Origin of the sequence: Radiobacillus sp. PE A8.2 (assembly GCF_045635475.1) — a bacterium.
Classification (GTDB): Bacteria; Bacillota; Bacilli; order Bacillales; family Amphibacillaceae; genus JBJGXI01.
Genome location: NZ_JBJGXI010000021.1, coordinates 1 through 57,671 on the forward strand (window position 1 = coordinate 1; position 57,671 = coordinate 57,671).

The 57,671-nt window shown below is 35.9% G+C and carries 60 protein-coding genes and 3 pseudogenes (1 of these 63 running past the window's edge); 48 read left to right on the forward strand and 15 right to left on the reverse strand.

The window, feature by feature from the left end; all coding sequences use genetic code 11:
* Positions 1 to 169: 169 nt before the first annotated feature.
* The 4 genes from qoxD to qoxA form a co-directional block, all read right to left on the reverse strand.
* The gene (gene qoxD / locus ACI6MV_RS12340) at positions 170 to 451 is read right to left on the reverse strand and encodes a cytochrome aa3 quinol oxidase subunit IV (protein ID WP_407270610.1); all 282 of its coding nucleotides are present in this window, start codon (positions 449 to 451) and stop codon (positions 170 to 172) included.
* Between the two features lies 1 nt (position 452).
* Positions 453 to 1,049 (reverse strand): cytochrome aa3 quinol oxidase subunit III, encoded by a 597-nt coding sequence (gene qoxC, locus ACI6MV_RS12345; RefSeq protein ID WP_407270611.1) that lies wholly within the window; start codon positions 1,047 to 1,049, stop codon positions 453 to 455.
* A complete protein-coding gene (gene qoxB / locus ACI6MV_RS12350; RefSeq protein WP_407270612.1) occupies positions 1,046 to 2,995 on the reverse strand; it encodes a cytochrome aa3 quinol oxidase subunit I in 1,950 nt (649 codons plus the stop codon). The genes qoxC and qoxB overlap by 4 nt, the downstream gene beginning before the upstream one ends.
* 70 nt (positions 2,996 to 3,065) lie before the next feature.
* Complete coding sequence (qoxA, locus tag ACI6MV_RS12355; RefSeq protein WP_407270613.1) at positions 3,066 to 3,968, reverse strand: cytochrome aa3 quinol oxidase subunit II; 903 nt, start codon at positions 3,966 to 3,968, stop codon at positions 3,066 to 3,068.
* A gap of 514 nt (positions 3,969 to 4,482) precedes the next feature.
* Between qoxA and resA the strand changes: the two genes are divergently transcribed.
* Both resA and ACI6MV_RS12365 read left to right on the forward strand, forming a co-directional pair.
* On the forward strand, positions 4,483 to 4,968 hold the full coding sequence (gene resA, locus ACI6MV_RS12360) for a thiol-disulfide oxidoreductase ResA (protein WP_407270695.1): 486 nt from the start codon (positions 4,483 to 4,485) through the stop codon (positions 4,966 to 4,968).
* A 20-nt stretch (positions 4,969 to 4,988) separates the two neighbouring features.
* Complete coding sequence (locus tag ACI6MV_RS12365) at positions 4,989 to 5,696, forward strand: cytochrome c biogenesis CcdA family protein (RefSeq protein WP_407270614.1); 708 nt, start codon at positions 4,989 to 4,991, stop codon at positions 5,694 to 5,696.
* Positions 5,697 to 5,786: 90 nt separating this feature from the next.
* On the opposite strand, the gene ACI6MV_RS12370 is transcribed toward ACI6MV_RS12365, so the two are convergent.
* The gene (locus ACI6MV_RS12370; RefSeq protein ID WP_407270615.1) at positions 5,787 to 7,196 is read right to left on the reverse strand and encodes a Na+/H+ antiporter NhaC family protein; all 1,410 of its coding nucleotides are present in this window, start codon (positions 7,194 to 7,196) and stop codon (positions 5,787 to 5,789) included.
* Positions 7,197 to 7,432: 236 nt separating this feature from the next.
* Between ACI6MV_RS12370 and ACI6MV_RS12375 the strand changes: the two genes are divergently transcribed.
* Both ACI6MV_RS12375 and ACI6MV_RS12380 read left to right on the forward strand, forming a co-directional pair.
* Positions 7,433 to 7,732: a hypothetical protein gene (locus ACI6MV_RS12375; RefSeq protein WP_407270616.1), complete on the forward strand. Its 300-nt coding sequence runs from the start codon at positions 7,433 to 7,435 to the stop codon at positions 7,730 to 7,732.
* 55 nt (positions 7,733 to 7,787) lie between these two features.
* Positions 7,788 to 8,761, forward strand: a pseudogene (locus ACI6MV_RS12380) (arsenic resistance protein).
* A gap of 81 nt (positions 8,762 to 8,842) precedes the next feature.
* Here ACI6MV_RS12380 and ACI6MV_RS12385 read toward each other — a convergent pair.
* Both ACI6MV_RS12385 and ACI6MV_RS12390 read right to left on the reverse strand, forming a co-directional pair.
* Positions 8,843 to 9,481, reverse strand: a complete 639-nt coding sequence (locus tag ACI6MV_RS12385) for a hypothetical protein (RefSeq protein WP_407270617.1) — start codon at positions 9,479 to 9,481, stop codon at positions 8,843 to 8,845.
* On the reverse strand, positions 9,478 to 10,158 hold the full coding sequence (locus tag ACI6MV_RS12390; RefSeq protein ID WP_407270618.1) for a hypothetical protein: 681 nt from the start codon (positions 10,156 to 10,158) through the stop codon (positions 9,478 to 9,480). The genes ACI6MV_RS12385 and ACI6MV_RS12390 overlap by 4 nt, the downstream gene beginning before the upstream one ends.
* Before the next feature lie 612 nt (positions 10,159 to 10,770).
* Between ACI6MV_RS12390 and ACI6MV_RS12395 the strand changes: the two genes are divergently transcribed.
* The 10 genes from ACI6MV_RS12395 to ACI6MV_RS12440 all read left to right on the forward strand — a co-directional run bounded on the left by ACI6MV_RS12395 (position 10,771) and on the right by ACI6MV_RS12440 (position 18,564).
* Complete coding sequence (locus tag ACI6MV_RS12395) at positions 10,771 to 11,499, forward strand: urease accessory protein UreH domain-containing protein (protein WP_407270619.1); 729 nt, start codon at positions 10,771 to 10,773, stop codon at positions 11,497 to 11,499.
* A gap of 78 nt (positions 11,500 to 11,577) precedes the next feature.
* Positions 11,578 to 12,288: a cytochrome c biogenesis protein CcdA gene (locus ACI6MV_RS12400; RefSeq protein ID WP_407270620.1), complete on the forward strand. Its 711-nt coding sequence runs from the start codon at positions 11,578 to 11,580 to the stop codon at positions 12,286 to 12,288.
* Positions 12,289 to 12,343: 55 nt separating this feature from the next.
* Entirely contained in the window at positions 12,344 to 12,835 is a 492-nt protein-coding gene (locus ACI6MV_RS12405) for a PCYCGC motif-containing (lipo)protein (RefSeq protein WP_407270621.1), read from the forward strand.
* 15 nt (positions 12,836 to 12,850) lie between these two features.
* Complete coding sequence (locus ACI6MV_RS12410; RefSeq protein WP_407270622.1) at positions 12,851 to 13,501, forward strand: c-type cytochrome; 651 nt, start codon at positions 12,851 to 12,853, stop codon at positions 13,499 to 13,501.
* Positions 13,502 to 13,695: 194 nt separating this feature from the next.
* A complete protein-coding gene (locus ACI6MV_RS12415) occupies positions 13,696 to 14,397 on the forward strand; it encodes a response regulator transcription factor (protein ID WP_407270623.1) in 702 nt (233 codons plus the stop codon).
* Position 14,398: 1 nt separating this feature from the next.
* Positions 14,399 to 15,775, forward strand: a complete 1,377-nt coding sequence (locus tag ACI6MV_RS12420; RefSeq protein WP_407270624.1) for an ATP-binding protein — start codon at positions 14,399 to 14,401, stop codon at positions 15,773 to 15,775.
* A gap of 242 nt (positions 15,776 to 16,017) precedes the next feature.
* A complete protein-coding gene (locus ACI6MV_RS12425) occupies positions 16,018 to 16,287 on the forward strand; it encodes an SHOCT domain-containing protein (protein ID WP_407270625.1) in 270 nt (89 codons plus the stop codon).
* Positions 16,288 to 16,374: 87 nt separating this feature from the next.
* Positions 16,375 to 16,635: a hypothetical protein gene (locus ACI6MV_RS12430; protein WP_407270626.1), complete on the forward strand. Its 261-nt coding sequence runs from the start codon at positions 16,375 to 16,377 to the stop codon at positions 16,633 to 16,635.
* 74 nt (positions 16,636 to 16,709) lie between these two features.
* Entirely contained in the window at positions 16,710 to 17,312 is a 603-nt protein-coding gene (locus tag ACI6MV_RS12435) for a class I SAM-dependent methyltransferase (RefSeq protein WP_407270627.1), read from the forward strand.
* 316 nt (positions 17,313 to 17,628) lie between these two features.
* Positions 17,629 to 18,564 carry a cytochrome c oxidase assembly protein gene (locus ACI6MV_RS12440; RefSeq protein ID WP_407270628.1) on the forward strand — a complete coding sequence of 312 codons (936 nt, stop codon included), beginning with the start codon at positions 17,629 to 17,631 and terminating at the stop codon, positions 18,562 to 18,564.
* Between the two features lie 226 nt (positions 18,565 to 18,790).
* Here the strand turns inward: ACI6MV_RS12440 and ACI6MV_RS12445 are convergent, their stop codons facing one another.
* Complete coding sequence (locus ACI6MV_RS12445; RefSeq protein WP_407270629.1) at positions 18,791 to 19,312, reverse strand: hypothetical protein; 522 nt, start codon at positions 19,310 to 19,312, stop codon at positions 18,791 to 18,793.
* Positions 19,313 to 19,714: 402 nt separating this feature from the next.
* Between ACI6MV_RS12445 and ACI6MV_RS12450 the strand changes: the two genes are divergently transcribed.
* Positions 19,715 to 20,374: a peroxiredoxin gene (locus tag ACI6MV_RS12450; protein ID WP_407270630.1), complete on the forward strand. Its 660-nt coding sequence runs from the start codon at positions 19,715 to 19,717 to the stop codon at positions 20,372 to 20,374.
* 15 nt (positions 20,375 to 20,389) lie between these two features.
* Positions 20,390 to 20,587, forward strand: coding sequence for a hypothetical protein (locus tag ACI6MV_RS12455; protein WP_407270631.1), 198 nt, complete (start codon positions 20,390 to 20,392; stop codon positions 20,585 to 20,587).
* Positions 20,588 to 20,731: 144 nt separating this feature from the next.
* On the opposite strand, the gene ACI6MV_RS12460 is transcribed toward ACI6MV_RS12455, so the two are convergent.
* The gene (locus ACI6MV_RS12460) at positions 20,732 to 22,432 is read right to left on the reverse strand and encodes a pyruvate oxidase (protein ID WP_407270632.1); all 1,701 of its coding nucleotides are present in this window, start codon (positions 22,430 to 22,432) and stop codon (positions 20,732 to 20,734) included.
* A 363-nt stretch (positions 22,433 to 22,795) separates the two neighbouring features.
* Positions 22,796 to 23,107, reverse strand: coding sequence for a four-helix bundle copper-binding protein (locus ACI6MV_RS12465; RefSeq protein ID WP_407270633.1), 312 nt, complete (start codon positions 23,105 to 23,107; stop codon positions 22,796 to 22,798).
* A gap of 182 nt (positions 23,108 to 23,289) precedes the next feature.
* Between ACI6MV_RS12465 and ACI6MV_RS12470 the strand changes: the two genes are divergently transcribed.
* From ACI6MV_RS12470 to ACI6MV_RS12535, 14 genes and pseudogenes are all read left to right on the forward strand, one after another.
* Positions 23,290 to 25,449, forward strand: coding sequence for a spermidine synthase family protein (locus tag ACI6MV_RS12470; protein WP_407270634.1), 2,160 nt, complete (start codon positions 23,290 to 23,292; stop codon positions 25,447 to 25,449).
* Between the two features lie 70 nt (positions 25,450 to 25,519).
* The gene (locus ACI6MV_RS12475; protein WP_407270635.1) at positions 25,520 to 25,804 is read left to right on the forward strand and encodes a hypothetical protein; all 285 of its coding nucleotides are present in this window, start codon (positions 25,520 to 25,522) and stop codon (positions 25,802 to 25,804) included.
* A 418-nt stretch (positions 25,805 to 26,222) separates the two neighbouring features.
* Positions 26,223 to 26,348: pseudogene (locus ACI6MV_RS12480) on the forward strand (sortase domain-containing protein); the annotation flags it as partial.
* A gap of 145 nt (positions 26,349 to 26,493) precedes the next feature.
* Complete coding sequence (locus ACI6MV_RS12485) at positions 26,494 to 27,273, forward strand: YwmB family TATA-box binding protein (protein WP_407270636.1); 780 nt, start codon at positions 26,494 to 26,496, stop codon at positions 27,271 to 27,273.
* A gap of 416 nt (positions 27,274 to 27,689) precedes the next feature.
* On the forward strand, positions 27,690 to 27,986 hold the full coding sequence (locus ACI6MV_RS12490) for a metal-sensitive transcriptional regulator (protein WP_407270637.1): 297 nt from the start codon (positions 27,690 to 27,692) through the stop codon (positions 27,984 to 27,986).
* Positions 27,987 to 28,002: 16 nt separating this feature from the next.
* Entirely contained in the window at positions 28,003 to 28,215 is a 213-nt protein-coding gene (copZ, locus tag ACI6MV_RS12495) for a copper chaperone CopZ (protein ID WP_407270638.1), read from the forward strand.
* A 102-nt stretch (positions 28,216 to 28,317) separates the two neighbouring features.
* Positions 28,318 to 30,753, forward strand: a complete 2,436-nt coding sequence (locus tag ACI6MV_RS12500) for a heavy metal translocating P-type ATPase (RefSeq protein ID WP_407270639.1) — start codon at positions 28,318 to 28,320, stop codon at positions 30,751 to 30,753.
* A gap of 245 nt (positions 30,754 to 30,998) precedes the next feature.
* A complete protein-coding gene (locus tag ACI6MV_RS12505; RefSeq protein ID WP_407270640.1) occupies positions 30,999 to 33,122 on the forward strand; it encodes a heavy metal translocating P-type ATPase in 2,124 nt (707 codons plus the stop codon).
* Positions 33,123 to 33,443: 321 nt separating this feature from the next.
* Entirely contained in the window at positions 33,444 to 34,112 is a 669-nt protein-coding gene (locus tag ACI6MV_RS12510) for a PspA/IM30 family protein (RefSeq protein ID WP_407270641.1), read from the forward strand.
* 728 nt (positions 34,113 to 34,840) lie between these two features.
* On the forward strand, positions 34,841 to 35,122 hold the full coding sequence (locus tag ACI6MV_RS12515; RefSeq protein WP_407270642.1) for a hypothetical protein: 282 nt from the start codon (positions 34,841 to 34,843) through the stop codon (positions 35,120 to 35,122).
* 120 nt (positions 35,123 to 35,242) lie between these two features.
* Complete coding sequence (locus ACI6MV_RS12520; RefSeq protein WP_407270643.1) at positions 35,243 to 35,716, forward strand: class D sortase; 474 nt, start codon at positions 35,243 to 35,245, stop codon at positions 35,714 to 35,716.
* Between the two features lie 139 nt (positions 35,717 to 35,855).
* On the forward strand, positions 35,856 to 36,635 hold the full coding sequence (locus ACI6MV_RS12525) for a YwmB family TATA-box binding protein (protein ID WP_407270644.1): 780 nt from the start codon (positions 35,856 to 35,858) through the stop codon (positions 36,633 to 36,635).
* Positions 36,636 to 37,111: 476 nt separating this feature from the next.
* Positions 37,112 to 37,480: a Rieske (2Fe-2S) protein gene (locus ACI6MV_RS12530; RefSeq protein WP_407270645.1), complete on the forward strand. Its 369-nt coding sequence runs from the start codon at positions 37,112 to 37,114 to the stop codon at positions 37,478 to 37,480.
* A gap of 381 nt (positions 37,481 to 37,861) precedes the next feature.
* Entirely contained in the window at positions 37,862 to 38,467 is a 606-nt protein-coding gene (locus ACI6MV_RS12535; RefSeq protein ID WP_407270696.1) for a polysaccharide deacetylase family protein, read from the forward strand.
* A gap of 53 nt (positions 38,468 to 38,520) precedes the next feature.
* On the opposite strand, the gene ACI6MV_RS12540 is transcribed toward ACI6MV_RS12535, so the two are convergent.
* From ACI6MV_RS12540 to ACI6MV_RS12550, 3 genes are read right to left on the reverse strand one after another with little or no spacing between them, the layout of a single operon-like run.
* Positions 38,521 to 38,790: a glutaredoxin family protein gene (locus ACI6MV_RS12540; protein WP_407270646.1), complete on the reverse strand. Its 270-nt coding sequence runs from the start codon at positions 38,788 to 38,790 to the stop codon at positions 38,521 to 38,523.
* On the reverse strand, positions 38,777 to 39,439 hold the full coding sequence (locus tag ACI6MV_RS12545; RefSeq protein WP_407270647.1) for a peroxiredoxin family protein: 663 nt from the start codon (positions 39,437 to 39,439) through the stop codon (positions 38,777 to 38,779). The genes ACI6MV_RS12540 and ACI6MV_RS12545 overlap by 14 nt, the downstream gene beginning before the upstream one ends.
* Complete coding sequence (locus ACI6MV_RS12550; RefSeq protein WP_407270648.1) at positions 39,426 to 40,241, reverse strand: cytochrome c biogenesis CcdA family protein; 816 nt, start codon at positions 40,239 to 40,241, stop codon at positions 39,426 to 39,428. The genes ACI6MV_RS12545 and ACI6MV_RS12550 overlap by 14 nt, the downstream gene beginning before the upstream one ends.
* A 7-nt stretch (positions 40,242 to 40,248) precedes the next feature.
* Between ACI6MV_RS12550 and ACI6MV_RS12555 the strand changes: the two genes are divergently transcribed.
* The 5 genes and pseudogenes from ACI6MV_RS12555 to ACI6MV_RS12575 all read left to right on the forward strand — a co-directional run bounded on the left by ACI6MV_RS12555 (position 40,249) and on the right by ACI6MV_RS12575 (position 45,222).
* Positions 40,249 to 40,479: a hypothetical protein gene (locus ACI6MV_RS12555; protein ID WP_407270649.1), complete on the forward strand. Its 231-nt coding sequence runs from the start codon at positions 40,249 to 40,251 to the stop codon at positions 40,477 to 40,479.
* A gap of 299 nt (positions 40,480 to 40,778) precedes the next feature.
* Positions 40,779 to 41,210, forward strand: a pseudogene (tnpA, locus tag ACI6MV_RS12560) (IS200/IS605 family transposase).
* A gap of 266 nt (positions 41,211 to 41,476) precedes the next feature.
* A complete protein-coding gene (locus ACI6MV_RS12565) occupies positions 41,477 to 41,908 on the forward strand; it encodes a MerR family transcriptional regulator (RefSeq protein ID WP_407270650.1) in 432 nt (143 codons plus the stop codon).
* A 7-nt stretch (positions 41,909 to 41,915) separates the two neighbouring features.
* A complete protein-coding gene (locus ACI6MV_RS12570; protein WP_407270651.1) occupies positions 41,916 to 44,273 on the forward strand; it encodes a heavy metal translocating P-type ATPase in 2,358 nt (785 codons plus the stop codon).
* 565 nt (positions 44,274 to 44,838) lie between these two features.
* A complete protein-coding gene (locus ACI6MV_RS12575) occupies positions 44,839 to 45,222 on the forward strand; it encodes a DUF302 domain-containing protein (RefSeq protein ID WP_407270652.1) in 384 nt (127 codons plus the stop codon).
* Positions 45,223 to 45,351: 129 nt separating this feature from the next.
* Here ACI6MV_RS12575 and ACI6MV_RS12580 read toward each other — a convergent pair whose 3' ends face one another.
* On the reverse strand, positions 45,352 to 45,519 hold the full coding sequence (locus ACI6MV_RS12580) for a hypothetical protein (RefSeq protein WP_407270653.1): 168 nt from the start codon (positions 45,517 to 45,519) through the stop codon (positions 45,352 to 45,354).
* Between the two features lie 274 nt (positions 45,520 to 45,793).
* On the opposite strand from ACI6MV_RS12580, the gene ACI6MV_RS12585 reads away from it, so the two are divergent.
* The 13 genes from ACI6MV_RS12585 to ACI6MV_RS12645 all read left to right on the forward strand — a co-directional run bounded on the left by ACI6MV_RS12585 (position 45,794) and on the right by ACI6MV_RS12645 (position 57,216).
* Positions 45,794 to 46,351, forward strand: a complete 558-nt coding sequence (locus tag ACI6MV_RS12585) for a hypothetical protein (RefSeq protein WP_407270654.1) — start codon at positions 45,794 to 45,796, stop codon at positions 46,349 to 46,351.
* A gap of 20 nt (positions 46,352 to 46,371) precedes the next feature.
* Positions 46,372 to 46,629, forward strand: a complete 258-nt coding sequence (locus ACI6MV_RS12590) for an SHOCT domain-containing protein (RefSeq protein ID WP_407270655.1) — start codon at positions 46,372 to 46,374, stop codon at positions 46,627 to 46,629.
* Between the two features lie 85 nt (positions 46,630 to 46,714).
* Positions 46,715 to 47,404 carry a response regulator transcription factor gene (locus ACI6MV_RS12595; protein WP_407270656.1) on the forward strand — a complete coding sequence of 230 codons (690 nt, stop codon included), beginning with the start codon at positions 46,715 to 46,717 and terminating at the stop codon, positions 47,402 to 47,404.
* 2 nt (positions 47,405 to 47,406) lie between these two features.
* Positions 47,407 to 48,771 (forward strand): sensor histidine kinase, encoded by a 1,365-nt coding sequence (locus tag ACI6MV_RS12600; RefSeq protein WP_407270657.1) that lies wholly within the window; start codon positions 47,407 to 47,409, stop codon positions 48,769 to 48,771.
* Between the two features lie 834 nt (positions 48,772 to 49,605).
* Entirely contained in the window at positions 49,606 to 50,274 is a 669-nt protein-coding gene (locus tag ACI6MV_RS12605; RefSeq protein ID WP_407270658.1) for a PspA/IM30 family protein, read from the forward strand.
* 702 nt (positions 50,275 to 50,976) lie between these two features.
* Positions 50,977 to 51,885 carry an ROK family protein gene (locus tag ACI6MV_RS12610; RefSeq protein ID WP_407270659.1) on the forward strand — a complete coding sequence of 303 codons (909 nt, stop codon included), beginning with the start codon at positions 50,977 to 50,979 and terminating at the stop codon, positions 51,883 to 51,885.
* Positions 51,886 to 52,205: 320 nt separating this feature from the next.
* Positions 52,206 to 53,120 carry a cysteine synthase A gene (gene cysK, locus ACI6MV_RS12615; RefSeq protein WP_407270660.1) on the forward strand — a complete coding sequence of 305 codons (915 nt, stop codon included), beginning with the start codon at positions 52,206 to 52,208 and terminating at the stop codon, positions 53,118 to 53,120.
* Between the two features lie 576 nt (positions 53,121 to 53,696).
* Positions 53,697 to 54,296 (forward strand): peroxiredoxin family protein, encoded by a 600-nt coding sequence (locus ACI6MV_RS12620; RefSeq protein WP_407270661.1) that lies wholly within the window; start codon positions 53,697 to 53,699, stop codon positions 54,294 to 54,296.
* Between the two features lie 17 nt (positions 54,297 to 54,313).
* Positions 54,314 to 55,087: an RnfABCDGE type electron transport complex subunit D gene (locus ACI6MV_RS12625; protein WP_407270662.1), complete on the forward strand. Its 774-nt coding sequence runs from the start codon at positions 54,314 to 54,316 to the stop codon at positions 55,085 to 55,087.
* Positions 55,088 to 55,330: 243 nt separating this feature from the next.
* Positions 55,331 to 55,573 carry a hypothetical protein gene (locus tag ACI6MV_RS12630; RefSeq protein WP_407270663.1) on the forward strand — a complete coding sequence of 81 codons (243 nt, stop codon included), beginning with the start codon at positions 55,331 to 55,333 and terminating at the stop codon, positions 55,571 to 55,573.
* Positions 55,574 to 55,762: 189 nt separating this feature from the next.
* On the forward strand, positions 55,763 to 55,915 hold the full coding sequence (locus ACI6MV_RS12635) for a hypothetical protein (protein WP_407270664.1): 153 nt from the start codon (positions 55,763 to 55,765) through the stop codon (positions 55,913 to 55,915).
* 163 nt (positions 55,916 to 56,078) lie between these two features.
* Positions 56,079 to 56,864, forward strand: a complete 786-nt coding sequence (locus ACI6MV_RS12640) for an urease accessory protein UreH domain-containing protein (protein WP_407270665.1) — start codon at positions 56,079 to 56,081, stop codon at positions 56,862 to 56,864.
* Between the two features lie 100 nt (positions 56,865 to 56,964).
* Positions 56,965 to 57,216, forward strand: coding sequence for an SHOCT domain-containing protein (locus ACI6MV_RS12645; protein WP_407270666.1), 252 nt, complete (start codon positions 56,965 to 56,967; stop codon positions 57,214 to 57,216).
* A gap of 266 nt (positions 57,217 to 57,482) precedes the next feature.
* Here ACI6MV_RS12645 and ACI6MV_RS12650 read toward each other — a convergent pair whose 3' ends face one another.
* A protein-coding gene (locus tag ACI6MV_RS12650; RefSeq protein WP_407270667.1) for a Na+/H+ antiporter NhaC family protein crosses the window boundary here: on the reverse strand, positions 57,483 to 57,671 show its end. The gene runs 1,347 nt beyond the window's last position; only the last 189 of its 1,536 coding nucleotides appear in the window; its start codon lies beyond the right edge, outside the window; its stop codon occupies positions 57,483 to 57,485.

The following is a 57,671-nucleotide window of genomic DNA, read 5'->3' on the forward strand; positions in this document are numbered from 1 at the left end:
TGGAACCTTATGACAACCATGCTAACACAGGGGGTGTATATACAAGTGTAAAGTATTCACTTAAGTTACCTCAGCCCAAATTCATTAGAATTTGGGCTGAGGTAAATTTATTTAATATTTAAAAAAGTTAGTGATGCATGTCCAACACTATACACACACTACATATATACTAGTAAACCCAAATTAATGTTAGTAAGGATCCGAAGATAATTACTAGTGCTATGAAAACCCCGTATAATGCATTCGTATAGATTGATTTTTTATCACTAGATTCACCAGCATGCATAAATACGACTAGCTGAAGTCCTGCTTGAGTGAACGCTGTGACGAGTAAAATAGTTATACCTATTTCAAATGACATGTCTAGGAAATAAACCGAAAGTGCAACCATGGTAAGAAGTAAAGAAAAAACATAGCCAGTTACTTGCTTAGCTGGAAATAATTCTCTCATACTACATCATTCCTTTCAGATAGACAAAACTGAAGATAAAGATCCAAATTACGTCTAGGAAATGCCAGTAAAGTGAAAATATAAAAGATTTATTAGCTGTTTCAGGAGTCAAACCATCCTTTTTAAGTTGTATGATGATAAACGCCCCCCAGAACAAACCAAAAGCAACGTGTGCACCATGTGTCCCTAAAAGAATAAATAGAGCAGCTGAGAATCCACTTGTTTGAAGAGTAAGACCTTCATGTACGTATTGCGTAAATTCATAGATTTCTACTCCTAGAAAGCCGAGTCCAAGAACTAGTGTGATAAGAAAGAAGTTAATCGTTGCTTTCTTTCTTCCTAGCCTCATTGCATGAATTGCTAATCCAATGGTAAAACTACTGGTTAAAAGTAATAGTGTTTGAGTGATCAGTGTATCAATTACAAATACTTCACTATCTGACGGACCAGTGCCAGTACCATTAAGCAATAAGAAATAGGTTGCAAACAGTGTGGCAAAGAGCGCGATTTCAGCTCCTAAGAAAATCCAAAAGCCTAGTATATTAAGATTGTTTTGTTCCGTACTATATTCAAGAGGTTGTGAATGATCTATTTTCATTTCTTAGCACCCCCTAATTTTTTTTCTGTCTTCTTGATCTCCTCAACGGATATGTGTCGTCCGTGATCTTTCTCAAAGGATCGATGAGCCATGCAAGCAAAAATTCCGACTGCTGCAATAATCGCAACAATCCACATGCTGAAAACAAAAGCAAATCCTAATAGGAAGAAGAAACAACACATGATAAATGGCACACCACTGTTATTTGGCATATGAATTTCTTTGTATTTACCTTTAAATAATTGATGTCCGTTTTTCTTAGAATCCCAGAAAGCTTGTGATGAATTAACTTCTGGTATAATCGCAAAGTTATATTCTGGGACAGGACTATGCGTAGCCCATTCTAGTGAACGTGCATCCCATGGATCTGAACCGATATCTCTTGTTGCATAACGAGTGCTGTAGTAGATGTTGTATACGATTAATATGAAACCTACTGCTAACATTAATGCTCCGATAAAGGAAAGCATATTCCAAATACCAAAGCCAGTTTCTTCAGAGTACGTGTACATCCGTCGTGCTTGACCATCTAAACCAGAGATGAACATCGGGAAGAATGCAAGACAAACGCCAATTGCGATAAACCAGAATGACGATTTTCCAAGTTTTTCGTTCAACATAAATCCAAACATTTTCGGCCACCAGTAAAAGAGACCAGCAATCATAGCGAATACAACGCCAGGAATGATTACTAAGTGGAAGTGTGCTACCAAGAACATCGTATTAGTATATTGATAGTCAGCACTTGCCATTGCAAGCATAACCCCTGTCACCCCACCAACGGTGAAAATAGGAATGAAACCTATAGAATAAAGCATTGGAGTGGTCATTGAGATTTTACCTTTCCACAGCGTGAGTAACCAGTTGAATATCTTCACCCCTGTTGGGACTGCAATTGCCATTGTTGCTATCGAATAGATACTGTTTACTAGTGCTCCCTGTCCCATTGTATAGAAATGGTGAACCCATACTAGAAATGAGAGCACAGAAATAGATACAATAGAGACCACCATTGATTTATAGCCATATAGGTTACGTCGTGCAAATGTTGGAATAATTTCACTATAAATACCAAATGCCGGTAAAATCAGTATATACACTTCAGGGTGCCCCCAAATCCAAAAAAAGTTCACCCAAAGCATATCCATTCCGCCATTAGTTGTTGCAAAAAAATGTGTTCCGAACAGGCGATCCATTGTTCCCATTGCAAGTGCTACTGTTAACACAGGGAACGCAAACACGATAATCATGTTGGTAATTAACGCTGACCATGTGAACATTGGCATTTTCATTAATTTCATGCCAGGTGCTCTCATTTTAAGTATGGTAACGACAAAGTTAATACCGGTAATTAAGGAACCAAGACCAGCTATTTGTATCGCTAACATATAGTAATTCGTTCCCACTGATGGACTGAACTCATTCGCTGCAAGAGGAAAATAAGAAGACCATCCTGAATCAGGAGAACCACCAATAACGAACGAGATGTTAAATAACATCGCCCCCATAAAATATAACCAGAAACTTAGAGCATTTAAACGTGGAAATGCCACATCTCTTGCTCCAATTTGTAATGGGACAACGAAGTTCATTAAGGCCATAATAAATGCCATCGCCATAAAGATAATCATTACGACGCCATGGGTTGAAAAAACCTCGTTATATTCTTGAGCATTTAATAGGGTGTTTTCTGGGACGGCGGTTTGAGCACGCATCATAAGTGCATCAACACCACCACGGAATAGCATTAATAATGCAGAAAGTAAATACATAATACCAATCCGTTTATGGTCAACTGTTGTTAGCCACTCACTCCATAAATATCCCCATTTTTTAAAATAGGTTAAGCCTACAAGTACCGCCATAATAGTAAGAGTTATGGCAACCATCGATGCGTAAATCGTAATTGTAGGATTTGGTACGGCAAATCTGTCAAAGAAATCCATTCTCTTGACTCCTTTCGGAATAAATTGCTTATATGAAACTATCGTTATAAAACTCGAAAACAATTAATAACTATTGTTCTGTTTTTGGCAATGGACTCATTTGCTCCATTTTTTCTTCAGATTGCTCTTCAGACATGTTATCCCCGTGATGTCCAGTTGGAGGTGGTGAAAACCCTAAATGTGTACCAGTGAAGGTTAACTGTCCAAGGTGTCCAGGTTTTAGCAACTCATCAAATTTTTCTTCTGTAAGAGGTTCAGCCGTTGCTTTAATTTCTTCGACCCATGTTTCGTATTCATCTTGGGAAAGCGAATTTACATTAAACGTTTGTTTAGCGAAACCTTCACCAGTGAACATTGCATTTCGACCCATAAATTCTCCAGGGTAAGTAGCCACCAAATTTAACGTATTAACCATAGCTTCCATCCCGTACTTCTGCCCTGCAAGCTGTGGGATCCAGAAACTAGACATTGGTCCATAGGCATAAATTTTGAACTGAATTGGTCGGTTTGTTGGAATAAACAAATAGTTAACTGTTTCGATATTTTCCTCTGGATAACTAAAATGCCACTTCCAGTTGGAAGATGCAGCATAAATAACTAATGGTTCCTGATTCTCGTATCCTTGAGGTACAGCTTCTACTTCATATGTACTCTTAACAGTTACTACCGAAAGGAAAATGACAATTAAAATCGGAATCCCTACACAAATTGTTTCAACAATCTTACTCCCTTCAATGTGTGGGGGATCATAATCTTTACTTTGTTTTGACGCACGGTATTTTGTAAGCATTACTATTAAAAGTACGAAAACTACGACGACGACAAACAACATTGTCCAAATAGATATCATAATGACATCGGAAATAGTTTTTGCTTGAGGTCCTTTAGGGTCCAAGACAGTTAATGGTTCACAACCACTTAACAACCCAATAATACCGATCAAAAAAATTATAAATATGAATTTTAATTTCATAGGTAGGCCCCTTTCCAATTTTTAATAGTGTGATTTTTGTCACAGATTCCTAATGCGATTTATGATACTAGCAAATATTATCAACAACAAGATAATTCATGTTTTGTCACAAAATTTTCATTTATTAGTGACGAATTTGTGAGGAAAAGGTGCAATATTGGAAAAGTTATTGAAAAAAAGACGGTTTAACTGTATGTTAGATACTGTTTAATATTTGGTTTTCCTTAATTGTGAAATTTATAGCATTGGTTCTTATATTTCCGGGTTGGCTTACACTTTGGATGGCAGTACTGAGCGATACAGGGGCTGCTATCATCGTATTATTAAATGCCCTACGACTTTTAAAGGTTAAAGGGTGATTAGTAAAGCTGTTCAGTTGGAGATTGAACAGCTTTATCCTTTATCACATTTAAATACATAGTGTACCCTTCAGTAATAATTCAAGAGGTGAATATAGTTGAGTAAAGAAAGAATAAGAAAAAGAAGAATAAGAAAATACTTTAGAGCATTTTTAATGTTATTAATGCTAGCCGCCGTGGGATACGCAATTTATTCAAGCCAAATTAAGGACAACTCTCCAGTATTGGTTGGTGACTATGCTCCTAATTTCTCTTTGGAAACACTTCAAGGTGAACGTGTTCAATTAAAGGATTATCGAGGAAAAGGAGTATTTTTAAATTTCTGGGGTACGTGGTGTAAACCGTGCGAAACAGAAATGCCTTATATGGAAAATGCATATAAAGTTTTTAAACAACAGGGTGTTGAAATTTTGGCAGTTAATATAGAGGAATCTGATTTAGTAGTCCAAAGTTTTGTAGATAGGTTTGAATTAACATTTCCAATACTCATGGATAGAAAAGGTGCAGTAACAGAACAGTATGGAATTGGCCCTATTCCTGCCACTTATTTAATAGACAAGAATGGAAAAGTACTAAAAATAATTACGGGTAGTATGAATCAACAAAGTGCAATAGAATATATGGATTTAATTAAACCATAGTTTCGAAAGGGTGCAATCTTATGCAAGATTTAAATGTTTTCTTTGCTTTCGGTGCAGGGTTATTGTCATTTCTATCACCGTGTACATTGCCGATATATCCTGCTTTTTTGTCTTACATAACAGGAATGTCAGTTGAAGATTTAAAAAATAAGAAAGGTATGCAGAAAGTAGCCATTTTACACTCTGTTTTCTTTTTAGTCGGCTTTTCTATTATATTTTTAGTTTTAGGATTATCGGGTTCTTTCATTGGTTCATTTTTTATTGAAAATAAAGAACTTCTAAGGCAAATAGGAGCAATTTTAATCTTGTTTTTTGGACTTGTAATTACAGGTTTATTAAAATTTGACTTTTTACTGGTGGATAAGAAGATAAGGTTTAAAAGAAAACCATCTGGTTATTTTGGAACTACAATTATTGGAATGGGATTTGCGGCTGGTTGGACGCCGTGTACAGGTCCCATTTTGGCGGCTGTAATTGCATTGGGAATGACAAACCCAAGTGAAGGACTTTTTTATATGTTGTGGTACGTTTTAGGGTTTTCAGTCCCTTTTCTCTTACTAAGCTTTTTTATAGGGAAAATCAAATGGATTAACAAATATAGTCAACGTATTATGAAAATAGGTGGCTATATAATGATTGTAATGGGAATTGTACTATACTTTGACTGGATGACGAAAATTATATCATTTTTAACAAACTACCTTTTCGGTGGATTTACTGGTTTTTAAGCATTAGTTTAACAAATGATTCCAATTAAAACTAAAAAGCATATCGTGAAAAGATTATATTTATCAAAACTCGATATGCTTATTTTATAATTAAAAAATAAATGAAGAAGCTACATATAAAGCAACAGAAAGAATAAACGGTATTAGTGTATGTTTTATTTTATATTTGGAATAGGCCATTATCTCCAGATCCATTATTTTTGATATAGTTACCGTTGTGCCACTTAACGGTGAAGTGAGTCCTCCAAGTGTACCGCAAGCAAAAATTATTCCAATCATTAAGGCTAAGGATATATCAGAACTCTCTGCAAGTGATACACCAATTGGCATTAGTAAACCCCATGATCCCCATGAAGAACCAATAAAGTATGCTAAAACTGAGCCTAAAACAAAGGTAATTGGTGGAATCCATAGACTAGGTATAGTTCCCAAGGTGCTTGTAATAAACTGTGATAAACCAAGATCTTTTGTTGCTAAAGATAATCCCCATACCAGTGCAAAAAGAAAGAAAGCTGGCATTAATTTATTACCGCCTTCAAAAAATGCTTTAACTAACTTTTTCAGTGGGTATTTTTCAATTAGAAACTGAATAAACGTAATGAATAAAGTAATGATAATCGCTATTAACATATACCTAGACACGTCTGCGGCAATAAAGGCTTTAAGAATATCTGAGGTTTTCTGATATCCGTCCCACCAAGATAAGAATATGGAAAGCCCAAGAGCTGATGCTAAGGGAATAAATAAGTTGATTGGCTTGGGTTCTTTCTGTGTTTCAGAGTTTTTTTGTGTGTCCGTGTTTTTTGGTAACTTTTCTAGGTTTACTTTCGATTCGTTAATGTCTTTATTTCCATTAAACAGTTTGGGATGTCCAAAAATACTGTATATAACGGCTAATGCAATAACACTTAAAGATAAAAAGTTAAAGGGAATACTTTTCAAAAAATAGGAGTATGGACTATTTTCAGAACCACCCAAAGACATCTCAATGGTAGATGTCATATATCCAATAAATGCAGTGGCAATAGGTATTAAAGCAATTACGGGTAATGAACTAGCTTCAATGACAAAGCAAACTCTTTCCTTCGTAATGTTTAGTTTTTCTTGCAATTCCTTCATAATAGGTGCAATGGTAACAATACGTAAATTAGGGGAAATAAATGTTCCTAGTAAAGTGATCCAAATCAAAAATATTGCCTGCTTTTTTGTTTTAATTTTTTTAGATGTTATTTCAATAAACCCTTTGATTCCACCGGTCATACTAATCATATTTACAATGCCAGTGAATATATACAAAAATCCAATTACCTGTAATTTGGGTTCTTTGGCAAGGCTGCCAATTAGGTACGATGTCATCTTTTCAATTCCACCAAGAAGTGAAGGTTCCACAATGTAGGAAGCTACTAAGAGACCAAGTGTTAGTCCCGGCAAAACTTGTTTTGTCCAAATTGCAATAGGTATAATGATTAAAAAAGGTATGATTGATTCCCAGTTGTCCATTATTAGATTCCTTTCTTGCTTATTTTAGCGAGAGTATTGAGGTCTTATTAGTTTTATCTAAAATGTTACTAATTATCCTGAAAATGCTGTTCTATCGTTTAATAAAGTGATATAAAAATGAGGAAGATTATAATGATACAGGCCTTCTTCATAATCCAATTCACTTATATCCCACCTATTTCTCTTTTTATGGTAAACTAATTCAAAAAAGAGGAGACCCAATCTTTGGTCTTGAATTGAAGTACACTATTCGAAATGGTGATGTTGCCATTAAAATTAGATCAATTGATGGTAAGAAAAATAAGATTATATTCAAAGACAACACGTTTCTTGATGTACATAACATATTATGGGCTAGAGGATTCGAATCTGATAATTCTTGGTCAGATATATTAGGCGTATTGGACGAGAAAGGGAAGCCTGTTCATAATAGAGGTATTACAAATATAGAAGGTTTATATTTTTTAGGTTTACCTTGGAATATAGACGAGGTTCTGCACTCTTACAAGGTGTCGGGTATGACGCAGAATATTTAGTGAAGCATATTTAGAAGAATAAGTAGGTAGTTCAAGAATAAGTAAGGTGATAACTTTGGGTTTGTTTGAGAAATTATATACGGTTTTAATTATCTCATCCGTTTTGATTGGATTAATCATTGGACAAGTAGATGGAATTGAAATATTCGCTGATAAGATTATCCTCCCGTTATTAATTATCATGCCATATTTAACCTTTTTACAAATACCAGTGAAAGATATTAAACGTTCTTTTTCAAATCGAAAATTCACATTGATAAGTTTAGGCATGAATTTTATTCTTACACCATTATTGGCATGGATGCTTGCAGCAACATTTTTAGCAGATAATCCAGCATTATGGCTTGGTTTTATCATGCTGATGGTTACACCATGTACGGATAGGTATATTATCTTTACTGGTTTTGCAAAAAGAAATGTTGCATTATCAACAAGTGTACTACCGCTAAATTTAATTTTACAATTATTATTGTTACCATTATACCTTTACTTGTTTTCAGGCACTTTAGGTGTCGTTGATTTTTCCGTTGTTGTGGAGAGTGTCTTATTTGTATTGATACTTCCTTTCACTGCAGCTCATATAACAAGATCTTATCTTTTAAAGAAGAAATCAAGGGAAGAGAAACTACTAGAAAAAATTAGTTCATTACCAGACCAGTTGTATTCTTATGCATGGCTATCGTAGCAATGTTTGCTTCACAAGGAAAATTATTAATAAATAACTAGGATTTATTACTACAATTACTGGTACCAATACTTGGGTTCTTTATCATTAATTTTATAATTGGGAGGATTATAGGCCGATTATTTAAGTTTGATATGGCTAACACAGCAAGTTTAAACTTAACGAAATTGGCGAGAAATTCTCCAATTGCATTGGCTATTGCTATGACAGCTTTTCCGCATGAACCACTAATTGCATTAGTACTAATTATTGGGCCATTAATTGAATTACCATTGTTATCTTTAATAACGTATTTGATTTTAAAGTTAAATAGAAAACGAACGAAAAGTAAGGCCAGATTCTAAAAAAACTATGAATGTAATGATGACTCAAAGTAATAACAAGTCACCCCATAGCTTGGTAAGGGGTGACTTGTTAAATATTATTTAAAAAGGTAAATCATCAACATACATATCTTTAGGTGTATCGACTCCATTTATTCTTTTAATGAAAAAATCCAAACCCATATTGTATTTTGATGATTTTTTAATTGTCCTTAATAAATCTGATATTAGAGGTTTAATTTCGTTATCAAAAATGATAGTATCAGTGGTTGGGATTTGAAATAATATAAAATCAACTAACAAATATGGTGAACGAAAATATTCGTATGGAAGTAAATCTTTTCTAATTCTGTAACATCCCTCTAGACAATTCCATTCCACCAAAAATTCTATTTGATTATTTTTATCTTTAACCTTAAAGTTATAATTGTTATCGTATGAACATTTATCTTTCCTTATTGAGAAGGGCTCTTGAAGTCTATCTTCCATTGTTTCAACAATGACAGCCTCTACGTCTGGTACAGTGATATTACCTAAGATTTGATAACATGCAAAAAAATCAAGTAAATAAGATATATCAATACACTTTTCCAATTGTTTTTGATCGATTACTTTAGTGTCCAATTCAAAGTAGTTAATAATATCCCCAATCTTAATCGCTGGATTTATTTCATAATAATTTCCATTAGAACTAGATCTGTTGTGTCTATTTTGGGGGTTTAGTAATTCTACTTCTATCATGGAAGTATATAGTTCTCCCTTCGGATTACCTTCTGAAGTGTATTATAAAAATGACTTTGGAAATTCCTCATCTCTTTACAAAATTGTGTGAATGTTTCATAGTCATAAATACTTGATGACTCTTTCAAAAGAAAGTTTGTCAGAGCATAAAAGCCAGTATATCCACACTTTAACTTATTAAAAATAAAACGAATATCTTCTCCAGTTTCATTCCATTCAAAAATGTAAGAATATTCAACGGTACTATTTTTAACGTCAAAACTGTATGAGTGATAAAAACTTTCATAGACGCTGTTATTTAGAATAGAAGTTATATCGACGTTCTTCTTCGTCCTTAGATACACCTCGAAACTACTTCTTTTATTATACTCGTGTGTAATATACTTATTATAGTAACCCAACAATTTTAGAATATTAAAGATGACGTTCGCAACACTTTTTTCATTTATCTTTCCTAGTCTATCCTTAGTAAGAAGCAAATGATAAGAGGGGAGCATGTTTGGCAAATCCCTCGTATCTTTTCTATAAAGCCAATCACCATCTAACCAAAATAAAAATTCTCCACTCTGGACTTCCAGAAGAAGATATTTTAATTCCTCTACCCTTTGCAAAGCGTCTACCCATTCGTTAGTGCTTAATTTTAATTCTTTTGTATTACTTTCTTCATGATTTGTCATAATCATCAACCTCCTTTTAGTATTGGCAGGGTGATTATAATCTGTTTTTGGATGGGATGTTTTAATTACTTCAGCAAGGACCTACAATCTATTTATAAAACAAATAAATGACTGAATCAAATCTATAGAATACATTTTTTATATTGTGGAGCTTCTATAATAAGGTATGTAAATACCTTAATACTGGTTATTGATATAAGCAGCAATCTACCCGTAATTTTTGGTGTGTTTATATAGGTCTCACCTTCCTAGTATTGAACATCCTCATGATGAAAAATTTATACGAATTCGAAAGGCGAACAATAGAAAAATCTTGTACCGCACAAATGAGCGGAAATATGGTTATGGCTAAAACGGTCATTATTACTTGCTGGTTGAAGAGGAACAAATAATAATTATGAAAATAATTTTTTATTATCAATGAAGTTATTCCTGAAATCGAGAGGAGTTGTATCAAATCTATTTTTTATCATTAAATAGTCATCAACAAATCCTCACAGATTCTACACAATTAAATGATAAAATTGTTAAGAAAAAATAGATTCATTGTTATGCAGTTATGTAAAAATACAAACGGTTTTCTGTAAAGTGATTTTTTGTTGGAGGAATCATATGTATCAGGTTTTTAGTGACATAAGTAATTTTCTAAGTGATCCGTTTTTTACTTTAGCTAATCAATGGGAAGGGATTCCACATTTATCAGCTTTTATACTTGGTCTTGTTGGCGCTCTTGCCCCTTGTCAGTTTACGGGGAATATAGGGGCAATAACGATATATGGAAACCGTTCAATGCAACAAAAAATCCCGTGGTTACATATATTTCTATTTATACTGGGAAAGATTGTGGTTTTTTCAGGACTTGGACTTATCGTATGGATTTTAGGCAAGGAATTTCAGGGGAATTTAACATTGGTGATCCCTTTAATTAGGAAAGCAATTGGTCCAATGTTAATTTTAATAGGAATATTCATGGCTGGTTTTCTAAAGATGCGCTGGACTATTAATATTGGCAAAATTCCCGAACTGTACTTGAAAGATAGTAAATTAGGAAGCTTTTTAATGGGGGTTAGTTTCACATTAGCCTTTTGTCCTACCATGTTCATTCTATTTTTTATGACGTTAATGCCTGTTGTTCTATCCACATCTTATGGCCCAATTTTACCATCTATCTTTGGGTTGGGTACATCGATACCTTTACTACTTGCTGTTTTCCTAATTTGGTATTTTGAGTTGGGTGGAACATTAATGAAGAAAGGTAGAAAGTTTGGGATAGTAGTACAACGATTAGCTGGCTGCCTATTGATTATCCTTGGTATTCTTGATACAGTAACGTATTGGTAATTTCAAAAGGGAATTGGAATGAATATTGTAAAAGTTAATTTTAGTTGTGAAAATAATAATAATAATTGAGGGATAAGAATGGAAGATGTAAATTTAATATTGGCCTTTGCCGCCGGATTGTTGTCCTTCATATCACCTTGTTGTCTACCTTTATATCCGGCATTTTTGTCTTATATTACAGGTATGTCTGTTGATGAATTACAAAATGGTAAAGGATTGCTACGAAAACGTGCATTATTGCATACAACCTTTTTTCTGATTGGATTCTCGGTCATTTTTATTGCACTAGGCTTTTCTACATCATTATTGGGGCAGTTTTTTGTCTCTTATGGAGACCTAATACGACAGTTGGGGGCCATATTAATAGTTCTGTTGGGTTTAGTCATATTAGGTGTTTTCAAACCATCTTTTATGATGAAAGAAAAAAGGATGACATTTAAAGATCGACCAAGTGGTTATTTTGGTTCAAGTGTCATTGGCTTTGCTTTTGCCGCAGGATGGACACCGTGTACAGGTCCTATTCTAGCAGGAGTGATTGCTTTAGGTGTTTCGAATCCTGATCAAGCATTGATATATATGATTGCCTATGTACTTGGGTTTTCTATACCATTTTTTTTGATGTCATTTTTCATAGGCAAAATGAAATGGATAAAAAAGAAAAATCGATTAATAATGAAAATTGGTGGAGTTACCATGATCGTAATGGGGGTTTTCTTATTTTTCGACTGGATGACAAAATTAACTTCTTTCCTAGCAAGTAATTTTTTTAATGGCTTTACTGGTTTCTAAATTAAGTTATATTGGAATTATTATAGGTATTTAATAAAAAATGGGAGGAACCATAATGAAAAAGATCTTCTTTTTAGTCATTACAATAGCTTTTATTACCCTTGTAGGGTGCAGTGATAAGGAAAAATCGGAGGAATCTGTTATCAATGGACCGTCAGATGAAACGGTTTCTATGCTTTCAAGCAAGGCAAAGGAAGTTGAAATTGAACTACCATCATTCGTAACGGATCGTCCTTCTCTCGTTCAAGAAAACTATGCTTTAAGCTATGAATATACGGATGTATTACAGTACATGCCCTGTTTTTGTGGATGTGTTAATCAAGGCCACAAAAGTAATTATAATTGTTTTATAAAAGAACACAATGGGAAAAATGTAACATGGGATAAAATGGGGTTGAATTGTGACATTTGCAACTCTATTGCAAGAGAGTCTATTGCTTTATATGAAGAAGGCAACTCATTATACGATATTAGGACTTACATTGATGATAAATTTGGGAGTTATGGTCCGTCAACCAAGACTCCAATGCCAGAAAAAACGATGTAGTAAAGAGGTGCAAATATGTTTAACAAAAAGATCACCACTATTCTTTTTGTTGTAACTTTATTGTTTATATTACTAATTGTGTTCAATGAATTTATCACGGATCCCTTTGTTCATTCTTCCGTAGAACGCGGGGAAGAGATTTACAATCAAAGCTGTATGCAATGTCATGGCGAAAATGGACAGGGCAGGAAAATGAATACTGCCACTACCCTAAACAATCAGGAATTTTTAACGTTAGCATCAGACAAATTGTTGATGGAGGTCATTTCAGAAGGACGCGAGGGGACTAAAATGCCTTCCTTTCATGTTAACTACGGAGAAAATTTAACTGAGGAACAAATAGGAGATGTTGTATCGTATATGAGGTCTTGGCATAAACGAAACGTTGATATGGAAACACCAGAACAAATCACAGGTGATCCAAAACTTGGACGTGAACTATACAAAAGTAACTGTCTTTCTTGTCACGGAAAAGGAGTAGGACCCTCAGTAGTGAATAAAGCGTTTCTCGAACAAGTATCGGATGAATTTTTATGGGATACTATTGCATATGGAAGATCCAACACAGCGATGGGACCATCTTTAAAAGGCACCGGTGGGGTTAGGCAGCTAACTCAAAATGAAATAAGTGCTATTGTTAGTTATTTGAGGAATATGGAAGATTAAAGAGGGGCTGTCCTAGAAATTAGTTTAACTGACTTTTAGGACAGCCCCTTCTCTATTCTACAGGAAGTACAATGAGTTCTTTGTGTATAATTGTGATAGTTTAGAAAAACAAATAGATAATAATAAGAAACCTCACAAATTATACAAATTTTAGAGCTAAAATGATGATTGCAATCAAAAAATGAGGGTTGTATATGAAAAGAAAAATTCTAGTTGTCGATGATGAATGGAACATGAGAAACTTAATTAAGATTTATTTATCTAAGGAGAATTTCCAGGTCGATGAAGCTACGGATGGTAATGAATCTATACAAATGGCTCAACAAACCTTTTATGATTTAATGGTTTTAGACATCATGTTACCAGACATTGATGGATGGGAAGTTTGTTCAACCATTCGTAAGACGAAACAAATACCTATCCTGATGTTAACTGCTCGAAATGATATTAAGGATCGAGTTCATGGTTTGAATCTTGGTGCCGATGATTACCTAATAAAACCATTTGCTCCAGAGGAATTAGTTGCTCGTGTCAATGCCTTGCTTCGCCGGCACAATGTAGAAAAAGAGGAAACCAATGAGACTATAATGTATTTTGGAGATTTATCAATCGATGGTGAAAGTAGAGAAGTCAAAGTTAATGAAACTCCAGTTGAATTAACTCCAAAAGAATTTGATATTCTTTATTCTGTAGCGAGTCAATCCAAAAGGGTATTTACCCGTGAGATATTATTGGATAAGATTTGGCACTCTAATGAATTTCGCGATTTGCGAGCAATTGATACACATGTAAAAAATATCCGAGAAAAACTTCGGAAAGTTGGACTATCCTATAATCCAATCAAAACGGTGTGGGGTGTAGGATATAAATTTAATACAATAGAGGACCAAACATGATATGAATAAAATTGTTCTAAAATTAGGTGGAACCATAATGGTCTTGTTTTTAGTCGTGTTGTTACCTCTAGGTTATGTTGCGAATCAAATTTTTACTAACTTTTATTATAGTCAAGTTCAAGAAGAGGTAGAGGAACTATCTCAAAAGTATGCTCTTACCATTACATCTATGGAAAATGAGAAATTTTTAACTATGTTTAAGACACTGGCTGAGTTGACTAATAAGGAAATTTATATTATAGATGCGGATGGAAAGGTCGTAGCAGAATCCGGCGTACAAATAACGAATTTGTCTAATAAAGATATAGGTCTATTATCAAAAGGGCAACCTGTACAAAAAAAATTTCGTGATGCTAAAGCAGAGGTTAGCTACCTTGGATCAGGTTACCCTATTATCCAATCTGATACATTCAAGGGAGCCTTTTTTGTCTTGGCAACCATAAATGATGTCCAAGAACCTGTGGATAAAATCAGGGATTTGCTAATATTGTCTGTAGTTGGTGCGTTATTCTTAGCACTTGGCTTCACATTCTTACTGTCTAAAAAAATGTCAGATCCCCTCATAGAAATGGAAAAAGCAACTCGGCAAATTGCAAAGGGGAATTTAGACATACGGGTAGACATTCCTTCAGACGATGAGGTAGGATCATTAGGTAAAGCAATTAATGATCTTGCACTAGAAACAAATAGATACAGGTCCAACCGAAGAGAGTTTTTTGCAAATATATCGCACGAATTACGTACGCCTATATCGTACTTACAAGGATATGCTCAAGTGTTAAAACAAGGTCTTTACCAAACAGAAGAAGAAAGGCTTCAATATTTGTCTATTATTGAAGATGAAACCGAGCGGATGGTCAGATTAATCAATGATTTGTTTGATTTATCCAAAATGGAAGAAGGTAAAATCGACCTTCAGATGTCTTCTATCGACCTTATAGAAGTGTTAGAAAGTGCCCTTTTTAAAGTCAAAATAGAATTAGAAAAGAAAGGCTTAACGTTGAGAAGCCAAATTGATGAGCGCGTTCCTTATATTGAGGCTGATGGAATTCGATTAGGACAAATTTTCACGAACTTACTGGGGAATGCAGTTCGATATACAGAAAAAGGATTTGTTAGTGTTAAAGTATGGAATGTAGATAACAAAGTTCATGTAATCATTGAGGACACTGGTATTGGAATTCCTGAAAATGATCTTCCACTTGTTTTTGAACGTTTCCATCGTGTTGAAAAGTCTCGTTCTAGAGAACTTGGGGGAACAGGTTTAGGACTGGCCATAGTAAAGAATTTGGTTGAACTGCAAAATGGGACTATTTCAGTGAATAGCCAAGAGGGGAAAGGAACGAGATTTCTATTAAGTTTCCCTGTAGCTCAGTAAGGAGGCAATATGAAAAAGATAGAATGGTTGATAGTCGCACTTCTGATTGCAATGGGATTAATGTGTCTCACTGTTTCTGGCACAACGATGTGGGGAACTGAATCAATAGAGTCCTATTTAAAAACGTTTCTGCAACTTTGCTTATGGATGGGATTACCAATATTAATCACGGGGATTATATATTTTATAATTCTAAAGAACCGTAAGGACAAATGATGTAAATCAAAAGAGAAAGAGAATGAATGATACAAATTTTAATGGAAGTGAACAAAGTTAAAATGAATGGAGGTGGTAATATGATGTCTATGATGGGCGGAAGTATGATTCTTAACATGATAGTATGGATTATTGTGTTAGGATTCCTAATATACGGAGTAGTCTTATTAATATCAAAATCATTTGATAAAAAAGAAGATTCACCATTAAAAATTCTTAGAGAAAGATTTGCACGTGGGGAAATTGATGATCAAGAATTTGAAGCAAAAAAGGCTGTTTTAAGAGGTAAGGATTAAAAATTTCATTCATCCTCACAAATTCAACAAATTTATTGTCTATACTAAAGTTGTCCTAGTAATAATGAGTAGAAAGGAGACTAAGACATGAAACTTAAAAAAGTACCATTTGCATTATCGTTTGCTTTTGCCGCTCTACTAGTAGTAGGAACAACAGCATTTGCCCAAGAACCAGATAACAATGGAATGGGTAACATGATGAATGGCAATGGAAACGGAATGATGAACATGATGGAAAATGGAAACATGTCCCAAATGATGGAAGCAATGAATTCACCTGAAGGTCAAGAGATGATGAATGCCTGCGGTGACTTTATGGAATCCTATGGTGACAAAGAAGATAAGTAACTAATTTTTATTAATAAGGTCTCCATTTGGGGCCTTATTTTAATCTATATCGATCTTCCAGAGGTGAATGAAAAATGGGAAAATGGTTTCCGTTAATGTACGATATGGCAATGAGACCAATCGAACAAACTAAATTTAAGAAAATACGGAAAACGCTTGTAAGTCAAGCCGTAGGAAGGGTATTAGAAATTGGTTCAGGTACAGGGGTGAACTTTCCTCACTATAAGAATGCAACACAAATAGATGCAATCGAACCGAACCCTTTGATGAAGGAACGAGCACTTAAATGGATAAAAGGATCACGCATCCCCATTCAAACCTATTTGGTCAAGGCGGAAAAACTTCCATTTGCCGATAATACATTTGATTCAGTAGTAGCAACACTTGTTTTTTGTACCATTCCAGAACCGATTAAGGCTCTTCAAGAAATTCAACGGGTTAGTAAACCTAATGCAAAAATTTTACTCTTTGAGCATGTAAGAATAGATCGAGCATTCTTAGGAAAAACACAGGATGTATTAACTCCATTGTGGAAAAAAGCTTGTGATGGGTGCCACTTAAACCGCAACACGTTACAACTATTAAAACAATCAAATTTATCTATTTTAAATGTGGACTCCTATTTTAATGGGATTTTTTTGTCTATTAAGTGTTTAAATGAAAAGCAACATAAATAAGTTTGATTCTAAAAATGGGCTAGATCATTAGCAACTTGTCATATAACTAATAATAGTTTTTGTGTTTCCTCAAAGTTTCTCCATATTTGATAATTATACTATGCTTAATTAGTGTTTAAAGGGGGATGTAGAAATAGGTATAAAACACTTATTGTCTGTTCGGTAATATGGAAAAGATGGGAAACTTACATTTCATCAATCAATCACAGCTTAGGGATAGGATATACATCTTATTTTCCGGTATTGCAAATGAGTACCGGACTTGTGATGACAAATGGTATTTTATTAAGAAATCAATAAACGAGGGGTTACAAATATGAAATCAAAAAAACGATTTGGAATACTGGGTCTAACACTGTTCTTTTTTGCCTTTTTACCGCTTCAAACATATGCTCATGACCCAGAAGTAAGAGGAAATGGAGATGGAAATCTGTTTCAACACTACACTTGGTTTGAGATATTGAATCCACTTTTACTTTTATTATTAATGTTGATATACATAGTTTACCTTTGGACTATGCGAAAAATATCAAATAGAAGTTTAGGAGAGCGTAAATTTAGGAAAAAGTTATCTTTTCTTTTAGGCTTATTAACCATCTATGTTTCTTTAGCCGGTCCAATAGCTATCTTATCTAATAATCTTATATTAAGTGCACATATGCTCCAACAATCGTTTATGTACATCGTCATGCCGCCTCTCATTTTATTAGGTATGCCACGTGAATTTTTTCAATTTTTGGATGAAAGACTTTTTAAACCAAGGTTCTTACGAATTTTAAAATCTCCCTTGCTCAGTCTATTATTATTTAATGCACTTTGGTCTTTTTATCATATACCACCAATCTATGAATTCTTTTTAGAACAATTTATTCTACTAGAGATTTTACATATTGTCTTAAATACATCTGCTTTCTTAATGTGGATTCAAGTATTGGCACCAGAAGATCAAATTAACGAAATGTCCTATCTAAAGAAAATTGGTTATATGTTTGCAAATGGGATGTTGATAACACCGGCCTGCGCCTTAATTATCTTTGCGGGTGATGTGATATACCCTTCTATACTTGAAGCACCACAAGTGTTTACATGGCTTACACCACTAGGCGATCAACAACTAGGAGGAATTATTATGAAGGTCGTCCAAGAGTTTTCTTACGGCGCCGCGATTGCATATGTATTCTTTAAATGGGCAAGGTTAGAAAGGGCGAAGGATGCGCAAATTGATGAACTTCCAAGTAGTGCAGTAGAATGATGCTTTTTAAAGCCTTGGTTGAACTTGAAAGTAAAGGGATACCCTTTTAGTCGGAGGTTGATATGTAGACCATTTAAGGTTTTTACACTCTAAATCTAATTAAATACGGTAGTTAGTCAACTACCGTATTACCCTGCTTCTATGCTTCTATTTTCCTTTTTGGACTCTGTCCCACCTATTTAGTATATATGTTCATTCATAGATAGGATCCCTTATTAAAATCTAGTTAAAAGACTGCGCCTAATTGATTAAATATTATAAATACTAACCCAAATAAAATTACTAGTAGGAACGGATGATTGACAACAGACTCTACGTTTGTTTTGACATGATTTTGAATCATGTGTAGAAGGATTAAAAGAGTTGCAAAAAATATAACAAATATTATCTTAATCATTGCATCATGATATTCTGGCGTTATCATTTCCCCAAGCATGGCTCCCATCAATCCCCCCATAATTCCAGAAAGAAATCCGTCTAATACTGCCATTAAACTAACAGGGATACCGGATAAAAACCCAATTACCATACCAACAATCATTCCTAGAATTGTTGACATAAATAGATTACCCGAAAACATAATCCCAAAAATTACTCCAAGAGTTAAACCGACACTCATACCCATTGTCATGGCAATCATCATACCAGTCATACAAGGGATGCTTTTTCTGTTGTAAACAGTTTTTGTAATGACAATAAATGAAAGTATAAAAATAACCAAAAGGATAAAATATAGTGCTGGTTGCAACTTTATTCCCCCTTTCTGACTTGTCCAGTATATTTCACTATATGAACCGTACAAATGGAAATATTCTTTAAGTCAGAACATATTTTTACAAGTACTTATTGCATTTAATACCAGTTAATGGGTCATTGGTAAAATTAATGCCATTTCTCCCTATAGCGAAAGGTGCCGAATCAGCATTATGCCTATTAGCTTTGCTCGCGAGGGGGAGAACAATTAGTTTAGGAGATTTACATACATGAAGGCTTCTAATATTAAATCCTTTGAATCAATTGGATTGTTCATGTTTTACAATTTGAAAGCATCTGCATGATATGTGGAATTCATTTAAATATTAAACTACACATTTTCTTCAAATTTATAATTTATACTAGCTATGAAGTTAATAATAGGGAGATGATAGTTATGGAAAGTGAAAATGTAACAAATGTAAATAGCCTACCAAGAATTGGAGACGATGCACCGCAATTTGAGGCTAATACAACACATGGAAGTATTAAACTAGAAGATTACACTGGAAATTGGTTAGTACTATTTTCTCATCCAGCAGATTTTACACCAGTTTGTACCACAGAATTTGTGGCATTTCAAAACATATATCCGCAGCTAAGAAAATTAAATACGGAATTACTTGGACTTAGTGTAGATAGTTTGCCAGCCCATATTGCTTGGGTTCGTAATATTCAAGAAAAATCAGGTGTCAAGATTGAGTTCCCTGTAATAGCTGATTTGACTAGAGATGTGGCAATGAAATACGGCATGATTCATCCAAATGAAAGCTCTACGGAAACAAACCGAGCCGTGTTTGTCATTGATGATAAGCAAGTAATTCGTGGTATTATCTATTATCCATTAAATGTAGGTCGAAACATGGATGAAATTTTACGTTTAGTAACAGCTCTACAAACGGCAGATGAACATAAAGTGTCATTACCAGCAGATTGGAATCCAGGAGACAAAGTTGTTGTTCCGCCTCCAGCTACCCAACAATTGGCTGAAGAACGTGTGAATGATGAAGAAGTGGAAGTAACCGACTGGTACTTATCTAAAAAGGCCCTAAAGTAAGGGGTGATCTAAAAGATGCCATGTACTCAAGGAGATTCCATTTCAAATGAAGAAATTGAATTATTCTTAAGCGTCTTAGAACCAAGATCTATGACTGACAGTGAACTATCATTTAAATTGAATTTACCCTTGTTTAAAGTAAGAAGTAAAATCAGAGAACTTAAAAAGCTTGGTTATATAGATGAAAATGATGGGGAATATGTGAAGAAGTGAATGTTAAAAAGGATACCGTCTTGGTATCCTTTTCCTCTTGCTTCGGTGTAAATAATTATGGCTAGCAAATATTCTTTCAGGATATTTCTTATTGTCTCCATTTAATGATGAAAATGTCTTTATTTGTAGGATCTTATCCATCCTCTAAAATGGTGGCTTATGAATGGTTCCTTCTTGAAATAATTCTTTCGCCATATGACGGGCATAGCCTGTTGCTTGTGCAAATGTAACCTTTGCAGGTAGCGGTGCTTCATTTGCATCGACAACAACATCGACAATACACGGCTTCTTTTGAGCAAGCGCCTTTTCAAGTGTTGGTACTATATCATCGGGTTGCTCGATTCTATATCCAACACCTCCACAAATGTCTGCATAGCGAGCAAAATCCGGATTTTGTAAATTAGTACCGAATTCTGCATTTCCCATCACTTCTTGCTCAAATTTAATCATGGCAATCTTATGGTTATTAAAAACGATAACGACAAACGGAAGTTCATATTTTACGGCTGTAACAAAATCATTCATCATCATTTGAAACCCACCATCTCCACAAACGGCAAATACTTGCTTGTCAGGATAAGCAATTCGTCCTGCGATAGCCCCCGGTAACCCGCAACCTAACGTTGCAAGCCAACTTGAAATAACAAATTTTTGATTGGTCATTTTGAAATGACGTGCCATCCACACCGTTACATTACCAACATCTACAGAAAGAATCGCATCATCATCTGCTACTTGTTGAAGAGCCCTAATCACACGTTGTGGTTTAATTGGAACGGAATCATCGATTTCTTCCTCTACTAATCTGTTCCACCAATCTTTCATTTGACCTTGGTATTTTTGAAGGAACCCTCCATCATTGGGAGTTTTTATTAATTCGGTTAACTTGTTTATTGTTAGACCAGAATCACCGGCTAAACCAACATCGACAGGATAACGTTTTCCGATTTGGGAAGGATCTTTGTCAATATGAATTGTTTGTGCTTCATCAGGCAGAAATCCGGTAAACGGAAAAGAAGTGCCAACCATTATTAACGTATCAGCTTCTTCCATGGCAAAAGTTGCAGGTCTAGTTCCAAGTAAACCTAGCCCGCCTAAACAATGAGAATGTTCATCTGGGACTATTCCCTTACCAGGTAAAGTCAGTACAATCGGCGCCTTTAATTTTTCAGAAAATGCAATCAAAGATTCACGTGCACCCCTGGCTCCTTTACCCGCTAAAATAATTGGTTTTTCTGCATTATTTAAAACTTCCTCAGCTTTTTGTATATCCTTTTGTTGTGGAAGGTTATCCGATTGAACAAAGAAAGAGCTTGTTTTTCGGACACCTCGCTCAATTTCAAATTTCGGAATATCGTCAGGGATAATAAGAACAGATACTCCTTTTTTATCATAAGCTGCTCTAATAGCTTGGTTTACAACGGTAGGTAGCTGTTCAGCAGACATCACTGTTTGGCTATAAACGGCCACATCTTTAAAAAGGTTAGCTAGGTCTACTTCCTGGAAGAAATCGGATCCCATTAAATCTGTTTCGACTTGTCCAGCGATGGCTAATACGGGTGCCTTGTCGAGTTTTGCATCATAAAGGCCGTTTAACAAATGGATGGCGCCTGGACCAGCAATACCCATACAAACACCAAGTTTACCTGTTAGTTTTGCATAAGAAGCAGCTGCTAACGCTCCGGCTTCTTCATGTCTTACTTGAACAAAATTAAGTTTATCTTTCTTTTTACGTATGGACTCAATTAAAGTATTGATAGAATCCCCTGGCATCCCATATACGTGATTAACGCCCCAGTCTATTAACAAATCCATCATGGCATCGCCTGCTTTTTTTCTAAACACAAATTTACCTCCTTTAATTATTGATTTAGTGCTAGTATTGCCAATTTATTGCTGAAAAATTATAGGAATTGATTTATTCGTAACTAAAAAGTCTGTAAATCGTTTTTTGAAGAGTTAATCATAAATTATTTCGGCAAATTCTATGATGTAAAAAAAGAAATAGTGGATAAAATTTATGTTCAAGTAGAATTCGTGAAGGTGTTTTAGAGGAGATACAAGAAGTAGTGTGTTTGTTAAGTTAATGCTATCAATGGGTTTGCGTTACAAATAACCCTAATTTCTTTCTCCTTTAGAACAATAACCATAAAAGACCCAAAAAATATGGGTCTTTTATGTTCAAAAAGTTGTTAACTGCTGTTTAGGTTAAGATACTTTTTGGCAAGCATCAGCGCAATCGCGGCAAGCTTTTGCACACTCTTTTGCAACTTCTTTGTCAACTGTATCGCAAAGATCTGCACAGGCGACACAAGTATCAGCGCATGCTTTACTAAGAGCCCCCATAAACTCACTATCACGTGCACAGAATTCGCCGCAAGTATAGCATAAATCCGCACAATCTCTTAAATAACGAATTAACTTCGTGTCTTTCATGTCCAAAGCAACTGCATATGTTTTCTCACATAATCTTGCTGCCTCAAAACATAATTCCATTGCATGACCTTTAACTTGTTCCATTCTAGATTCAGCTCCTATTAATAAAAATGGTTACGATTAATATCATTCAACATTAAAACTGTTTTATACTCTTTAATTTTAAGCTTATTTTAGGTTTATATTTACTTTTGGAAGTAAAGAATTAGTTAATACGCAATGTATAGAAGGAATGAACTAATATGAATCGTATAAAAAAAAGCTCCATGTTGGATTTGATCTCCGTATGGGAGTTATCTATGTTTATCATTGTTTACGAGATCTTTTTATCGCGTTTTTTTTCTGTGTTACTTGATTACAATTATGTTTTTATTGTTGTATCTATGGTTACTTTGGGACTCGGTGTCGGAGGATACATTGCCCATAAACGTGAGTGGTTTCTCACAAACTATCGTCAAACCATTATTGTTCTATTTCCCTGCCTTATGCTTGGATTAGTGACAATGGTTTATTTAATGAGTTATACAAATGTCGTCGTTTATTTTCTCCTACTTACCATACCATTTATCATAGGTGGAGGGTTATTAGCTAATTATTTTCAAACGTGGCAAAAGCATCCAGGGAAACTTTACTTTGTGGATCTAATTGGTGCAGGATTTGGCGTAGTGGTTACCTTATGGTTGATGGACGTAACGGACCCCTTCCGGACAATCGCTGTTATCTCCCTTTTAGTTATCGTTACACAGCTACCAATTATTATTATTCAAAAACAGAAGGTAGTACTATTCACATGTAGCGTCATCATTTTTTTATTGGCAATAAATTTGTTTAATCCGATTTGGACGACTGATCGCTTTCAAGTATATAAGACAAGTCCTTATACCTCATTTTCCAACGAAAAGGCAGAAATCATCGCTTCATCTTGGGATGCATTATCTAGAACAGATATTTACGACGCTGAAGATAACGACTTCTTGTACATAACGATTGATGGGGGAGCGGTATCATCCATCTCAAAATTTAATGGAGATTTTACAGAAGTTGATTATTTGAAACAACAAACGAGTTATTTAGCATTTTCAGGCAAGGAAAGGGGAAAAGCTTTAATTATTGGTGCAGGGGGCGGGCAAGATATCCTATCAGCCAAAATGGCCGGTTATGAGAAAGTTGAGGCAGTTGATATCAATGAAAGTAGTTTTACCTTGTTAAATAAATTATCTGCCTTTTCAGGGGATGTATTAAATCTACCAGGAGTAAAACCGATTGTTGCTGACGGTAGAAATTATGCTAGAGAAACTACATCCCAGTATGATTTGATATACCTTTCCCTAGTGACAAAAAAAGCCGAAAACGGGCTAGGTATGGGGTTGTCAGAAAATTATATCTATACTCAGGAAGCAATTTTAGATTACTTGGATATATTATCTCCAAATGGCAAGTTAGCCTTTCTATTGCATGATGAAGCAGAATTGGCTAAAATCATTCATTCACTGGGACAGGCTTTTAGTAAACAAGGCTTAGACAAACAAGATATTGCTCAAAGGATAGCTATAGTAGGAACAAATCATGTGTTTGGTTATCCTGTTGGAGGGAACAAACTGTCTCGTCCCCTTGTTTTGGTGCAAAAGACTCCTTTTGACAAAGAAGACAGTCAAAAACTGCACAAACAAGTGTTAGAGACGGCTCAAAATCCGGTTCATATTCCAAATGAATTGGATAGGTACTCCGCTTTAAAGGATTACCTAACGCTTTTAGATCTGGATTTGGAAGCAAATCGGGATGGACGACCATTTTTTTATTACAAGGATTCGGGGATTCCAAAAGAGTTAATTCTATCTCTTCTTTCCGTTCTGCTTCTTATTGGTTTACTTACGTGGTGGAAGAGAAAAGAAGTACCTTTTTCTACTTATATTTATATGGCGGGAATTGGTATAGGCTTTATTATGATAGAAGTAACACTTATACAACAACTTATTTTACCTTTGGGGCATCCAACATTGTCGTTTGCAATTGTTCTAGGTGTTTTGCTCCCAGCTGGAGGAATAGGTAGCTTTTGTTATAAACGGTGGGATAATGGTACTGCTAAAAAGTTTCACCCACTAATTTGGGTGTTTGTTTCTACCCTAGTGGTAAGTTCGTTAATAACGCTTTATTACATGGGAGATATCCATTTCCCTTTAACATACCGAGTTGTTTTAATCATCCTTATTCTTTTTCCACTTAGTTTTTTTATGGGAATGCCTTTTCCATTTCTTTTAGGGCGAATGAATAAAGACATTGTTCCACTTGCATGGGGAATAAATGGACTTTGGACGGTTATTGGTTCTTTGTTAGCATCCATTTTATCCTTACAGTTTGGATTTCAACCTACGTTACTAATAGGTGGTTTCATTTACTTGTTTCTTTATTTTGTGCCTTTAAGATAAATAGAACAATGGGAGTCGAAATTCATATTCGGTGAGTAGTTTAATAAAATGAATAGTGGAGGTGAGAAGAATGGTTAATAGAAGAAAGAAGTTTCTTATCTTCTTTCTCATTCTGCTCTTCATTTTCGTCATAATTCCATTGGCAATCAGTATTTCCTATGGAAACATACCGTTTTACAATGATTATTATTTAGACTCCTATGATGTTTTGGTTTCAAATGATAAAAAGTTGAATCAAAGCGAAATTTCTTTCATTAACTATAATACTTACACAAGGGATGAAATCAAACAGTATATTATTCGAAATGAAATGTCGTTCTTCCGTGTATTTAGAAATACAGTTGTTTTTAGTTAGTACTGCTATTTTAGCAGTTGCAGTAGACCGAATATTTGTAAGACGCTAGTACAAATTTAGGAAAGGAAAATAAAGTAGGACAGGCTGTGATTATTCGAAACTTAAAAATTTATACAAATTACTAAATAACCATAAAAAATCCATATTTATTGATTAACCTCTACTTAAATGGAAACTCAGTAAAAGTGAATAAAGGTGGAGGGAATTGTGGAAAAAATTGTATTTGTATTAATCATTCTAGGTATATCTTTACTTGTCATTAGTGTAAAAATATCCTAGCAAGAAAATTTAAGTGAAGCAAGGAAAACGAGATTTAATGAGGAAGATTTTGTCCAATAGTCACGGCCCTACTTACCAATAAGAGGGAACCTATAGGAATTCTGGAAATTCCTAATATCAATACAGAATTTCCAATCGTAACCGTACCGTTATTAAGCCAACAGCATCAGAAGAAATACTGATTCTTACTACATGTTACCCATTTGGGTACATTGGTGACGCACCAGAAAGATATATTGTTTATGCTAAGCCAGTGATTAAATGATTAGTCTGCTTGTGTAGGAAATTTTATATCCGTTCCTCGTCAACGGGGAAGACATCCCTGTTCATAAAGTATCTTTTAAAACTATGTATAACCCCTGTCTAATTAGTAAATAATTAGACTAATAGTTTCATAGGAGGGGTTAACCATGATCTTAAAATTAAAAAATGAGTTCTTTGTTATTCTAACTGTAATTACTTTTGTGATAGTTATGCTTATGAATCAAAATAATACCACTTTTGCAGCGAGTGATGGTGAAGATGACGGTCTATTATTAATGCAAACACTCAGTGAGGCAAATGTGGATATAGAAAGAATGGTTTTAAAATATAGTGGACTAGTTAAAACCTATAAAGATTCTATTCACATACGTTCTTTTAAGAGGCAACTAGAACAAGCGTTTTCAATCAATTTAATCCAAATTTCAAAATCAAATAACAAAGACTTAATTAAGTACCAAGGTAAAAAAGTTGTATCTTCTTTACCGAACACTACTATCCAAGTAGCTTTGGCCAGTGTCCTCAAAGAGAATGGTAACTATGATGTTTATCTTATCGCATCTTTAGTGAATAACTCAAATACAGAAGCTGATTTTTCAAAAAGCTTTACATACCTAAAACATTCATTAGAGAAAACCTCGATAGAACCTAAAATAAAGATAAATATTCAAGGTAGTTTGGATCGAAAATTAAGTCATAATAGTCAAGAACAAATAATAAAGGAAATGTTTGAGGATTTAGAGGCTCCTGTAACAGAAGGTTTGAATGAAAAAGAAGTAATAAGTCTTACTGGTTTCTCCAATAAACTTAGTTATTCCATTAAAAGTCATAAAAATCCTGTTAATGTTCAAATAGCGAGTCGCTTCGACCCACTTAAAAACAAGACCAATTTCACCATCGGCACACCTTTAATAACGATTGTGTATTAACAACTTGCCTCTAACAAAGATTGGTGTATCATTTCTGTTTCTTTTTTTGAATAAAAAAGAAACTAAGTGGAGGGATTTTCATGTCTCGAATAGGTATAATCACCGTTTCTTTGATTACGCTTTTTCTTATTAGTGGCAGTCATTAGAGAAAGGTTGGTTAGTCTTAAAGGTTTTGCTCGATATTAAACACATTTCTAGCACCATTAACATGTTGATGGTGCTAGAAATGTGTTTAAATGTTATACCCCCCTTCCTGATAATCCCCTTAACTTGTCCAATTGTCTTATCACCTTATAAATTTTTCCGTTGTGTTCCCCCAAGGAATAGATATATAAATAATTTTAGATAAAGCGGAGAAAATAGTTGCATAACAATACAAGTTATGTTGTAATAATACTCATAGGGGGTATAAGTATATGGTAGAAATGAAGGAAACATATAAATATCACGATCACAAAGATAAATTATTAAAAAGATTGAGAAGAATGGAAGGGCAAGTTCGAGGTGTCCATCGAATGATTGAGGAAGACCGCTATTGTGTGGAAGTCCTATATCAACTAGCTGCTATAAAAGCTGCTACAAATAAAATCGGCCTTGAGCTTATTGAAGATCACACAAGAGGTTGTGTAGCCAGAGCAGTCAAAGAGAAAGAGGATGACGGTGAGAGCCATATTCAAGAATTAATGGAAGTGTTTCGAACATTTACGAAATAACAAGGAGGTGATACGAATGGCAGTAGAAACAAAAACTCTAGATGTAAAAGGAATGTCTTGCGGTCACTGTGTGAGTGCGGTAGAAAGCTCTGTAAAAGAGTTAGATGGGATTGAAACAGTAAAAGTCGACCTATCAAGCAACAAAGTAACGGTTTCCTTTGACGAGACAAAAGTACAATTAGCTCAAGTAAAAGAAGCAATTGAGGAAACAGGTTATGATGTAGCATAAATGAAGTATGAGCCGGTTTTTCTGGCTCTACCCCCTTGTAATGAAACGTCAAATTGATGTTTTTTAGTAAGAATCCATCTTAAAAAGGGAGGTTATAAGATAATGAGTTCTGAGGCTAAAGTTCTTGATCCAGCAGAGGAACAGGTTTCATTGGGCATTACTGGGATGACGTGTGCAGCATGTGCAAACCGAGTTGAGAAAAACTTGTCAAAAGTAAATGGTGTCAGTAAAGCTAGTGTAAACCCAGCCAGTGAAAAAGCTACTGTCTCGTATAATCCTAGTCAAGCAACTATTGAAAATTTAATGGAGACAGTTAAGAAAACAGGTTATGGTGTTCGAGAAGAAAAAACAACGTTAGCGATAACTGGCATGACATGTGCGGCATGTGCTACACGTATTGAAAAGGGACTTAATAAGATAGATGGTGTAGTAAAAGCCAACGTGAACCTTGCCAATGAAAAAGCCAACGTTGAGTTTATAAATGGACAAACAAACTTAGATCAGTTGATTGCCGCTGTAAAAAAGGCAGGATACAGTGCAAAAGTGGCAAATGAAGCCAATGCGGATTCGGAAAAAGCTGCACGCGATGAAGAGTATAAAAAACAGAGGAACAAGTTCTTGTTAGGGGTCTTGTTTTCCATATGGTTCCTTCCGCAAATGGTTTCTGACTTGGGAGTCGAATATGGATTCAATTTAGGTTTTCAATTTCATATAAACCCTTGGGTTCAGTTATTATTAGCAACACCAGTACAATTCTATGTTGGTGGTCATTTTTACCGTGATGCTTACAATGCACTACGGGGTGGTAGTGCCAATATGGCGACGCTTGTAGCGTTAGGAACATCTGCTGCATACTTTTACAGCTTAGTTGTTACGTTAACGGGGTCAAACGCCGGACTTTATTACGAAGCGGCTGCCCTTATTATTACGCTAATTATTCTTGGAAAGCTTTTAGAGGCACGGGCAAAAGGACAGACATCAGAAGCTATTAAAAAGTTAATGGGATTACAAGCGAAAACAGCGCGGGTTATTCGTGACGGAGAAGAAAAGGATATTGCGATTGAGGAAGTAGTGGCAGGGGATGTTATCTTTGTTCGAGCAGGAGAAAAAATTCCAGTAGACGGTGAGATTATCGAAGGGAGCAGTTCAATCGATGAATCGATGCTTACCGGAGAGAGTTTACCAGTAAGTAAAAATGTTGGTGATTCTGTTATTGGTGCTACTGTGAATAAACATGGTTCATTTAAGTTTAAGGCAACCAAAGTTGGCAAAGACACAGCATTAGCACAAATTATTAAGCTTGTGGAAGAGGCTCAAGGGTCAAAGGCCCCAATTCAGAAGTTGGCCGATAAAATCTCAGGTGTGTTTGTTCCAATTGTTATTGGTATAGCGTTGCTAACATTTATCATTACCTACTTTATCGTTGGGTTTACCCCAGCTCTTATTAGTGCGGTAGCTGTTTTGGTAATCGCTTGTCCTTGTGCGTTAGGACTCGCAACACCAACAGCTGTTATGGTTGGTACCGGTAAAGGTGCAGAAAGTGGTGTTCTCATTAAAGGTGCAGAACACTTAGAAAGTGCTCATCGAGTAACGACTGTAGTATTGGATAAAACCGGAACAATCACAAAAGGTGAGCCAGAAGTAACGGATATTATCACGACTGATGGTTTTCATGAAGAAGACGTGCTCCGTCTAGCTGGTTCAGCGGAAAGAGGTTCTGAGCATCCGTTAGGGGAAGCGATTGTAAATAGTGCAAAAGAAAAGGGATTCACGTTAAGTGATGTTACTGCATTTAATGCGATTCCAGGTCATGGTATAGAAGTGAATGTGGATGATAAACAAATTCACATAGGTAATAAGAAATTAATGAACCTACAAAATATAGAATTTGAATTTCTACTCAAACAAATGGAAGAGTTAGAAGGCCAAGGGAAAACAGCGATGCTAATGGCTGTAAACGGCCAATTGGCTGGGATTATTGCTGTTGCAGACACTGTAAAAGAAACATCAGCTGAAGCGATTAAAGCGCTTAAAAAAATGAAAATAGAAGTGGCGATGATAACTGGCGATAATCGACGTACAGCAGAGGCGATTGCCAAACAAGTTGGCGTTGATCGTGTGCTAGCGGAAGTGCTCCCAGAAGACAAATCTGCTGAGGTAGAAAAGCTGAAAAAAGAAGGTAAAGTGGTTGCGATGGTTGGGGATGGTATCAACGATGCACCCGCTCTAGCAGCAGCTGATATAGGGATTGCAATTGGTACAGGTACAGACGTTGCTATTGAAGCTGCTGATGTTACTTTAATGCGTGGTGACTTAATGGGAATTGTAGATACGATTCGTTTATCTAAAGCAACGATGCGTAAAATAAGGCAAAACCTTTTCTGGGCATTTGCGTACAACACGATTCTTATCCCTGTTGCGGCTATCGGTCTACTCAATCCAGTTCTCGCAGGTGCGGCGATGGCATTTAGTTCCGTATCTGTTGTTACAAATACCCTTTTCTTACGGAGATGGAAGCCTGTTCGAGAAGCTGCTTAATAGTCAATGAATAGAATAGAGGTTACTCGTTTTAAGAGTAGCCTCTTTTTCGTATTTGGGTGCAAAACCAAATCGAGGGTGAGCAAGCTTCTGCGCTGTTCTTAATATAGGTCAAGTAATACACTGGTGTCGCGTTTAACTAATACATAACTAGGGGTACTGTGTATGTGTGAGCAAAAATTGGGTTTCTTATATAAAAAGAAATCAATGTAGCATAATATGAATATTAACAAGGTGGTTTTTATATGGATCAAAAACATGATAAAAATAAGACTGGTCAAGACGGTAATTTTAAAAACAGTGAAGAACAAGTGCATCATGGGAATGGCCACGAGCAAGAAAATCACACTCACAATCACGAACATGGTCTCGGGAACCATGCGCATCACGACCAAGAAGGTCATTCCCACCATGATCATGAAGGTCCTGATCATGGGAATATGATTGCTGATTTTAAAACAAGATTTTATATCTCATTACTGGTAACGATTCCAATACTGGTACTATCACCAATGATTCAATCTTTTTTTAATTATGAATTTACGTTTCCAGGCGCTGGCTATGTTCTGTTTGGGTTGGCGACCTTTGTCTTTTTCTACGGTGGAAAACCTTTTCTAATAGGATTCATTGATGAACTAAAGCAAAAGAACCCAGGTATGATGACATTGATAGCACTTGCAATTGTAGTTGCCTATGGATATAGCACACTAACGGTATTTGGTCTTTCGGGAAGTAATTTTTACTGGGAATTAGCCACTCTGATAGATATCATGCTGTTAGGACATTTGATCGAAATGCGGTCTGTAATGGGGGCTTCTAATGCCCTCGAAGACCTTGTTAAAATGATGCCGTCAGAAGCGCATATAATGGATGAAAACGGTGAGGTAAAGGATGTTAAAGTATCCAGCTTAAAGCACGGAGATAAGGTGCTTATAAAGCCCGGTGAAAAAGTACCAGTTGACGGCAGTATTGTAAAAGGTCAGTCATCTGTAAATGAATCGATGTTAACTGGTGAATCTGTACCAATAGATAAAGAAGTTGATGATGAAGTGATTGGTGGATCGATTAACGGAGAAGGGTCACTAACCATTCAAGTAGAAAAAACCGGAGATGATAGCTATCTTTCGCAAGTCGTTACGATGGTCAAGGAAGCGCAGCAGTCAAGGTCTAAGACACAGGATTTATCTAATCGCGCTGCTAAATGGTTGTTTTATCTAGCGTTATTAGCTGGTGTTGCAACACTCGTTATTTGGTTAGCACTAGGTTATCCGTTTGCTTATGCGTTAGAACGAATGGTAACAGTTATGGTTATAGCCTGTCCTCATGCTTTAGGGCTCGCTGCACCATTGGTTGTCGCACGTTCAACAGCCCTAGCGGCTAAACAAGGGTTACTGATTAGGAACCGTACTAATTTTGAAGAGGCAAGAAATGTGGAAGTGGTTGTTTTTGATAAAACAGGAACATTGACGGAAGGCGAATTTGGTATTACAGAGATTATAACGGAAGAGGGCTATGACAAAAGCCATGTTTTGCAAATGGCCGCATCACTCGAAGTTCAATCGGAACACCCGATTGCTAGAGGGATCGTAGACGGGGCTAAAGAACAAAAATTATCCCTTCATGAGCCTGAACAGTTTGAATCAATGACAGGTAAAGGATTAAGGGGAACTGTAGAAGGAAAAGAAGTTTTAATTGTCAGTCCTGGCTATGTGAAACAACAACAAATGGATTACAACAAGGAAAAGTTCAATGAATTATCGGAGCAAGGTAAAACAGTTGTGTTTGTAATCATCAATAGTCAATTGACAGGTATGATTGCATTGGCAGATAAAGTAAGAAAAAGTGCGGAGCGTGCCATTGCGCGATTAAAAGATCTTGGTGTAGAGTCACAGATGTTAACTGGAGATAACTATAAGGTTGCCCAGTGGGTAGCAAATCAATTAAACCTAGACCAAGTTGTTGCAGAGGTCTTGCCACATGAGAAAGCAGATAAAATTAAAGAGATTAAAAGAAGTGGGAAAAAAATTGCTATGACCGGTGATGGTGTCAATGATGCACCTGCACTTGCAAATGCAGATCTTGGTATTGCAATAGGTGCTGGTACAGATGTAGCAATGGAAACTGCAGATGTAATTCTGGTAAGAAGTAATCCAGAGGATGTCGTATCTATCTTAGAGCTATCAAAATCGACATATAGGAAAATGATCCAAAATCTTTGGTGGGCTGCTGGTTATAATATTTTGACCATTCCACTTGCGGCAGGAATCTTATCGCCAATCGGTATCGTATTAAGTCCAGCTGTAGGTGCTGTATTAATGTCATTGAGTACAGTTGTCGTGGCAATAAATGCTCGACTATTTAAAGGATAGAATATAAAAAAACAGGCCCCCGAAATGAATGAAGTATGTTGCTCTTTGTAAAGGACATTTTATTAAAGACTAGGCATGACCTCTGAATTGAGCAGGGGTCATCTTCTTGACATAGGCCGAAGCATCGTTTGCGATAATAAATGCTACTCAATGGCTTTACCTAAATATTTAACCCTCATGATTCAGAAAAATCATAATATTTTTTTATTCCTCAAACTTTCTACATAATCATTGAGTATACTGATTCTAAGTTCCAAGTATTTAGGAATAGCAACAGTAAAAAATTCTTTACAACTAATGAAATTTTTAGGAGGAATACAAATGTTTAAATTATATAAACGATTGAGTACGATAGTAACGTCAGAATTAAATAAAGCCCTTGATAAGGCTGAAGACCCGGTAAAATTGCTTGACCAGTATATGCGAGAGATGGCTGCTGATATCCGTGAAGCAGAAACAGCCGTATCCAAACAAATTGCAAATGAAAAAGTGCTAAAGAAAAAATATGATGATGCTGAAGGTCTTGCTAAAAAGAGGGAAACGCAGGCTGTGCAGGCCCTGGAAGCAGGAAATGAAGATCTTGCCCGTCGAGCACTTGAAGATAAACAAAAACATAGTCAACAGGCCGAAACATTATTTGAATCTTATACACGAACAAAATCTGACGCTGATTCACTGCGTGAGAGATTGACTGAAATGAAAGAAGAGTACAATGAAATGAATCTGAAAAAAGACTCACTAAAAGCTAGGGCGGAGTCTGCCAAAACAAAAACCAAAATTAATCGAACAATGTCGAATATCGGTAGTGATGAATCTAGTCAAGGATTTAACCGCATGGAAGAAAAAGTACTACGCTATGAGGCTGAAGCAGAAACAAGTGATGACCTTCGTTCTTCAAGGTCACTTGATGATGAGTTAGAATCAATGAATACAAAAGATACTGTGTACAATGAATTAGAGGAATTAAAGAAAAAAATGGGGAAAGAGTAGCCTTCTTTCCCTCATGTTGGGTATTTCCTTTATTGGGTCAACTTGCAACTCTCCTTTTTTATTACTTTGAACCCTCGTGTAATCGTTTTAATAAGCTTTTAGTGTTAATCATCAAGGAGGGGTTATCATTCATACGGTTATTATGGCAGAACGGTTAGGATTATAGGCGAAGGCATCGAAACAAAGGAAGGCCAAAGAAGTATTACTTGAAGTTTAAGAGTAAAGTAAATTATTATAGCTAGAAGAATTTAATTCAATTCACACTTTTCAACAGATTCTTCATAGTTTCTCCACAACCTTCTCACATTTTAAACTTCCACCACTCAGTTATATAGTAGCATAGCAGCAATTAAGGGAGGACTAAATTGGTGAACTTTGAAATGATATACATATATAACACATCATAGATGGTGGATCCAATCCTAAATATTAGAGAACAGTGGAAAATTCCCATTTTTGAATTTTTTCGTAGATTACAGGGGTATGTGATATTTTAAAATCATCAAGGCAGTCATTTAAACTTGTCTCATCTCTCTTGAATTTTCACTTTGATCCATGAGTATTATTAATTGATTGTAGAATTATTCAAGTGATTAGACTAGTAGCAGAAGAAAAGAAAAATTTTAGTATCAAGGGTTAAAACTCAAAGAAGAAATAAGTAAGGGAAATGTTACATTATATACAATGAACAAGCTATTGGTAACTCCAAAAAAGAAAGGGAGATATAGTTGGATTTACAGTTTACAACTAATTTAGTAATTTATATTGTCGGTGTCATAGTTGGAACAGGGATAATAACACGAGCAACAAATAAATTTATTTTTAATTCCTTTGGTCATAAACAAAAGGCTTTTTATTCGTTTATAACAGTTTCTGTATTTTCTGTCTTAGGGTATGGAGTTATCGCTATTATAGGACCAGTAATATGGCTTATTTATGACTTAAGACGGGTGCTCAGAGGTGAAAATCACAAAGATCCAAATTTGAATAAAGGTGGAGAAGTAGAGTGAAAAAATTGCATTTGTGTTAATCATTCTTGGTATATCATTACTTAGTGTTGGTGGTTATCAATTCATCAGTGCAAAAGTATCCGAGCAAAATAGTTTAAATGAAGCAAGAAAGTAGTTTCCATGGAGACATCAATCCAAACATCAGGTGATGAAGATATTGCCACCACACAGGCCCAGTCCTACTTACCAGTAAGAGGGGAAACAGTAGGAATTATCCAAATCCCTAGCATCAACACAGAACTTCCAATCTTAGAAGGAACAGAGGCCGATGAATTAGTAAAAGGTGTCGGCCATTATATAGGTTCGGCTTTTCCAAGTGAAAATGATCAAATTGTTTTATCCGGTCACAGGGATACGGTGTTTCGTAATCTAGGAAAAGTAAAAGTCGGGGATATTTTTATTATAAAAATGCCTTACGGAGAGTTTACCTATAAGATGGTTGATTATAAAATTGTAGAGGCAGATGACCGTACCGTTATAAAATCAACAGCACCAGAAGAAACACTGATTCTTACCACATGCTACCCATTTGGGTATATTGGTGATGCACCACAAAGATATATCGTATATGCTAAGCCGGTGATTAATGATTAGTCTACTCTCGCAAACTTTTACATCCGTTCCTCATCAACGGGGAAGACATCCTTTTTCATAAAGTATCTTTTAAAACTATGTATATCCTTTGTCTTATTAGTAAATAATGAGACTAATAGTTTCATAGGAGGGGATAATAGTGATCTTAAAATTAAAAAACAAATTTCTAATTATTTTAACCGCTGTAATTTTTGGAATAATCATGCTTATAAATCATAATAATACAACTTTTGCAGAGAGTGATGGTAAAGATGATGGTTTATTACTAATCCAAACATTAAGTAAAGCAAATGTGGATATAGAAAGAATGGTTTTAAAATATAGTGGGCTAGTTAAAACCTATAAAGATTCTATTCACATACGTTCTTTTATGAAGCAACTAGAAAAATCGTTTTCAATCGATTTAATCCAAATTTCAAAATCAGATAACAAAGACTTAATTAAGTACCAAGGTAAAAAAAGTGTTTCCTCTTTACCAAATACTACTATCCAAGTAGCTTTGGCTAATGTTCAAAAAGAGAACGGCGCCTATGATGTTTATCTTATCGTATCTTTAGTTAATAACTCAGTTCAAGAACCTGATTTTACAAAAAGCTTTACATACTTAAAAAATTCATTAGAAAAATCCTCAATACAACCCAAAATAAAGATAAATATTCAAGGTAGCTTGAATCGGAAACTAAGTCATGGTAGTCAGGAACAAATAATAAAGGAAATGTTTGAGGATTTAGAGGCTTCTGTTACAGAAGGTTTGAATGAAAAAGAAGTAATAAGCCTTACTGGCTTCTCCAAAAAACTTAGTTATTCCATCAAAAGTGATCAAAATCCTGTTAATGTTCAAATAGCGAGTCGCTTTGACCCGCTTAAAAACAAGACCAATTTCACCATTGGCACACCTTTAATAACGATTGTGTATTAACAACTTGCCTCTAACAAAGATTGGTGGTTTATCATTTCTGTTTCTTTTCTTAAGTAAGCATATAAAAAAGAAACGAAGTGGAGGGATTTTCATGTCTCGAATAGGTATAATCACCGTTTCTTTGATTACGCTTTTTCTTATTAGTGGCTGTCAACAGAGAAAGGTCTTAGTTAGTCTTAAAGGTTTTGCTCGAGATAAAACACATTTCTAGCATCGTTACATGTTAATGGTGCTAGAAATGTGTTTAAATGTTATACCCCCCTACCTGATAATCCCCTCAACTTGTCCAATTGTCTTATCACCTTAAAATTTTTTCCGTTGTGGTCCCCCAAGGAATCGATATATAATTGACATAATTTCATTAAGGGGAAGTGTACTATAAATGTCTTTAATTATTTATATATTTATTAATGGATTACATAAAATCTACAAATTTATATGATAATATTTTTCCAATTTATAAAAGGAGGGTAACCGTGAAAAAAATAAGTCGAAGAACTTTTGTCGGAAGATCGGTCAAGGGAGCTCTAGGACTTATAACAGTTTCTGTAATCCCAATAAACTTAGCGGCTTGTAGTAATGATTCTGTTGACACAAGTGCAATGGCTAATCTTGGAACTTTGGCTGAATTAAAACAAGGACCGTTTCCCAAAACTGTAAAATATCTTGTGAAAATAAAAGATGCATGGGTAGAGCAAGAACGTGAAGGTTTTGTATATGTACATTTAAAGAATGATGAACTCCTTATTATGCCTCCCATTTGTACGCATCTTGGTTGTACGGCTGGTGCTGCGGATGAATCAAAACAAAAAGATAGAATCAAATTCTTTTGTCCCTGTCATTGAGGGGAATATGATGAGTATGGGATCAATATTGGAGGACCACCACCAAGACCACTTGACATATTTGAACCTTATCTGGTAGATGATAAGGTTTACATTCTGTTTTAAGTGCAAAGAAAAGAAAAGGGTAATATAGTTATTAAAGTTATTACTAAATACACCACAATATGTAATTTGAAATTCCTATGTGTATGTAAACCACCATTAACGATTCATCGTTCCCTACTGGAGTGGGATTAGGTTCACTTTTCTTTATGATACTAAATTTTATGGAAATACTAAAAGATAAGAAAGGAGCAAATATGAATGCATGAAAAAGAGCATCAATACCAGTGAGTCTGAGGACGAACATCAGTCTTATATGACTGGAATGACGATCGGGTTATCGTCAATAATAATAAACAAGAGGTGTTACTAACCTTTGATGATGGACCAACTAGCTATTTATTAGATATCTTATCTATTCTCAAACAGGAGAACGTACAAGCAATTTTCTTTTGGCAGTCCAATTTAATTCACGATGGGGAATCACGCTGGAAGGATGTGTTGAACCAAGGACATCATATTGGCACTCATGCCCATTCTCATCCAAAATTACCTGAGCAGACTTATGAAGAACAACTTTACGAAATTCAATTTTCCAAAGAACGTCTTGAAGCATTAATCGGTAAAACGATTACCCAATTCCGCCCGCCAAACGGCCTTTATAATGAGGACACCCTTACTATCGCTGAGAAATTAGGGTTAGATTTAATTTTGTGGCAAGTGGCTAGCTGGGATTGGATGCATGAGAAAAGTAGCGAATATATTGTAAAGAATGTGGTTGATTACACCTCCGCTGGAGATATTGTGTTATTACATGAACTCCCGCAGACAGTGGAGGTCCTTCGCGAACTGATTCGCACATTAAAAAATAAAGACTTTCAATTTGTGAAACCGCACGCGCCATTACGTTTGATTAACCGTGGACACCAAAAGGAGAATAAATAAAAAAGGGTATAATTCCTCATAAGCTGAGGGGATTATACCCTTTTTTGCTACATTCATGTAAAGTTATTCATTCTCTCCTTTATTTCTTTTACGATTTTCCTCTTTGATGGTCTTCCGTAAGAAAATGGTTCATTATCGAATAATAAACCAGGTGGAAATAAGAATCCAGAAGTGCTCGCTAATTCCTCGCCTTGAGGCGTATTAATGTCAATTACTTCTACGTTAAGCGGATATTCGTTTGCTAGCTCGTTAAATATTTTTTTTGACGTGTCACAAAAATGACAGTTTTCCTTTGAAAGTATCGTTATTTTAATTGCTTTCATTTGATGTAACTTCCCCTTTCTTTAACCCCGACTCTATATCTGAGATAAGAGCTGAAATAGGTAGATACATAATAAAATCAGGTTCGCCTCCATAATCGGCACGCCACTTAATCGTGCCATCGTCCCCTACTAAAATAAAGGTATGTCCATTATAATTTTTATTCATCATTCCGTATAAATTGGTTGTATATTCTTTAGAAACAGAAACATCTTCATCCGATAGGACTGGTGTTGTTAATTTTTCAATATCGACCTTTTGCTTTAAAGAATCAAGGGGATCAGTCGTAATAGTTAGAATTTCATCAATTCCTAAGTTTTGAAGTTGTTCAAATGAATTTTCTATATCCTTAAGTTGTGTCCAACATGCTTGGCACATAATGCCTTCTTGGAAATATAAAAGAACATTTTCACCTTTATAAGAAGACAATGAAACCATTTTCCCGTCGGTACTAGGAAGGGTGAATTCTGGTGCTTTTTGTCCAGGACCGGGGGAACCAATTTGGTATTTATATTCGTCTCCGTAAATTTTTGAATCTCGTTTTTCTGTATTATCTTTAGTTGTGTTTGATAGAAAGATAATACTAATCAAAATAATTGCAAATATAATTACAAATATAGAAACTTTAAATAGTAGGTTATTTTTTTTCATTTTCATCCCCCCCATTAGATTCACCTTTTTTTGAACCAAATGATCTCTTAAATATAATCAGAAATCCTGAAAGTACAATTATGATAATAATAATCGCTGATAACCAATTAGGAATCCAACTTAAACTTTCTGTAATAGTGTTTCCTAAGCGTTGCAAGGAAAGAGCGAAATCTGCTTTCCAACCTGTTAATGGAGCCATAGTATCTTCTGCAAAACCTAGCCAAATTGCTATTGCCCCCATCAAAATTAACAGTGTGCCAGTAGCGAGTTCTGTGCCGCTGATTTTCCATTCAAACGAACCTAACTTCCATTGAAAACTTCTTGAACGAAATAATCGACTTTTTTTCCAATCGTATTTTCCCCAAAGTAAAGAGATTATCAATAGCGGTAAAACCATTCCCAGAACATAAGAAATTCCTAATAAAACTGCTAGTCCAAACGATGAACCAAAACTTGATAGTGCAATAACCCCAGCTAAAACAGGGGCGCAGCAAGAGCTAGCAACACCAGAAAATACTCCTAATGTATAAATACCTAATGGGCCTACTTTGTTGTGGGCCTTTCTTCCAGGCATTGGGATTGAAATTTTGCCACCAAACAGGACGTAAATACCCAATAGAAACATAAGTATTCCGCCTGAAACATAAATAACGGAATGTTGAACGTTGATTATCCTTACTAAAAAGGTAGCACCTAATACAATAGGAAGGATAATAGTAGAAACTCCTAAAGCAAATATGAGTGTCATTCCTACTATCGCTTTTTTATTTTGAAACGCACCTGCAAAATAAGCAGGAAGCATTACAGAAATGCAACAAGGTGCTAGCAAAGCAATAACCCCAGCTATAAAAGCTGCGATTAAGGACCCACCAAATAATAAACTTACATCCATTGAGTTGCCTCCAATTTCATGTTATTGTAAAAAAATTTTTCAATTGCTTTTGGTTGGTATCATAATAAAAATTACCGCTATTGGTAATTTTTACAAATTAAAACCCATTAAAAGACAAACTAAAAGAAATTATATCGAAAAAATGTGAGGATTTTGTGTTGTTCCAAGAATTATTGCTTTTAAGTTAATTATTTTTTCTTAGTCAAATCCTTTAATAGAAGTAACGATTTTAATGTGTCCTAAGAAACACTAAAAAGCAGATTGGAATTCAGATGCGATTCACTTTGCTTTTCGTGCGTTATTTCATATGCGTTTTAAATTTTTCCACCTTTAAAAAGAACCCGTTTTTTTAATTTCCAAATGCGTGGTCTAACTCCACCGTCTTTAGACGGTATCCGCTTTTAGCCTTATCTTTTGACGTCCATACTTAAGCTGTGAGGTGAAACTATGGACGGATATAAGAAAAACAGTCATGCGGTCCATGATATCAAGTATCATGTTATCTGGGTAACGAAATAAAGATACAAGGTACTACATGGTCAAATTGCAAAAAGAACACGAGAATTAATAAGGCAGGGATGTAATGCAAGAGGCATTACAAATTTAGAAGGAAGTGTCGGAAAAGACCACATCCATTTGTTGTTATCATGTCCACCAAGCCTTGCCCCAAGCAAAATTATGCAGTACCTAAAAGGGCGGTCATCAAGACTTCTTCAGGATCAGTTTCCCGAACTTAAAAAGAAATATTGGGGTCAACACCTATGGGTAAGAGGTTACTTTTGTGCCACAGTTGGAAAAGTGGATGAAGAAACAATTAGGAATTATATCGCAAACCAGTTTACTGAAGAAAAGAACGACTCATTTAGGATTGATGAATAAGTTTAGTCGATATTTAGTTTGCTTTAAGCATTTGGTCTTTAAGATGACTTCAGTCTTAACAACGACTTTAGTCGTAGACATTTATGTCCGAATCCACCTGCTTTAGCAGGTGGTAGTTTAAGGAAAATCTCGTTTTTTGAGGAAGTTCTAGAAGTTGAAGTCCGATAACAATGGCTATATCTCTAAACCATTTAAAAAATGTATAAAAGTGGTTGACTCCGTACTAAGGTACAGACTCTATACTTAACACAAGGAGGGGAAAACAAATGAAGGGTTTAGCAATCAGTGAAGTAGCTAGAGTATGCGGAGTTAATATTGAGACCATTCGATATTACGAGAAAAGAGGACTCATTCAAGAACCTCCAAGAACAGCATCTGGCTACCGTTCATTTTCGAAAGAAGTTATAGAAAGAATAAATTTTATAAAGCGGGCACAAGAGTTGGATTTTTCTCTGTCAGAGATTCAGAAATTAATCAGGATAACGGATAATGATAAAAACTTTACTGCTGAAGACGCCCAACAATTTGCGAAGGAAAAACTTAGCGAAGTGGAGCAAAAAATCCGGGGGTTAGAAAGTGTGAAATCATTGTTAGGGGATTTGTTAGAAAGATGCTCTGGTAAAGGGCCTATTTGTGAGTGTCCAATTATCCAAGATTTATCAAGACAAAAAGAAATCCAGCGTAAGGGAGGGGAGTGATAAAAAGATGGCGGAGCTCATTTTAAAACTGAAGGGGAGCATTCCAGAGAAGGTTAAAGATATAGAACAAGAAATAGCTGCAGAAACAGATGTATCGGCTATCAATATACTAGAAGATACCCTAAAAGTAATCTATGGTAAGAAGAAACCGGAATGGAATAACCTTATAAACGTTATTCGTACAAAAGGGCTAGACATTGAAACGAGTAGAGAAACGTTCCATGTGAGCGGTATGGCTTGTGCGGCTTGTATAAAAACAGTTAAAACGATGGTTGGAAGAGAAGAGGGGATCATAACCTCTGCTGTTAATCTTGCTTCTGATCAGGCAAGCGTAGAGTTTATCCCCACTTTGACAAATAAGAAGTCAATTGTAAGCCGGATTGAAACAGCAGGATTTGTCGTTAGGAATGAACAAGAACCGGGTGATCGAGAACTAAGGGCGTGGAGGTTTCGGGCTATCGTTTCTCTCGTACTGATGCTCCCTGGCTTCCTAATTAGTATGGGTTCTTTCCTTTTTAATCAGATGCTCCCAGGCCAATGGTGGATCTTATTCTTCCTGTCAACACCGGTCGTGTTTGGTGCAGGATTTTATACCCTACACAGGTCGCTGAGGTCAGTGATGGCTAGAAGTGCGAATATGCATTTACTTGTTTCGCTGGGTACGTTGTCTGCCTATATATACGGACTAAGCAGTTACTTCTTTGAAGTCTTTAACCTCTTCAGTCTTGCTGCAATGATTATGTCATTCCATTTGTTAGGCCAGTATCTGAACCTTAAAACGAAGCGTGTTGCCTCAAGAGAATTGAAAAAGCTTCTTAGTCTTCAGGCGAACACCACAACCATTCGGGTTGGTAAACGTGAAAAAGAAGTCAAAACGGAAGTACTTAAACCGGACGATATCGTTATTGTTCGACCAGGCAAGCGGGTTCCTGTTGATGGTGTTGTGATTGAGGGACGTTCTGTTATCGATGAATCAATGGTAACAGGCGAAAGCATTCCTGCTGAAAAATCAGTAAACGATGAGATGATAGGCGGAACAGTAAACGTTAATGGTGTACTCATCATGAAGGTGACAAAAATTGGTCAAGACACATTTCTATCCCAAATGATTCGTTTAGGGCAAGAAGCTAGATGGTCTAAAGAACCTTTGCTTCTGTTTGCGGATAAGATCATTGCTCGATTTATTCCAACGATACTGGCTCTCTCTCTAATCACCTTTTTCGGTTGGTTGATGATTGCTGGTCTTGATTCCTATAATAAAGCCATATTTTCTGCGATTGCTCTTATGGTCGTTGCAAGTCCTTGTGTCATTGGCCTAGTAACTCCAACAGCCTTTATGACAGGAGCTGCTCTCGGAGTTCGAAATGGAGTGGTCATCAAGGATATGTCCGGTTTAGAGGTTATGCAGCGTGTTACTACCGTCCTCTTTGATAAAACAGGAACCATCACTTATGGAAAACCCGTAGTAACAGACATTATTACCTATCATGCTGAAGGTGAGAACAAATTACTCCAATGGGGGCTAAGTGTGGAGAGGGAATCTGAGCACCCAATCGGAAAATCCCTTGTTGATTATGCTGAAACCAAGGGAATTCAATCTCTCCCAATTGAAAGGTTTGAAAGTAAATTAGGTATGGGGGTAAAAGCAAGAGTTGACAATCAGTACGTTAGCATCGGAAACAAAACACTTATGAAGGAACAAGGTGTAGATATAACGGATATTGAGGATCAAGTCGAGGCTTTCCAATTAGAAGGAAAAACGGCTATCATTATTTCAGTAAATAACCAAGTTGCTGGTGTGCTTGCAGTAGCCGATACAGTAAAGGAGAACGCTGTTGGTGTGATAAAACGACTAAAATCAATGGGATTAAAACCGGTGATGGTAACCGGTGATAATGATAAAACAGCTAGGTCCATCGCTAAACAAGTTGGTGTCGAACAAGTAATAGCAAATGCGCTACCTATAGATAAAGTTACACAAGTGAGAAAGATGCAAGAACGAGGGGAAACAGTCATTATGGTGGGAGATGGAATAAATGATGGTCCAGCCTTAAATCAAGCTGATGTCGGGATAGCAATAGGTGGTGGGACAGATGTTGCGGTAGAGGCAGCTGATCTGACCTTAATCAAGGGAAATCTCAACGGTCTTGTGACTGCCACTTTTCTTGGAAAGAACATCTCCCGACTAGTAAAGCAAAACCTGTTTTGGGCGTTCATTTTCTATCTAATCTTGTTTCCTACCGCAGCATTCGGTCTCTTCCACCCATTAATGTCTGCATTTGCGATGCTGTTTAGCTTTTTATTCGTATTTGGCAACACGTATCGGTTAAAAAGAATTACTAGAAAGGTAATACAAATGGTTTAGTTATCCATCTATATGGATAACTACTGTAAGAAAGGAGGGCGTTACTCTTTACATACTTCATTATCGAATACTAGTTTAAGTGTCTACTAGTCAGTGAGCCTAACAATATGTGTGATAACCCTGTATTGTTCAAAGCTCTAAAATTTCTACATAACTGTAGTTAATAATACTCTGCAGGCATGAAGATGTAGCTAAGTCCTTTTGAGGCTACACTTAATAGTGTTGGTGTATGCCCAAGAGCAAAATGAGAATGGAAAAATTCTATGAATTTTTTTCGTTCTTTTGTGTAATTTATTTGTTAGTACAAACTGGTATGAAAGTCTAATATAAGCCGTGTTAAAATAAAGTAAAAGTCCAAACAATGGTCCAAGTGAGTGTTATAAAATTTTAGAATGGGAAACTGTCGAGAGGGAAATAGATCCACCTTTGGATGAAAGAATTCCTTCTGGAAAAATGGTGGATTGAGATCATTCTCTAAATTCGACAATTTATACGATTGAGGCGACGACGGCGTAATAAAAACTTGGTTGAAAATAATAAAGTAGAATAAAAAGGAGTTGATTAAATGTTTCACTACACGGTTGAAACCACTAAAACGATTGAGGAAGCCATTACATCACTTGAGGAAAGCTTAAAGGAAGAAAAATTTGGGGTGCTTTGGCAATTTGATATAAAGGATAAATTACAAGAAAAAGGCCTCGATTTTGGCCAATCCTATCGTGTTTTAGAGGTATGTAATCCACACGAAGCCCAACGTGTTTTATCACAAAATCAAATGGTTGGTTATTTCTTGCCTTGTAAGATTGTTGTTTATGATGATACAGGTCACACAAAAATCGGAATGCCAAGGCCGACAGCACTTATTGAAATGGTGAAAGATCAATCAATTAAGGATCTCGCAAAGGACATTGAGGAACGCTTAATTAGATGTATTGATAAAGCTGTTTAGTCATCAATATTAAACTAATAAACAAATTGAGAGAACGACGATAATGATGGAGTCACTATCGTTGTTTTTTTATTCTTCATTTATTAGTGTTTTCAATATCTCAATCATAACACTTTGCATTTCCAGCTCTTACATCACGCTAACCATACTATCTTGCATTTCAGGTTGCTGCATCAATTCAATCATTTGATCCTGCATTTCAGAAGAACTCATCACACGTACCATTGCATCCTGCATTTCCGGTGTTGCCATCATGTCAGATAACATGTCAGGGCTTATGCCACCAGAGTTAATCATGTCATTGGTATTCCTCCGTTCATGCCCCACATAAGCAAGAAAGAGTTAGACCAAAATAGTGACGACAGTTATCTAGCTTTTCTTCTATTTTCATTTGAATTCACCCCTTATTTATAAGCCGTTTTTATTAATTTTCCTAACTGGGTCGTTTATCATTAATCTTAACAAGTTCTTGACATTCTCCTGATAAGTTCTGAAAATTGATCGGTTATATTGTTAATAAGGGAAAGGAATTATGCTTTCCATATATAAATAAAATAGGAGTGGGGAACAGATGAAGAAATTATTAATAGTAGCAGGATTAGTCGGAGCATTTGCGATCGGGTCAATGACTGGGGGAACAGTCTTTTCATATGCCAGTTCGACCACTGGGACAAATGATACATCTACAAATGTGATGGACGAAAACGGGATGATGGATTCGAATCAAAGCTCAGGAATGATGAATATGATGGGTGATTCGAGTGGAATGGGTATGATGGGAAGTATGAGTGGGATGATGAATACAATGTCTATTATGGACGATTTAATGGCTGATATTTTTAACGAAGCTGCCAAGACTTTAGGCATGACAACGGATCAACTTCAAGATGAAATCCAAAGCGGAAAATCTCTTGCAACGATTGCAGTGGAGCAAGGGATAAAGGAAGATAAATTAGTGAAAGAATTGGAGAAGGCCATTCAAAAAGATATCAAACAATTTGAGAAAGAAGGAAATGTGATATCGGAACAACAAAAGGAGATGCTTTTTTCTATGAGTGACAACATGGAGATGATGCTAAATACTACAGGGATGTTTGCTTGTAACCAGACTTTAGATGAATCCATTTAAATATACAGGAGGTTGCTAGTATGATGTGGAATAATGGTACGGAATGTTTAGGAGGTGGGTTTCCAATGATGATGTTTGGTGGGGTTTTTATGTTAGTGTTTTGGGGTCTAGTTATTTGGTTAATCGTATTAGCGATTCAAAAATTATCACAAGGCGGTAAATCAAGCCAAATTGACAATGCTGTTAACATACTGAGACAGCGCTACTCTAGGGGCGAAATAGAAACCGATGAGTACAGACAACGACTACATGAGCTCATGGATACGGATAAAATTTGATTATAAAGAATAAACCTTGATAAACTTTTATCAAGGTTTATGTTCGTTACCACTTTGAAAAGAAAATACGAGAGGAACTTTTCCGATGAAAAAAACAGTGATGATTGTAGATGATCAAGATGAATTAAGAGAATCAATTTCAACATTTTTAGAAAATGAAGGCTATCAAACGTTGAATGCTCATAATGGCAATGAGGCGTTACGTCTCATTGATGAGAATCAAAATATCGATATCATTTTACTTGATGTCATGATGCCTGAAAAGGATGGATATGTAACGTTACGCGAATTGCGAATAGCCAAGAATAGAACCCCAGTCATTATGCTAACAGCTAAAACAGATGAGATAGATAAATTGCTAGGACTTGAAATGGGTGCAGATGACTATATTACAAAACCGTTTAGTTTGCGTGAAGTTGTCGCTAGAATGAAGGCGGTACTAAGGAGGACGTCTCATGAACAAGCAGACGATGAGTGGATTCAACAAGTAGATATCAAAATTAACCTTAACACATATGAGGTCTATGTCCACGGAGCAAGGGCCAATTTAACCCCTACAGAGTTTAAAATTTTAACGACACTTGCAGAAAAACCTGGTCGGGTTTATAGCAGATTACAACTTATGAACATTGCAGTTGGGGAAGCATTTGTTAATTATGAACGTTCAATTGATACCCATGTTAGTAATTTAAGAAGAAAGCTATCAGAGTTTGGATCAACTGCCGCAATCCAAACTGTTTACGGGATAGGTTACCGTTTTGAGGTGGAAACATGAAGATGAGAAGCAAGTTAATCATCTCATTAACTATGGTGATTATCTTCATGGGACTATTTCAATCTCTATTTTTTCAATCACGTGTAGAGAAGATATTTGAAAATTATCTTTCAGAAAGTGATAAAATGAAGGTTGAAATGATTAAGCAGGCAGTGACCTCTTACTATGTCTCGACAGGCTCACTAGAAGGTGTAAATCAAATTCTTGAAATTTCGAACCGAATGAATATGAATATGGAAAATATGATGGGGCATATGGGAGGACCTATTGAAGTTACCATTTTAGATGCTTCAGGAGAAATAGTAGTAGATACAACAACTAAAAACATGGGTGACAAGAAGTCCGCAGTCCAAGAGCCTCTTGTTATCAAAGGAGAAACCATTGGGACCTTTATTGCGTATCCAGTTAAAAGTGATTCTATTTCTCGCCTTGAACAACAATTTGCCCAATCGGTCAATGTAACCATCCTTTTAGGATTTCTTGTCGCTGTACTGCTTTCTTTAATTATTGGACTCTTTCTATCAAAAAAAATTACTAAACCTCTTTCACAGCTTGTTTCAGGGATTGAACAGGTTTCAAAGGGAAAGACAAACTTCCGGGTTACGATTGATTCAAAAGATGAATTCAGACAGCTTGGCGATGCTTTTAACAAGATGACAGAGACTTTAGAACGGACGGAGCATATTCGTAAATCCCTCGTGGCTGATGTTGCTCATGAGCTAAGAACACCACTTACAATTATTCGAACAAAATTAGAGTCAATACAATCTGGTGCACTAGAAGCAACGGAAGAAGTAATATTAAACGTAAGTGATGAAGTATATCGCCTTTCAAGACTTGTCAATGACTTGCAACAACTTAGTCTCGCAGAGTCCAAAACGTTGTCACTTCACAAAAAACGAACGGAAATAAATGGTTTTATGGAAGCAATTCTTTCTCAGATTCAATGGTTTGCAGATGAAAAAGATATTAGGCTTCATTTCAATAAAAGTTCTACTCATATTTTCATCGAAATTGATCGAGATCGTATGACTCAGGTTGTTGTTAATTTACTTGGTAATGCACTCCGTTATACACCAGAAAATGGAACAGTTATGGCTAATGTGAAGGTGGAAGGGAAATCAGTTGTTCTTAGTTTTCAAGATACAGGACCTGGTATTGATGAGCAAAAACTCCCCTTTATTTTTGAACGCTTTTATCGTGTAGATGAGTCGCGAAAACGTGACGAAGGCGGGGCAGGACTTGGTCTGTCTATTGCAAAAGGTTTTGTTGAAATACATGGTGGGGATATCAAAGTGACGAGTATTAAAGGAGAAGGAACGACGTTTGAAGTTATATTACCATTACCGGGTGACAATGATAGTTAGTACATGTTCAGGGGGTTAATAAAAGTCGAGATGCCTTTGGCGGAAAAAATGTGTTAACTATTTTGTTTATGTGAAATAAAGTAAAACGAAAATTTTAAAAAGCATAGTCATTTGCTACTTATTTATATAGAGGAGTCGGCACCACGGTAGATGCATATGAAATAAACTGTTATTATCCAACTGTAGAAAACATCATAGCTGGATAATCATAGGAGAATAATGTCCATCCACTAGGTTATTTTTAATTACTTAATTAGAGATAAAGTATACCAATTAAATCAGTTTTTCTTCAAATCTTCACGGTTTCTTCAAAAAATTTCTTTATAATTTAATTTGTAACATAATAAGAATTTTATTAATGGGACTGGGCATCCATTGACCACTGGGCGTAATATGGACGGGATTTTCCGATTAGGAAAAGCACTCCAAACAATAGATGAACATATGTACGCCCGTTGGAAGGAACCCCGGTGAAAGAGTGCACCCGCCCCTCAACAGCTTGCTGGCGAAAGAGTGGCTAGCCAAGGGAAGGAGAGGAAACACTGGTGAGCTGAAACTGGGTACCCACAAAAAATATAGTTTCCCGTTTCTAAACCCTATCCAAAGGAATTAACCTACGACAATAAAACATGTTATCTGGAGGAAACAGGAGCAGCAGTCGTACAGGGTAAGGGAAGTTAATATACAGAAACTAATTATGCTGATAGTTCGGATGATGAAGCGACGTATTTAAGCTTTGAGGCTTGGGGAATAGAAATTGAAACAAGTTATGGATAACCGATTGAATCATATGAACTGAAAATCTTAGCTGGAACAAAATAGAGGAGGATTAACATGTTTAAATTTTTTAAACGCGTGACAACTGTAGTAGGTTCGGAAATGAATGCAATGCTTGACAAGGCCGAAGATCCGGTAAAAATGCTGGATCAATTTATGCGGGATATGGCTGAGGATATTCGTGAAGTTGAAGCAGCCGTTGCCAAGCAGATTGCTAATGAAAAAATGTTGAAACGTAAGGCTGATGATGTGCAAGCGATGGTGGAAAAACGTCAGAAACAAGCGGAGCAAGCTATTGAAGTGGGTAATGAGGACTTGGCTCGTCGAGCGCTTCAGGATAAAGGTGACCATGAAGGCGAAGCAATAACGCTTAAAGAATCATGGGGACGCGCAAAAAATGACTCTGATGAATTGCGTAATAAATTAGATGAAATGAAAAAAGAATATCAAGAAATGAAATTGAAGAAGGATTCATTAAAAGCCCGTGCTGAATCTGCTAAAACCAAAACCAAGATAAACCGGACAATGTCTTCAATAGGCGGTGATGATTCCAAACAGGGATTTGAACGAATGGAAGAGAAAGTAATGCGTTTTGAAGCAGAAGCGGAAACAAGCGAGGACCTGTCACAGGAAAGTCGTACATTAGATGATGAATTTGAAGATTTGGATAAAAATGATGTCAATGATGAACTAGCAGCACTTAAAAAGAAAATGGGTAAAAATTAAAAGTGAGGAAATGGGACAGACTTTTTGATTTAATCCATAGATCAGTTTAAGACTCTAGGAATCAATCAGATTGTAACCATTACTACTGATCCTCTTGAAGCATTAAAACAGAAAGTCGAGTTGATAAAAGAAGGGAAGATAAATTTTATCTTCCCTTCAAATTTTTCCTTTTCCTATTTAATTCTTTAGGCATCTTTGTACCTGGAGAATAAGGATTAGAACTCCCCCCTAAAAAGTTCATAATAAAATCAAACATTATGTAGCTATGCTGGAGTGAAATAAAGGAACTAGATAATGAAATAGGGCCAAACGAGTTGAGGGAATTTGCAACGGAAACTTTAAGTAATATTCAGGACTTAAGAGAATAGAACTAGATAACAATACCAAGCTAGTAATTTCAGTAACTGAGAAGCATTTCAATGTGGGACACATATTCTAAGAGATATTGAAAGCTGATAGGGAAACCGGCCTGTGTATTGCTATTAAAATAGAGGATGGTTTCGACTAAGCAACTAGTGTTGTGGCCATGGGAGTATTGAAACAGCTTGGTATAGGAATGAGAAGTTGTTTGCTGAGTTACAAGAATATACCCAAGTTCCAGTGGAAAATATGCGGAAAGGTAAAATGGTGTCGTCGTTCCAAACTTCAAATTCCACCGTGTTTAACGTTGATAAATAATGTGACTATACAGGAGGAAATAGAATGAGTGATGTGAAAAATTATACTATTGGCATAGATTTAGGTGGAACAAACCTTAGAGCTGCTCTAGTAAATGAAACTGGAGAGATTATAAAGGAAAATGAATTTCCAACTGAAGCTGAACTTGGACCTGAACAAGGATTACAAAAAATGGTGCGTTTAATAGAAGATATTCGAGAAGGCTATAGTATCACTGGAATTGGCGTAGGTGCCCCTGGACCCTTAGATCTCTTTGCAGGGTTAATTCTTGATCCTCCCAATTTACTAAAGTGGTCAAATTTCCCACTTATCGAAGGACTTGAGAAAGCGACAGGGATTAAAGTGACACTAGATAATGACGCAAAAGCAGCAGCACTCGCAGAAGCAGTGTATGGAGCTGGACAGAATTATAAAAGTGTTGTCTATATTACAATCAGCACTGGTATTGGGGCTGGTATAGTTCTCGAAGGTAAAGTCCTTCCTGGCGCACAGGGAGTAGCTGGAGAAGTTGGCAATATGATATTAACTAAGGAAGGTCCGATGGTTAATAACCTTAATCAAGGAGCATGGGTAACACTTGCGTCAGGAAGCTCTATAGAAAGAGAAGGAAAGCAACGCTTAGGGATTGATGGTGGTGCACAAGAGGTTTTTCAGTTGGTAGAAGAGGGGAACCCGGAAGCAATGCAAATAAGGGATGAGATGATAACTTATTGGGCAAAAGGAATTGCAAACCTAGTACATATTATCAACCCAGATATTTTTGTGTTAGGTGGGGGGATAATGAAATCTGAGCAATTCTTCTTTACGCAACTCCAAACTAGAATTAATGATTATGTGTATTCCAGTTTGAATGGGAAGGTTAACGTCCAACTTGCGCAACTTGGAACAAAATCAGGTGTAATCGGTGCGGCACTGCTACCGAGTCATTCATAAAAAAAGCAAACTTAAAAAATAACAGATGAACTATTAGTAGTTTTGATTATAAAGAAATAAAATAAAAATAGCATAAAAAACCTAGTGCGAAAATTGAATAGATTTTATACTCGATTTTATTGGACTTGTAAAAAAGAACCACTTGTACTTCCATTCTAAACGTACTTTTTTGTTAATATTCGATTATAATTATTGCAACGCCGGTGGGGATAAATATACCAATTAAATTAGTTTTTATTCAAATCATCACGGTTTTTCCAAAGACTTTCTTTATAATTTACTTTGAAACAGTTGGAAGAAACGATAAGGGGATGCCAAAAATGAAAGTTGTAGAAAATATTACTGAGTTAATAGGCGAAACGCCTATTGTACGATTAAATCGCCTTGTGCCGAAAGGTGCGGCAGATGTTTTTGTTAAATTAGAAATGTTTAACCCATCTAAAAGTGTAAAAGATCGTGCCGCATACAATCTTATAACGACTGCGGAAACACAAGGCTTGATTTGTCCAGGGGATACAATCATTGAGTCTACAAGTGGTAATACAGGGATTGGTCTAGCTATGAATGCGGCAGCTAAAGGGTATCATGCGATATTGGTAATGCCTGATAACATGACAAAAGAAAGAATTAATATTTTGAGGGCGTTTGGTGCAGAGGTAGTATTAACTCCAAGTAAACAGAAAATGCAAGGGGCAATTGCAAAGGCGTTAGAGTTGCAAAAGGAAATCCCCGGAAGTTTTATTCCACACCAGTTCGAGAATGATGCAAACCCTGATATTCATCGTAAGACAACAGCGCTTGAAATATATCAACAAATGGATGGTTGCTTGGATGCTTTCGTAGCCACAGCTGGTACTGGTGGAACAGTTACTGGTACGGGGGAAACGTTAAAGGAACTAATATCTGACCTTTATATTACAGTTGTAGAACCTAAAGGATCACCAGTGTTATCAGGGGGGAAGCCTGGTCCTCATAAATTAGTAGGAACAAGCCCTGGGTTTGTTCCTAAAATATTAAATACTCAAATTTACGATGAAATCATACAGATTGACGATGAGAGTGCAGTAAAAACTTTTAAAGACCTGGGACGTAAAGAAGGGATATTTGTTGGCTTGTCTTCTGCTGCAGCAGTATTCGCAGCCATAAAGGTTGCTGAACGTTTAGGTTCTGGAAAACGGGTGCTATGCATTGCTCCTGATACGGGTGAACGTTATTTAAGTATGAACTTATTTTAATTGAATTAACTAGGAAAAGTATGCCCACCTTAACGATCAATTGAGTGGAGTGGGTGGTTAAGAAGGTGAGAACAAATCAAAAACCGGTAATTCTTTTGTTATGAATTACTGGTTCTTTAGTTGAACGACTTTACATTTATCACAATTTATCGGAACACTTTTTTATATTGAAATTGGAGAATGGTTCAAAAACTTTTTTTCATTCCTTAAGGAGAGTTTTTCTTTCTATAAGCCGTGCGAAACTATGTGAAAGTACTGATAGTGTCAGTGCAAAACAATGTGAAGAAGCTTACCTGACACGTTGCTAGTACTACCAAATTAATGACTTTTTAATTTATTAAAGAATTTTAGGGATTAACATGTGAGAACCCATTTTTTTAATGAATATCAAGAATGCTAGATAAAATAATGGTTTATTTTTTAAAATTAACAATTTCAAAAAACACAAAATCTACATATTTTTTGACTAACATATGGGTAGGCAAAAAGCTTTATTTGTGAATACGCCCTTTTAGGTACTGCATAATTTTGCTTGGGGCAAGGCTTGGTGGAAGAGATTATGAGAGGAACTAGAACATGAAAGAAAAGAAAAAACATAAAAAAGGACTAAATAAGCGCTGGGTTTTTGGAGTAACTGGTATCGTAGGTTTACTGCTTTTGGTTGTACTGGGATCCATTCAAGAAAAACAAACGTCTAATATCAATTCATTAGACATTGAAACGGATGCACCAGCACCTGATTTTACTTTACAATCCACGCGGGGAAACATTTCTTTAGATGATTACAAAGGAAAAAATGTTGTCCTTTATTTTTATGAAGGCAATGGCTGACAAGCTTGTGTAGATCAGCTAGTTGAGCTGAATGAAAAAGTAGAGGAGTACGCCGAACAAAACACGGTGATCTTGGCAATTACGACAGATCCAATCGCCTTTTCTGAACAAATTGTACAGAAATATAATATTAACATTCCGGTTTTATATGACAAAAATCAAAAAGTAGGAAAACCATATGGTGTAACGGATGTACCAGGTGGGATGGATATGGGGCCTGTGGACACTCATTCTATGTTTATTATTGATGAAGAGGGAATTGTGCGTTGGTACGAAATCTCACCACAACAAATGTATGTCCCTATAGAGTCGGTCGATGAGGAGTTACAAAAGATATGGGAATGACACGGGACCCTCGTATTATGCAAATTATCCTCCTTAGCACATACGCCATCATTGGTGGGGTATTATTAAATTTTTCAGTTACTATATGGCAAATTGTTGTAACATTAGGCATTTGCATTCTATTGGAGTTAGTTATTCTCTACTGGAAAAAAGGTGCGTTTTACTGGCCATACAGTGCAGTTATAACTGGACTAGGGATTGCCCTTGCGTTACGGGCGGATACAATTATCCCTTTTATTATGGCTGCTATAGTTGCAATCAGTTTGAAACATATAGTCCGGTACCGGGGAGATCACATTTTAAATCCTTCAAATAGTGGGATTGTTTTTGTTTCTCTGCTACTACCAGCAACAGCAACGGATCCGTTGCAATGGGGATATTATCTGTGGGCCCTTGTTCTGATGTCTTTGGGAGGGCTTTATTTAGTCTATAAAGTACATCGCCTTGCGTTAGTGGTCTCCTTTTTAATTGGTTTTATAGGGATCCAATTTTTAAGACAGTTGATATGGACCGATTTATGGAATGCGAATTTTAGTTCGTTTATGTGGGGAGGGTTGTTTATTTTTACATTCAATATGATAACTGATCCAAAAACCTCACCTAAAAAAGCGAAAAACCAAATTTTTTTTGGTCTCGTTATTGCCTTGATTGCACAAATGCTGATACACATGAACATTCATAATGCGGTTTTTATAAGCTTGGCAATCGTGTGTCTGGGGCGTTTTCTATGGATTTGGGCGCGTAATCAAAAAATGTTTAAAGGCAATCATCCTTCTGTCGGTGCAAAGTAATATATGTTATAAGACAATTGTCACCATCAAGACCTAATTCATGTGCAAGTGAAATTTGGGTGAGGGTATATAGGATAAATGAACTGCTACTACACTCACCATACGCTGTTTTCTTAAACATTAATCCAATTATTTTTAGAATCCTCAAAGTTTCTACACAATTTTTGTTTATACTTAATTATATAAACAAACGGAGGTGGAGTGATGAGCTGGGAACTACTTATATTGTTAGCGTGTCCCCTTATGATGTTATTCTGTATGAAGGGTATGTTTGGAGGAAACAAGAACAAGGAGTCAAAACAGAACAGTAATAATCAGTTACAGACTTCTCAACAGGATGAATTACAGTCTGTCCAGTTAAAGATGGCAGATATGATGGAGCAAAATCATCAGCTTATGAAGGAAGTTAAATTTTTGAAAGAAGAATCTAAAGGTTCAAATGTTGTTCAATTAGAAAAAGACCAAGGCAAGAAAGAGGCATTATAGACAGACATGTGGTATCCCGTACTCCCATTGCCTTTTTAAAATAACTTTACGATCAACGGGGGCACGTTTGTTTTAACATGGCTATTTCAGTAAAGATGCTTACAGAAAAATGTTTTTTCGTTCTAAGGGCAGACTTTCAAGCCACAAAAAATGTTCGATTAGTAGTCCCATAAAAAGGAGGTGACTCTAATGAGTTGTTGTGGTGGTTCATCTAAAAAAGATAAGGAAAAAGACAGTATGAAGCAACTGAGCCCTGTTGATCAGTTGAAGATGAGACTGGTAAATGGAGAAATAAATATGGAAGAATATTTACAGACAAAGGAAGTAATTGCACAACCTTAGTCTTTTTCGCCCAGCTATTAAAAGGCTGGGCTTATTTTAATTAGGAAATTTCTTAAGGTGTTTGGTAGAGTTCACTGTCAGAAGTCGTTTTTGGGCGGCTAGATTTTAAACTTACGCCAGTTAGTATTGTAGCAGTAACAAACCAAAAAAAGGGGGGATAGGATTGGGCGAACTTCTCCATGATTTAAGCTTACAATGGTATACATTTTTAACACAATTGGGGACAAAGTTAGCAGACCCAATTCTAAATATTACAGAACAGTGGAATATCCCTATTTTGACTGCTTTACTGTTAGGGTTAGCAGCAACGACATCCCCTTGCCAAGTGACAACAAATGCCAGTGCACTTGCCTTTGTTTCACGAGATGCGACGAACAGAAAACAGACATTAGTTCAAACGTTTGCCTTTATTGCCGGTAAAACATTGATTTATACAGTTGTTGGAGGAACAGCAATTTATCTAGGTGTTCAGCTAACAACAGTGAACGGAAATGCGTCGCTTATTATTATCGTTAGAAAGGCGATTGGTCCGATCATGATCTTGGCTGGGTTATATTTTCTGGGCTTTTCCCGGTTTCGCCTATCGTTTGGTACAAGATTAAGCGAATGGTTAAAAAGCAAAATACCAGAGGGTTCTCCTATAGGTTCCTTCGGATTTGGCGTAGCATTTGCCCTTGCCTTTTGTCCAACATTAGTTTGGCTCTTTTTTGGGCTACTAGTTCCATTAGGTATCCAAACTACAGGAGGAATATTATTGCCTCCAATCTTCGCAATTGGGACTACAATTCCATTAATTGTATTTGTACTTATTCTAGTAGATAGCTCTGACATAATAAAACAAAAATATTTTAAAAAAACGAAATCATTGAATCGCTGGCTAACAAAGTTCGCAGCCATCATATTTTTGTTAGCAGGTATTAATGATACGTTCACCTATTGGTTTTTATAGAGAATGTTCAAAATCACCAAATTAATCCAAGGTATTGGTCAACAAGTAGCTAAAAATAGATTGAATTAATTGACTAAAATAAGGTAAGGAGATGATTAGTATGATGATGAATGGTACAAGTTGTGGTGATATGGGTTGGCCTATGATGATCGGCGGCGGGTTGTTTATGTTATTATTTTGGGGATTAATTATTTGGCTCGTTATTTACCTAATACGAAAATTTTCCCAAAATAACACAACCAATAACTCGGATAAAGCGGTGGAGTTATTAAGGCAGAGATATTCAAGAGGGGAAATTAATACAGAAGAGTATAGAGAACGCTTGTATGAGTTAACGGATAAAACAAATTAAAAAGGAACTAGAATAATTTTTTGAATCCTAACCTAAATGGGCTTAATTTTATGAATTTTCTATAGACAAAAGTGCTCTAATTGCGCACTTTTGTCTATTATTTATTTACCTTCTTTTTGGCTTGCATTCGTTGATTTCGAGCAAACTCCATTTTCTTCGATTTTCCATAGTGCAAAAATCCAATGCTCCAATTATAGCTATCACAAAAGCAATAACATAAAGTAATTCATCCATCAAAACACATCCTTGTCATCCTTAGGTAACATTTAAAAAATTAAGGGCACGACTAAAAATAAACCCGCTGCTAATCCCGCGGCTAGTAAATTATACGGAGTCATGGCTTTGACGTATTTCATATGATCGGCCCCAGCAGCCCCCGCAGACATTGCGGTCATACCGGAAACGGGTGAGGTAACATCTCCAAAAGTCCCCCCTGAAAGAACGGCAGCAACAGC

Bases quoted from the DNA above. Each gene is read 5' to 3' on its own strand.
- ACI6MV_RS12600 (WP_407270657.1), top strand. From the start codon at position 47,407: ATGAGAAGCAAGTTAATCATCTCATTAACTATGGTGATTATCTTCATG.
- qoxD (WP_407270610.1), bottom strand. From the start codon at position 451: ATGAGAGAATTATTTCCAGCTAAGCAAGTAACTGGCTATGTTTTTTCT.
- ACI6MV_RS12370 (WP_407270615.1), bottom strand. From the start codon at position 7,196: ATGGACAACTGGGAATCAATCATACCTTTTTTAATCATTATACCTATT.
- ACI6MV_RS12555 (WP_407270649.1), top strand. From the start codon at position 40,249: ATGCAACAAGGTGCTAGCAAAGCAATAACCCCAGCTATAAAAGCTGCG.
- ACI6MV_RS12630 (WP_407270663.1), top strand. From the start codon at position 55,331: ATGATGTTATTCTGTATGAAGGGTATGTTTGGAGGAAACAAGAACAAG.
- ACI6MV_RS12365 (WP_407270614.1), top strand. From the start codon at position 4,989: ATGCAAGATTTAAATGTTTTCTTTGCTTTCGGTGCAGGGTTATTGTCA.
- ACI6MV_RS12575 (WP_407270652.1), top strand. From the start codon at position 44,839: ATGTTTCACTACACGGTTGAAACCACTAAAACGATTGAGGAAGCCATT.
- ACI6MV_RS12590 (WP_407270655.1), top strand. From the start codon at position 46,372: ATGATGTGGAATAATGGTACGGAATGTTTAGGAGGTGGGTTTCCAATG.
- ACI6MV_RS12595 (WP_407270656.1), top strand. From the start codon at position 46,715: ATGAAAAAAACAGTGATGATTGTAGATGATCAAGATGAATTAAGAGAA.
- ACI6MV_RS12415 (WP_407270623.1), top strand. From the start codon at position 13,696: ATGAAAAGAAAAATTCTAGTTGTCGATGATGAATGGAACATGAGAAAC.
- ACI6MV_RS12485 (WP_407270636.1), top strand. From the start codon at position 26,494: ATGATCTTAAAATTAAAAAATGAGTTCTTTGTTATTCTAACTGTAATT.
- ACI6MV_RS12550 (WP_407270648.1), bottom strand. From the start codon at position 40,241: ATGCTTCCTGCTTATTTTGCAGGTGCGTTTCAAAATAAAAAAGCGATA.
- ACI6MV_RS12540 (WP_407270646.1), bottom strand. From the start codon at position 38,790: ATGAAAGCAATTAAAATAACGATACTTTCAAAGGAAAACTGTCATTTT.
- ACI6MV_RS12475 (WP_407270635.1), top strand. From the start codon at position 25,520: ATGGTTAATAGAAGAAAGAAGTTTCTTATCTTCTTTCTCATTCTGCTC.
- cysK (WP_407270660.1), top strand. From the start codon at position 52,206: ATGAAAGTTGTAGAAAATATTACTGAGTTAATAGGCGAAACGCCTATT.
- ACI6MV_RS12425 (WP_407270625.1), top strand. From the start codon at position 16,018: ATGATACAAATTTTAATGGAAGTGAACAAAGTTAAAATGAATGGAGGT.
- ACI6MV_RS12440 (WP_407270628.1), top strand. From the start codon at position 17,629: ATGAAATCAAAAAAACGATTTGGAATACTGGGTCTAACACTGTTCTTT.
- ACI6MV_RS12565 (WP_407270650.1), top strand. From the start codon at position 41,477: ATGAAGGGTTTAGCAATCAGTGAAGTAGCTAGAGTATGCGGAGTTAAT.
- resA (WP_407270695.1), top strand. From the start codon at position 4,483: ATGTTATTAATGCTAGCCGCCGTGGGATACGCAATTTATTCAAGCCAA.
- qoxB (WP_407270612.1), bottom strand. From the start codon at position 2,995: ATGGATTTCTTTGACAGATTTGCCGTACCAAATCCTACAATTACGATT.
- ACI6MV_RS12545 (WP_407270647.1), bottom strand. From the start codon at position 39,439: ATGAAAAAAAATAACCTACTATTTAAAGTTTCTATATTTGTAATTATA.
- ACI6MV_RS12455 (WP_407270631.1), top strand. From the start codon at position 20,390: ATGCCATGTACTCAAGGAGATTCCATTTCAAATGAAGAAATTGAATTA.
- ACI6MV_RS12470 (WP_407270634.1), top strand. From the start codon at position 23,290: ATGTTGGATTTGATCTCCGTATGGGAGTTATCTATGTTTATCATTGTT.
- ACI6MV_RS12405 (WP_407270621.1), top strand. From the start codon at position 12,344: ATGAAAAAGATCTTCTTTTTAGTCATTACAATAGCTTTTATTACCCTT.
- ACI6MV_RS12505 (WP_407270640.1), top strand. From the start codon at position 30,999: ATGGATCAAAAACATGATAAAAATAAGACTGGTCAAGACGGTAATTTT.
- ACI6MV_RS12580 (WP_407270653.1), bottom strand. From the start codon at position 45,519: ATGATTAACTCTGGTGGCATAAGCCCTGACATGTTATCTGACATGATG.
- ACI6MV_RS12450 (WP_407270630.1), top strand. From the start codon at position 19,715: ATGGAAAGTGAAAATGTAACAAATGTAAATAGCCTACCAAGAATTGGA.
- copZ (WP_407270638.1), top strand. From the start codon at position 28,003: ATGGCAGTAGAAACAAAAACTCTAGATGTAAAAGGAATGTCTTGCGGT.
- ACI6MV_RS12490 (WP_407270637.1), top strand. From the start codon at position 27,690: ATGGTAGAAATGAAGGAAACATATAAATATCACGATCACAAAGATAAA.
- ACI6MV_RS12410 (WP_407270622.1), top strand. From the start codon at position 12,851: ATGTTTAACAAAAAGATCACCACTATTCTTTTTGTTGTAACTTTATTG.
- ACI6MV_RS12510 (WP_407270641.1), top strand. From the start codon at position 33,444: ATGTTTAAATTATATAAACGATTGAGTACGATAGTAACGTCAGAATTA.
- ACI6MV_RS12585 (WP_407270654.1), top strand. From the start codon at position 45,794: ATGAAGAAATTATTAATAGTAGCAGGATTAGTCGGAGCATTTGCGATC.
- ACI6MV_RS12635 (WP_407270664.1), top strand. From the start codon at position 55,763: ATGAGTTGTTGTGGTGGTTCATCTAAAAAAGATAAGGAAAAAGACAGT.
- ACI6MV_RS12570 (WP_407270651.1), top strand. From the start codon at position 41,916: ATGGCGGAGCTCATTTTAAAACTGAAGGGGAGCATTCCAGAGAAGGTT.
- ACI6MV_RS12625 (WP_407270662.1), top strand. From the start codon at position 54,314: ATGCAAATTATCCTCCTTAGCACATACGCCATCATTGGTGGGGTATTA.
- ACI6MV_RS12390 (WP_407270618.1), bottom strand. From the start codon at position 10,158: ATGACAAATCATGAAGAAAGTAATACAAAAGAATTAAAATTAAGCACT.
- ACI6MV_RS12395 (WP_407270619.1), top strand. From the start codon at position 10,771: ATGTATCAGGTTTTTAGTGACATAAGTAATTTTCTAAGTGATCCGTTT.
- ACI6MV_RS12430 (WP_407270626.1), top strand. From the start codon at position 16,375: ATGAAACTTAAAAAAGTACCATTTGCATTATCGTTTGCTTTTGCCGCT.
- ACI6MV_RS12435 (WP_407270627.1), top strand. From the start codon at position 16,710: ATGGGAAAATGGTTTCCGTTAATGTACGATATGGCAATGAGACCAATC.
- ACI6MV_RS12400 (WP_407270620.1), top strand. From the start codon at position 11,578: ATGGAAGATGTAAATTTAATATTGGCCTTTGCCGCCGGATTGTTGTCC.
- ACI6MV_RS12605 (WP_407270658.1), top strand. From the start codon at position 49,606: ATGTTTAAATTTTTTAAACGCGTGACAACTGTAGTAGGTTCGGAAATG.
- qoxA (WP_407270613.1), bottom strand. From the start codon at position 3,968: ATGAAATTAAAATTCATATTTATAATTTTTTTGATCGGTATTATTGGG.
- ACI6MV_RS12385 (WP_407270617.1), bottom strand. From the start codon at position 9,481: ATGATAGAAGTAGAATTACTAAACCCCCAAAATAGACACAACAGATCT.
- ACI6MV_RS12610 (WP_407270659.1), top strand. From the start codon at position 50,977: ATGAGTGATGTGAAAAATTATACTATTGGCATAGATTTAGGTGGAACA.
- ACI6MV_RS12645 (WP_407270666.1), top strand. From the start codon at position 56,965: ATGATGATGAATGGTACAAGTTGTGGTGATATGGGTTGGCCTATGATG.
- qoxC (WP_407270611.1), bottom strand. From the start codon at position 1,049: ATGAAAATAGATCATTCACAACCTCTTGAATATAGTACGGAACAAAAC.
- ACI6MV_RS12420 (WP_407270624.1), top strand. From the start codon at position 14,399: ATGAATAAAATTGTTCTAAAATTAGGTGGAACCATAATGGTCTTGTTT.
- ACI6MV_RS12465 (WP_407270633.1), bottom strand. From the start codon at position 23,107: ATGGAACAAGTTAAAGGTCATGCAATGGAATTATGTTTTGAGGCAGCA.
- ACI6MV_RS12520 (WP_407270643.1), top strand. From the start codon at position 35,243: ATGGAGACATCAATCCAAACATCAGGTGATGAAGATATTGCCACCACA.
- ACI6MV_RS12500 (WP_407270639.1), top strand. From the start codon at position 28,318: ATGAGTTCTGAGGCTAAAGTTCTTGATCCAGCAGAGGAACAGGTTTCA.